The following is a 57,671-nucleotide window of genomic DNA, read 5'->3' on the forward strand; positions in this document are numbered from 1 at the left end:
TACGCCTTGCGCTTGGCCAGGTCCCACACCCGCAGCGTCTTGTCCTCGCTGGCCGAGACCACCACGGGGCGGTCGCCCACGCGGCCCACGCTCAGCCAGTTGACGTCCTTGCTGTGCGCCTTGACGGAGCCGATCTGCCGGCGCTTCTTCAGGTCCCAGAACCGCAGCATGCCGTCGCCGTCGCCGGTGACCGCGATGTAGCGGCCGTCCACCTTGCTCACGGCGGCCGCGAACACGGCGATCGGATGCCTGCCGAGGACCGTGCCCTTGCGGGTCTTCAGGTTCCACAGGCGGACGGTGTGGTCGTAGCCGCCCGTCACGGCCATCGGGGTGGAGCCGACGGTGACGCAGGCGACCGCGTAGATGTCGTTGTCGTGGCCGCGCAGCTTGGCGATGGTGGTGCGCTTGACCGGGTCCCAGACGCGCAGCACGCCGTCCTGCCCGCCTGACACGAACCGCTGGTCGTCCCCGACCATGATCGCGGACAGCGACTGGATCGGCTCGCTGTGTCCGGACAGCGACTTGCCGTCCTGTTTGCCGAGCGCGGGCAGGGCCTGCGGCGACTCGAGGGGCGGGACCGTCGGCGTGGGCGCCGGGGATCCGGAGACGGCCGGTGATCCGGAGACGGTCGGTGAGACCGGCACGGACGCCGAGGGGGAGACGGGAGGCGAGGGCTGGGCTGTGTTGGATCCCTGGGCCAGCGGGGTCGGCGCCGGGTTCTCCTGGCCCTCGAACGCCCGCGGCACGAACAGCAGCACGCCGGCGGCCAGCGCGAGCGCGAGGAGCAACGCGCCGCCGACCATGACCGCCCTGCGGCGGCGCGAGCTGTCCTCGCGCTGCTCCTCGGGCCTGGTCTCCCTGAAGAAGGCATCGTTGTCGTTGTCGCGCGGGGGTTGCGCGGGGGCGGAGGGAGACGACCCGGGATAGGCGGACGCCTGTCCGGGCACGCCAGGGTGAGCGGACCCCTGATGAGGCGACCCAGGGTGGGCGGGACCGTTTTCGGGCGCGTCAGGGCGACCAGGCGCCTGGTGATGCGGCCCGGGGTGAGTTCCGCCTTGTCCGGGCACACCGGGATGAGCAGGCGACCCAGGGTGGGCGGGGCCCTGGTGAGGCGGTCCAGGGTGAACGGGGCCCGGGTGAGGCGGCCCCGAGTGACCAGGACCGGAATGAGACGCCCCAGGATGAACAGGGCCCGAGTGACCAGGACCGGAATAAGGCGCCCCGGAATGAACAGGGCCCGAGTGACCAGGACCGGAGTGAGCAGGGCCCGAGTGAGCAGGGCCAGGGTGAGGCGGGCCGGGGTGAGGCGGGCCCGTGGGGGCCTGGTGGTAGGGGCCCGGCTGCGGGGGCACGAAGCCCTGCGGAGGGATGTAGGCGGCGCCCGAGGGGTTGGCCCAGCCGCCGGAGTCCGACGGGCTCGCCCAGCCGCCTGGGCTCGACGGCCCGGGCGGGCTCTGGCTCCCGTCCGGGTGACCCGCGGGAGGGGCGGGCGCGGGCCGGGCGGACGCGGAGGGGCCGTCAGGGTGGCCCTGTCCGGGGTCGGCCGGGGCGGCCCAGCGGTTGACGGACGGGTCCTGCGGCTTCGACCAGCCGTCCGGCAGGGACTCGTAGAGCGCGGGGTTGGCCACCTCCTCGGCCGCCATCTGTGACCCGGTGGTCATCGCCACCTCGGCGTCCCGTTCGGCGGCGGCGCCCTGGTTCTCCAGGAGGGAGAACAGCGCCTCCGCCGCCGTGGGCCGCTCGTCGGCCCGCTTGCTCAGGCACGCCTGCACCAGCGGCCGCAGGCTGTCGGGGAACGCCGACAGGTCCGGCTGGTCGTTCATCACCCGGTAGATGACGGCGGGCAGGCTGTCCTGGCCGAACGCGGGCGCGCCGGTCGCCGCGTACGTCATCGTCAGGGCCCAGCTGAACATGTCGCTGGCGGGCCCGACCCGCTCGCCGGAGATCTGCTCGGGCGACATGTACGCGGGCGTGCCGACCACCCCGCTGCTGAGCGTCATGGACGAGTCGAGCGCGCGGGCGATGCCGAAGTCGATCACTCGGGGGCCGTCGGGGCCCAGCAGCACGTTGCTCGGCTTGAAGTCGCGGTGCACGATGCCCGCGCGGTGGATGGCCGCGAGCGCGGTGACAGTGCCGACGGCGAGCCGGTAGAGGGCGCCGCCCGAGCGCGGGCCATCCATCTGCACCACACGCTGGAGCGAGACGCCTTCGACCAGTTCGCTGACGATGTACGGCTGCTCGCCGTCCATGTTGGCGCCGAGCACCTGCGCGGTGCAGAACTGCGCCACCCGCCGGGCGGCCGCGACCTCGCGCATGAAGCGTTCGGCGTCGATGCCGGGCGCGTCGAGCCTGGTGTTGAGCAGCTTGATCGCGACCAGCTCGCCGTCCGGGCCCTCGGCCTTGTAGACGATGCCCTGCGCGCCCTTGCCCAGCCGCCCGAGCAGCCGGTACGGACCCAGCTCAGCCGGGTCTCCTGGCTGTAACGGGTGCTTGTCAGGCACCTGAGCCCTCCCCCTCGTGCGTTCCCCCCAGTCGCAAGAGTGACGGGCTCGCTGCACGGTGTGCAAGCAACGTCATATCACGATAGATCATCACTCTTTGCGAAATCTTTGCCGTGGGCAATAATCCACTAGACAATGGGGGATTTCCAGTTCCGTTAGGGGGGAGCAACCCAATGCGCCGAGCAATCGGCATGTTCATAGGGCTCGGCCTGGTCGCGCCGCTGACTCCGCTGGCCGTGGCGGCGCCCGCGGCGGCGGCCGTCACGCCTCCGGCCGGCCTCGCGGCGGCCGCCACGACGGCGACGGCGGCGAAGGACCCGTTCTCCAAGTTCAGCGTGAAGGTCACGTACAACAAGGCCACCAAGCGCGGCGGCAAGATCACATACCTCATCAAGGCCAAGAACCTCGGCCCCTACGACGCCGACTACTTCGGCATCGGGGGCTTCGTGCCGAAGGGCGTCGTCCCGACCCTGAAGTGGGGCGGCCCGAAGGGCACCTCGTGCGTCTGGCAGGACCAGGTCTTCCTGTGCGTGCCGAAGTACCAGGTACCGGTGGGCGGCACGACGTGGCTCAACTTCCAGCTGACGCTGAAGAAGACCACCAAGGGCACGGCCGCCGCCAGGCTCGGCGTCGTCGCCTACGACCTGCCGACCGGCGCGGAGAACCTCGACGAGGAAGAGCTCGCCCGGATGGGCCTCAAGGGCCATCTGTTCATGAAGAGCACCACGACGAAGATCGTCTGGCCGCAGAAGAAGCGCCCCACGGGCACCGGCACCTACACGCCGCCCCCGCCGCCGCCCCCGCCGAAGTGGAACCCGCCGTCTCCCACGCGGGTGGAGCGGAACGAGAAGAAGGACACCTGACGCGTCCAGGGAACCGGTCGAGGTTCCCTGCGGCGCGGGGCCCCCGGACGAGCACGTCTGTCCGGGGGCTCAGGTCTTTCCGGGCCCAGAAACATGCCCGGGTCAACATGCCCGGGTCACAAGGTGCCCGGATCAGAAGGTGCCCGGGTCACAAGGTGCTCGGGTCAGACATGCCCTGGGCCGGAACGCGCCCGGGTCAGAACCTGCCGGGGTCGGAACGTGCCGGGGTCGGGGTCGGGAGGAGGCGTCGGACGGCGGGCGTCACGCCAGGCCGTGTCGTACGGCGTAGAGCGCCGCCTGGGTCCGGTCCTGGACGCCGAGCTTCATCAGCACGTTCGACACGTGCGTCTTGACGGTCTTCTCCGCGACGGCCAGGTCCCTGGCGATCTCCTTGTTCGACCGCCCGGCCGCGATCAGCTTGAGCACCTCGCGCTCCCGCTCCGTCAGCGGCACCGGTGTGGACTCGGCGGCCATCATGGCCGACGCCGCCTCGGGGGCCAGCAGCACCTGTCCCCCGTGAACCGCCCGCACCGCCTGGACGAGCGCGTTCGGGTCGACGTCCTTGTAGAGGAACCCGGACGCCCCCGCCCGCATCGCGGGGCCCACGTCGGACCGGTCGCTCACCGAGGTCAGCACCAGGATCTTGGTCGAGGAGCCGCCGAGCCGTTGGAGGGTGCCGAGGCCGTCGAGGACCGGCATCTTGAGATCCAGCAGCAGCACGTCCGGACGCAGCCGCTCGACCAGGGACACCGCCTCCTGCCCGTCTGCCGCCTCGCCGACGACCGTGATGTCGTCCTGCAGGTCGAGAAAGGTGCGCAGGCCCTGCCGTACGACTGGATGATCGTCGGCGATCAGCACCTGGATCACACGTCCACCTCCATGCGCACCGTCGTGCCCCGGCCGGGCTCCGACGTCACGGTCACCTTCCCGCCGACCGACTCGGCGCGGTCGCTCATCGAGGCCAGCCCGAGGCCCCGCTGTCGTGCGGAGTCGTCGAACCCTTCGCCCTGGTCGCGCACCTGGAGGACCAGCTTGCCCGAGGCGTGCGTGAGCCGCACCTCGACGCGGTCGGCGCCGGCGTGGCGCAGCGCGTTGTGGAGCGCCTCCTGGGCCACGCGCAGCACCGCCACTTCGATGTCGGCGGGCACCGGCGGCAGCTCGTCGCCCTCGAAGGTCACCCGGAACGGCTGGAGCCGGTCGAGCAGCCGTACGTGCTTGCGGAGCGTCTCGGCGAGCCCGTGCCGGTCTAGCTCGGCCGGACGCAGCTCGACGATGACGGCGCGCAGCTCGGCCAGCGCCTCCCCGGCCAGGCGCTGCACCCGGTCGAGCTCGATCGCGGCGCGGTCCTGGTCGACCGGCAGGAGGGCGTGGGCGGCCTGCGCGGTCAGGCGGAGCGAGAACAGCTTCTGGGTGACCGCGTCGTGCAGTTCGCGGGCCATCCGGTTGCGTTCCTCGAGCATGGCCAGCTCGCGCCCGCGCTCGTAGAGGCGGGCGTTGGTCAGCGCGAGGGCGGCGTGCGCCGCGAACATCGTCAGCAGCTTCTCGTCGTCCTCGGTGAACCCGCCCGGCACCTTCTTGTTGGCCAGGAAGATGATGCCCAGCACCTCGCCGCCGTCGAGGATCGGCACGCCGAGGAAGTCGCGCATCACCGGATGCGCCTTGGGCCAGTACTCGAACCTGGGGTCCTTCGGCAGGTCGGGGATCCGGACGGGGACCCCGTCGCGCAGCATCGCGCCGAGCATGCCATGCTGGCGAGGCAGCGGGCCGATGGCCTCCCACTGCTTGTCGGTGAGCCCCTCGGCGACGAACTCGGCGAAGGAGCCGTCCTCGTCGGGCACGCCGAGCGCCGCGTACCTGGCGTCGAGCAGCTGCTGCGCCGAGCGGACGATGACCTGCAGGACCTCCCGCACCGACAGGTGCCGGGTGACGGCCAGGACGGCTGAGCTCACCGCTCGCAGGATGTCGGATTCGGGGCTCACGATCCTCAGCCTACGGTCCTAGGTCGAAGTGCTCACCGCGACATCGGCCGCTCGCCCGATGCCGCGAACGGGCGCGCTTCCTACCGTCGTCCTCATGACGAACACCGCACTCATCACCGGCGCTTCCCGCGGGCTCGGACTCGAACTCGCCCGATCGCTGTCGGCCGCGGGCTGGCAGCTCGTCCTGACCGCCAGGAGTGCCGAGGAGCTGGAGAAGGCCGCCGCCGAGCTGGGCGCGACGGCCATCGCGGGCGACGTGGCCGATCCCGCGCACCGGGCCGCGCTGGCGGCGGCCGTGCCCGAGCTGGACCTCCTCGTCAACAACGCCGGCGGGCTCGGCGCCACCCCGTTGCCGCGCCTGGCCGACTACCCGCTCGACGTCTTCACGGCCCTGCTGGCGACCAACGTGGTCGCGCCGCTGGGGCTGCTGCAGGCCACGCTGCCGGCGCTGCGCCGCCGCCACGGGGCCGTGGTCAACGTCACCTCCGACGCCGCCACCGGCGCCTACGAGGGCTGGGGCGGGTACGGCGCGACGAAGGCGGCCCTCGACCAGCTGTCGAACGTGCTGGCCGCCGAGGAGCCCGACGTGGCGGTCTGGTGGGTGGACCCGGGCGAGATGAACACCAGGATGCTCGCCGACGCCGTGGGCGCCGAGGAGGCCGCGGGCGCGGCCGACCCCGCGACCGTCGCCGCCGCCCTGCGGGAGCTGGTCGAGCGCCGTCCCGCCAGCGGCAGGGTGGCCCTGTCATGAGTTCCGGAGCGCACCGTGACCACTGACTTCGCGCTTCCAGACGTGCCGGCCGCGCACGAGCCGCCCGAGGCACGGGGCGTGGCCCGCGACGCCGTGCGGCTGCTGGTGTCCGACGAGGCGGGCGACTCCCACCACACGTTCGCGGACCTGCCGGCCCTGCTGGCGCCCGGCGACCTGGTGGTGGTGAACAACTCGGCCACCCTGCCCGCGGCCGTCCGGCTCGACCGGCTGGCCGTGCACTTCTCCACCGCGCGTGAGGACGGCACGTGGCTGGTGGAGCTGCGCCGCCTGTCGTTCGAGCCCTACGGGGGCGGCGCGGCGGGCGAGTGGCTGCCGCTGCCCGGCGGCGCGACGCTGCGGCTCCTCGCCCGGGAGACGCCCCGCCTCTGGCGGGCCGCGCTCGACCGCGACGTGGAGGAGTACCTGATGTCGTACGGCGTGCCGATCCGCTACTCCTACGTCGACAGGGACTGGCCCCTCGCCGACTACCAGACCGTGTTCGCCACGGTGCCCGGCAGCGCCGAGATGCCGAGCGCGGGCCGGCCGTTCACGTCGCCGCTGGTGACCGAGCTGGTCGCCCGCGGCGTCCGGGTCGCGCCCGTCACCCTGCACACCGGCGTCGCCTCGGTGGAGAAGGACGAGCCGCCCTACGCCGAGCGCTTCGCCGTCCCGGCCTCGACGGCGCACCTGGTGAACCTGACCCGGTCGGAGGGCGGGAAGGTCGTCGCGGCCGGCACGACGGTCGTGCGGGCGCTGGAGACCGCGGTGGGCTCCGACGGGCTGGTCGGCGCGGCTTCCGGCTGGACCGACCACCTCGTGACGCCGGAGCGGGGCGTGAGGGCGGTCACCGGGCTCATCACCGGGCTGCACGAGCCGCGTTCGACGCATCTCATGATGCTCGCCGCGATCGCGGGCGAGGAGATGTTGGCACGTTCCTATGCGGTTGCCCTGCAAGAGGGCTATTTGTGGCATGAATTCGGCGACTCGCACCTCCTCCTCTCCCCCAAATAGGTAGATCTTTCCTGGCCAAACGTGATAAAAAGCTGCGGTCTTAACGGGGGCTCATATTTCTGGGCATCCTCGTCCTCTTCCTCATCGGAGACGTGAATGCGCCGCATCGCTTCTTTCCTGGTTGCCGCCCCGGTGGCGGGCGCCCTTGTCTTCAGCGCAGCACCGGTCTCGGCCGCCCCCACGGCGCCCGTCGCGGCCGCCGCGGTCGCCAAGTCGGCCGCCGACCCGTTCTCCACCTTCGACGTCAAGCTCACGGCGACCAAGAAGGCGAAGCGCGGCGGCAAGGTCCGTTACACGATCACGGCCGTCAACACCGGCCCGCACGAGGCGACCGCGGGCACCTGGTTCGTCGGCGGCCTCTTCCCCAAGGGCGTCGACCTGCGCAAGGTCACCTACCGGACCAGCGTCGACGACACGGCCTGCGAGCTGATCAAGCGTGACCTGTTCTGCGTCCTGCCGGCCACGGTGAAGAAGGGCGAGTCGGTCGCCATGGTCTTCGACGCCAGGCTGACGAAGACCGCGTCGGGCACGCAGAAGGCCGTCCTCGGGGTGGTCTCCTACAACGTCGAGACCGGCATGGAGAACCTCAGCAAGGAGGAGCTCGACCGGCTGGGCGTTCCCGGGTTCGGCTTCGTCAAGCAGGCCAAGACCACGGTCGTCCGCTGACGCCGTCCGGAGCAGACGCCCGCTTCCGCCTGGCCGGGAGCGGGCGTTCCCATGCCCGGCCCGTTCCCTGCCGGCCCCGCGCGCCGCGGCCGGTCACGCGAGGGCCGGGGTGGACGTGTGACGGGGCAGCGGGAGGCGTCCCGTCGCGGACGCCACTGCGGCCTCGGCCAGACCCGCGAGCTCCCTCCGGTCGGCCGCGCTCACCGGCGGCAGCACGGTGACCTCGACGACGAGCCGCCGCACCGCGAGCACCCTGAGCACGGATGCGGCCAGCGTGTCGTCCCCGACGTACGCGGGAGCGGTGGTCCTCGGCCCGTCCGCCTCCCGGTAGGCGATGGCCACCGGCGTGACGCTGGCGCCCGCGTCGACGGCGGCCTGGAAGACCGCGGGTTTGAAGGTGCCGCTCCCCCTGCCGCACCACGTCGTCCCCTCCGGGAAGGCCGCAACGGTCTCGCCGGACCGCAGCGTGTCGGCGATCCTGGCCACCGCGCCGGGCAGGTCGAGCAGCGAGTCGCGGGCGATGGGCAGCGCGCCCGACCCGGCGGCCAGACCGCCCACCACCGGCCACGCCGACACCTCGCTCTTGGCCACCAGCCTGCACGGCAGCGCGGCGGCGACCACCAGGGGGTCGAGCCAGGAGATGTGGTTGGCCACGACCAGCCGCGCCTCGGGGGCGTCACCCGTCTCCTGCGCCGGCCTCGTCCCAGGGCCGTCACCCGCCTGCCGTGCCGGCGCCGTCCCGGGGGCGCCACCCACCTGCCGTGCCGGCGTCGCCTCGGCGGACGGCACGGCGCCGGCGAAGAACGCGAACCCCTGGCGCACCTCCACCCTGACGCCCAGCGCCCTGAGCAGGGCGCGCGACCACGCCAGCGTCACGCGCCGCCGTGCCGTACCCCTGACCAGGCGGGCGAGCGGCACGCCCACCAGGACGACCGCGATGACCGCCAGCCCGCGCAGCACCTGGCGCAGCACGCCCGCGGCCCGCATGGGCACGTCCACGCACCTGGCGGTCGTGCACGGGGACGTGGGGAACCACGGGCTCATGACGGCTCCCCGAGGAAGTGCCGCAGGTAGCGCTGGTCCACCCGGGCCATCGACAGCAGCACCAGGAAGTCGGCGCAGCCGAACGCCGGATCGTAGGCGGGCTCGCCGCAGATCCACGCGCCGAGCCGGAGGTAGCCGCGCAGCAGCGGCGGCATCACGAACGCCGGCGACCCCTCGCCGAGATCCGTCCACGGCAGCAGCGGCTTGACCCGGTACTCCTCGGGAGCCAGCCGCGCCCGCTCCATGATGTTCGCGGCGTCCCGCAGCGGCACCGAGCAGCAGCCGACCAGCCAGCCGTAGCCGCCCTCGGCCATGTAGCGGGCGATGCCCGCCCACATCAGCCCGATGACCGCACCCGCGCGATGGTCGGGATGCACGCAGGAACGCCCGACCTCGACCAGGTCGTCCCGCAGGTGGGCCAGAGCCGCCAGGTCGAACTCGGTGTCCGAGTAGAGGCGGTCCTTGCGCTTCGGCGGCAGCAGCCGGTAGGTGCCGACCACGTCGTCGCCCGAGCGGACGAGCAGGTGGTCGCAGTAGGCGTCGAAGGGGTCGACGTCCAACCCCGTGACGGGCGAGTCGAGCCGCGCGCCGAGCTCCTCGGCGAACACGCGGTAACGCAGGCGCTGGGCGGCCTGGAGATCGGCGGGCGTGCGGGCCAGTCCCACGGTGTAGCGGTGCATGAACCTATGAAGGCAGCTCATGATGGCCACACGCCCAAGGTCAGCCGTCCGAATGGTGAACCTCGATGCGGAGCACGGTACGGGTGCCAGTAGCGTGGCCTGATGTGGACCAGCGCACGCTCCTGATCACGCTCACCGGCCCCGACCGGCCCGGCGTCACCTCACGACTGTTCTCGGTGCTCGCGGGCTTCCCCGTGACCGTGGCCGACATCGAGCAGGTCGTCATCCGCGGCCGCCTCACCCTCGGCGTCCTCGTCGCCTACGTGGGAGGCCCGTCGACCGGCACGGGCGGCACCATCGGCGCCCTGTGGACGGCTGTCGAGCGGGTGGCCGAGGACCTCGGCATGGAGGTCGACCTCGCCACCGGCTCCAGGACCAAGGAGAAGCGCCGCCGCGGCCGCCTGTCGGTGAGCGTGCTCGGCGCCGCCCTGCCGCCGGCCGCGATCGGCGGCATCGCCGGGCGCATCGCCGCCGCCGGGGCGAACATCGACCGCATCGAGCGGCTCGCCCAGTGGCCCGTGACGTGCATCGAACTGTCGGTGTCCGGCGCCGACCCCGACGCGCTGCGGGTGGAGCTGGCCGCGGAGGCCGCCGCCCAGAAGGTCGACGTGGCCGTCCAGCGCACGGGGCTGTCCCGCAGGGCCAAGCGGCTGATCGTCATGGACGTCGACTCCACCCTCATCCAGGGCGAGGTCATCGAGCTGCTCGCGGCGCACGCGGGTTGCCTCGACGAGGTCGCGAAGGTCACCGAGGAGGCGATGCGCGGCGAACTCGACTTCGCCGAGTCGCTGCGCCGCAGGGTCAAGCTGCTGGCCGGCCTGCCGGAGGAGACCTTCCGCAAGGTGCGCGAGGAGGTCGTGCTCACCCCCGGCGCCCGCACGCTGGTGCGGACCCTGAAGCGCCTCGACTACAGGTTCGCCATCGTCAGCGGTGGCTTCACGCAGATCACCGACGCCCTGGTGAGCGACCTCGGCATCGACTACTCCGCGGCCAACACGCTGGAGGTCGTCGACGGCAAGCTGACCGGCAGGGTGGTCGGCGAGATCGTCGACCGTCCCGGCAAGGCCCGCGCCCTGGAGCGGTTCGCCCGCGAGGCCGGGGTGCCGATCAGCCAGACCGTCGCCATCGGCGACGGCGCCAACGACCTCGACATGATGGGCGTCGCGGGCCTCGGCATCGCCTTCAACGCCAAGCCCGTCGTACGGCAGGCCGCCGACACCGCCGTCAACACGCCCTACCTCGACTCGATCCTCTACCTGCTGGGCATCTCCCGCGACGAGATCGAGGCCGCCGACGCCGAGGACCAGATCGCCCGCTGACGCTCTTCGACGGCCACGCCGCGGCTCCCGCTGACCTTCACCGGAGGTCAGCGGTCACCCGGTGACCGTCTCGCCGCCCGACGGATCGGCCACCCCGCGCCGTCCGGCGGGCAGGTCAACTGCAGCGCGTCCGCCGTCACCGGCAGGCGTCCGTGGCCAGGCGCAGCGCGTCCGCCGTGAGGGTCCGCAGCGCGGGATGCGCCGTGACCGCGTGGCGCAACTGCCGCTTCACCGCCGTGTCGTCCGTGACGGACGCCTCCTCGATGAGCGCGTCCATCCGGGTGGCCAGCTCGGCGAGATTGACGTCCAGTTCGTCCGTCTCCAGCGGCGCCGTGTCGTGCCGTACGGCGTGCGCGACCGCCTCCATCCTGTCGGCCACGGCGTCGAGCACGGCGACGGTCGCGTCCGTCCCGTCGGGCGCGCCCCTCATGACGGCCCCCAGCAGGATCACGTCGTCGCGCAGCCTGCGCGCGTCGGTCAAGGCCTGCCGCAGCCGTTCGGGCGCCTGACCGCCCGGCTCCTTGTCGACGGTGTCCAGGGACTCCTGCAGCCGGTCGGCCGCCTGACCGGCCGCTTCCGTGTGCTCGGACAGGTCCTCCAGGTCATGGCCGGCCAGCGCCCTGACCATGCGCGCGTGCTCCCGCAGCAGGTCGACCATCCGCTCCCTGAGCCTGCCCACCTCGCCCCTCGGCCACAGCAGCCTGGCCGCCAGCAGCGCGAGCACGCCCCCGCACACGGTGAGCAGCACCCTGATCCCGGCCGCGCCCCAGTCGAGCCGCGCCGAGAAGTCGGACAGCATGAGCGCCAGCGGCGTCGCGAAGACCGACCAGTAGGCGTAGCTGACCTCCCTCAGCGCGAACCCCACCGTCGCGAACGCCCACACGACCACCACCAGCGTCGCGTGCCCCGGCACGGCGGCCAGCAGCAGCGCGGCCATCGTGGAGCCGATCACCGTGCCGGCCACCCGCAACGTCACCCGGTCGATGGTGTCGCCGTAGGTGGGCCGCAGCGCCAGCAGCACCGTGAACACCAGCCACCTGCCGTAGGTCTCGTGCAGGCCCACCACGAGCGCCATCGAGACCGCCACCGCGATCCCCGACCTGGCCGCGTGCGCGGCGTCGTGGCCGGTCAGCGAGGGCGCCTGCCAGGTCAGGCGCGGCAGGGTCGCCGGCGCCCGCACCCCCTCACGCGCCTGCGCCGACAGCGACCGCACCGCCAGGCCGATACGGTCCATGCACCTGCGGACCTGACCCAGGATCGCCCGCTGGACGGGCGTCAACCTGTCGCGCACGGCCGTCACCCCTTCGGCGAAGCCGGCCACCGCCGCCAGCGCCTGCTTGCTGTCGAGCGTGACGTCATGCCCGCCGACCCCGCGCAGCGCCGTCGACAGCGCGACGACCGCCTCGTCCAGCTCCGGCGGCGTCGCCCCTGCCGCGACCGCCTGGGCGCGCAGCGAACGCAGGGCGACGCTCTCGTGGAAGATCCTGGTCAGCGACGAGACGAAGGCGTCAGGGGAGCGGTCGCTCTCCTCGGGGCTGTGGAAGGCGGCCGAGGCCGTCTCCGCCTCCTCCAGCGCGTCCGCCGCCCGCTGCCTGAGCCTCGCCCAGTCCTCCTCCGGCTCGTCGAACGCGTCCAGCAACCCGGCCATCGCCGTACACCCCGCGGCGAGCGCCTGCTTCAGCGGGTCGAGCCGGAGCAGCGGCCACGGCGCCAGCGTGATCGCGCAGTACAGGAGCCCGCCGAGCCCGGTCAGCAGCGCGGGGGCGAGACCCAGCGGCAGGCCGCTGTAGAAGCCGACCACCACGGCCAGCACCGGCGGCGTCCCGATCGCCTTCCATTGCGCGCCCGCCGCAGCGGCCAGCCCGACGCCGAACACCGCGGCCCACGGGTACCCGGCCAGGAAGATGCCGAACCAGAAGGCCACGACCAGCAGCGGCACCGTGCCGAACAGGCTCTTGGCGCGCTCGCCGTACGGCTTGCCGTACGAGTCGCCGAAGGCGGTCAGGTAGGCGCCGAGGGCGACGACCGCGCCCTCACGCGGCCGCCCGGCCAGCGCGCCGACCGCCAGCGGGAGCGCGACGGCCACGCCGCACAGCAGGCCGTACCGCCACGGGGGCTTGGCCGGCAGCGACAGGAACCCGTCGCGCAGCGCGGTGATCGCCCCCCGCATCCGCTCCCCCGGTTCAGTGCTCCTTGGGATCCCAGTGCGTGACCAGGCGTCCCTCCCCAGGCCAGAGGTCTACCCACGAGGACTCGACCTCGACCACGGCGAACGCGCCAGGCTTGAACGTGAAGTCGCCGCCGGTCAGCGTGAGCGCCATCTCGTGCACGGCGGGGTTGTGCCCGCACAGGACCAGCGTCTCGACGTCGGGGTCGAGGCGGCGGATCAGCTCGTAGAGGTCCTCGGAGTCGGCCTCGTAGATGTCACGCTCGAAGCTGATCTCCAGCGTGGGGAAGGCCAGCTCGGCGGTCCTGCTGGTGCGGAGGGCCGGAGAGCACAGGACCAGCTCGGGAGCCAGGCCGAGCGCCTTGATGGCCTCGCCCGCCTTGACGGAGTCACGCTCACCCCTGTCGGTGAGAGGACGCTCACGATCGGCCAGACCGGCGATGTGGGCGGCTTTGGCGTGCCGCAGCACGATCAGTGTGCGCACGTGCTCAGCCACCGTTCGACGCCCACACGGCCAGACCAGCGATGAGGGCGAGAATCGCCATCATGGCGAGCAAGATGATCACCAGCGTCTTCGCGCCGGAGTTGGCAGGCTCTCCCATGCCTCCAGTCTTCCACCTGCGGCGGCCGCCCCGGTAAGCGCACCGGGCCCCGAATCTGGCCCGACCTCGACCACTCTCCAGCGGCTTCGACCACCGACCGGCCGCTCCCGACGGCTTCCACCACGGCCGGTTCCACGGCTTCCGCCAAACCGACCACTGCCGCGACCTCTCCGACCCGCCACCACGGGCTGCTTCCACCACCCGGCCACCATCCGGGGCCGGCGCCACACGCCGCTCACGGCTTCGGCCGCGGTTTCACCCGGGCACGCGTACGGCCCGCGCCGAAGCCGGACGCGGGCCGTACGAGCGGAACGGGTCAGGAACTGACGGTCTGCGGCTTCTTCTCGCTGGTCTCCGCCGGCGCGATGCTCACCGAGCGGCGCTTGGAGACGACGATCGCCGACACCACGACCACCAGCGCGACCACGGTGACACCGACGCGGACGGCGACGTTGTCGGCGTAGACCACCACGGCGGGTGCGATCAGCAGCGCCACCAGGTTCATCACCTTGATCAGCGGGTTGATCGCGGGACCGGCCGTGTCCTTGAACGGGTCACCGACCGTGTCGCCGATGACGGTCGCGGCGTGGGCCTCGGAGCCCTTGCCGCCGTGGTGACCGTCCTCGACCAGCTTCTTGGCGTTGTCCCAGGCGCCACCCGAGTTGGCGAGGAAGACCGCCATCAGGGTGCCGCAGGCGATGGCGCCGGCCAGGTACGCGCCCAGCGGGGCGTACCCGAGCGCGAAGCCCACCGCGATCGGCGTCATGACGGCCAGCAGGCCGGGCGTGGCCAGCTCGCGCAGCGAGTCGCGGGTGCAGATGTCGACCACGCGGCCGTACTCGGGCTTGACGCTGCCGTCCATGATGCCCGGGTTGTTGCGGAACTGGTCGCGCACCTCGAACACCACGCGCATCGCCGCCCTGCCGACCGCCATGATCGCCAGGCCGGAGAACAGGAACACGACCGCGGCGCCGATCACCAGACCGACCAGGACGTTCGGCTGGTCGATGCCGAGGTTGAAGGTCTGGAACGCGCCGAGCGCGCTCTTCACCGAGTCGGTGGCGGCGGCCAGCTCCGCCTCCACCGAGGTGCGGAACGCGCCGAACAGCGCGGTCGCCGCCAGCACGGCCGTGGCGATCGCGATGCCCTTGGTGATGGCCTTGGTGGTGTTGCCGACCGCGTCGAGGCTGGTCAGGACGCGCGCGCCGTCGCCGTCGACGTCGCCGGACATCTCGGCGATGCCCTGCGCGTTGTCGGAGACGGGGCCGAAGGTGTCCATGGACACGATGACGCCGACCGTGGTCAGCAGGCCGGTGCCGGCCAGCGCGACCGCGAACAGCGCGATCGTCACGTTCCCGAAGCCCAGCAGGAACGCGCCGTAGACGGCACCGCCGATGATGAGCGCCGAGTAGACCGCCGACTCGAGGCCGACGCTGATGCCCGACAGGATGACGGTGGCGGGGCCGGTGAGCGAGCTTTCGCCGATCTCCTTCACCGGGCGCCGGTTGGTCTCGGTGAAGTAGCCGGTGAGGATCTGGATGGCGCTGGCCAGCACGAGACCGATCAGCACGGCGCCGATCGCGATGACGCGCGGGTCGGCGGTGGACTGCACCGTCGCGCCCGACAGCTCGCCGAAGCTGGCCGGCAGGTACCAGTACGCCGCGGCCGAGACCAGTACCGCCGAGATCGCGGCGGAGATGAAGAAGCTGCGGTTGATGGCCGCCATGCCGTTGCGGTCCTTGTCGCGCAGGCGGGTGACGAAGATGCCGATGATGGCGGTGACGACCCCGATCATCGGCACGATGAGCGGGAAGATCAGACCCTGCTCACCGAAGGCCACCTTGCCCAGGATGAGGCTGGCCACCAGCATGACCGCGTAGGACTCGAACAGGTCGGCCGCCATGCCCGCGCAGTCGCCGACGTTGTCGCCCACGTTGTCGGCGATCGTCGCCGCGTTGCGCGGGTCGTCCTCGGGGATGCCCTGCTCGACCTTGCCGACCAGGTCGGCGCCGACGTCGGCGGCCTTGGTGAAGATGCCGCCGCCGACACGCATGAACATCGCCAGCAGCGCCGCGCCGAAGCCGAAGCCCTCCAGCACGCCCGGCGCGTCGCCCTGGTAGATCAGCACGACGACCGCCGCGCCCAGCAGGCCGAGACCGACGGTGAACATGCCCGCCACACCGCCGGTGCGGAAGGCGATGCGCATCGCCTTCTTCTCGCCCGACGTCCGGGCCGCGGCCGCCACACGCACGTTTCCGCGTACGGCAAGCCACATGCCCATGAAACCGGTCAGCGCCGAGAACCCGGCGCCGACCACGAAGAAGATGGAACGCCCGACCTTCACGTCCGTCGTCCCTGGCAGGAACCACAACAGGATCGGGATCAGGACCACGAAGATCGCGAGCGTTCTGAACTGGCGGGTCAGATAAGCCGCCGCGCCCTCCTGCACGGCACGCGCGATGTTCTGCATGCGCTCGGTGCCCTGGTCGGCGGCCAGGACCTCGCGTACCAGGCCGCCGGCTACGGCGAGCGCGACCAGGGCCACGGCTGCGACCACGACGACGATGGTGAGATTGTTTCCGCTCAGGGACAGCGCTGAGGCTGGCTCGGCGGCCAGATAGAGCCTAGACATCCGTTCTCCTCGGCAAGACGGGTACGTCCTGCCCGGACGGCGCTGTGATATGCGGCGGGCCTGTCAGCGGCGTCCGGGTTATGGGCTGCCGCTTCCGGTTGAGTCCCGCTGATGCGCCGGATCACCTTGGCCGGTGCCGGGAGTCTACGCACGGGTTCCGCGGATATGAAGGCTCTCGGGGTCGTCAAATTTCGGTGCCTCCACTGAGTCCCTGACAGTGAGGCGGTTTGGTATTGACAGTGAAGATTTTCCGGTGGGTTACGGGCGTCACAGGAGCTATTTATGGCTGGACCGGAATAGGGGTTACCTGCTGTGGTAACTGGCCGTACCGGTGCGGGGCGGAAATCGGCGTGACCTGCCGGGCCTGACCGCGTCACGGCGCCCGGCCCCGCGCGCTGGAGCGGCGTCTCCCTGGAGGGACGCCCGCCCCGCGGCCCGGGTGGGGCTGGGGCGGCTTGCCGTACGGGAGGGTCGTCTGCGCCCGCCTGCCGTGCGCCCTGACCGCCGCCTGTGGGCGGCGCGTCCCACGCGCGCCCTGGCACCTATGGAAACGGCTCGCCGTCATCGGCACCTGGGGGCGTTCCTGCGGCCCCTGCCCGGCCATGGGGAGTCCTGGAGACGAGCCTCCGGGCACACGGGAGGAGAGACCCTTGACGCAGCCCCTCCGCCGCGCCTGGCGGCGTCCCGGCAGGCGCCTTCAACCACGGGAAGAAGGCGCCCGGCGGGGCGGGTCCTGACTCAGGGCGACGCCCCGGGGATCCCGCCCTCACGCGAGAGAGACGCGACGCTTCGAGGAACGCCTGCTGCCGTTCCGCTCTCCGGGGGCCGGCGCGGGGTCAGACCATGCGCGCGTTGGTGGGTGCGGGCCAGCTCATCCGGATGCGCATGCCCTTGGGGCTCGGGAACACCTCCACGTCGTCGGCCAGGCCCGCGATCACCGCGATGCCGAAGCCCGACATGAAGGAATCGGACAGCGACCCGAGATCGACAGGCTGCTCCTGCTTGATCTCGTCGCTCGGAGCCTGGTCGCTGACCGTGACCTCGAAGCGCCCGGAGTCGTCCTTGAGCTCGATGCGGATCGGCTCCCCCGGGCAGTGGGCGCGATGCGCCTCCACGGCCCGGGAACAAGCCTCACCGACGGCGAGCCTGACCTCGTCAAGGAGCGACTCCTCCACGCCGGTCCGACGCGCGATCGCCGTGGCGACCAGCCGCGCGGTCCGCACGTGCGCGGGAAGAGCGCTGAACGTCAGCTCGACGGTTGCCATGACTACTTGTCTCGGCCGTGAGCTTCCTTGGCCTCGTCGACCGAAGCGTAGATGCCGAAGACCTTCGTCAGGCCGGTGATCCTGAAGATCTTCAGGATGCGCTCCTGCGTGCACACCAGCTCGAGGGAGCCGTCGTGCGCCCGCACCCGCTTGAGCCCGCCGACCAGGACGCCCAGACCGGTCGAGTCGAGGAAGTCGACCTTCTCCATGTTCACGAGAAGGTGGTAGCTCCCCTTGTTCACCAGGTCGATCAGGAGCTCACGCAGCCTGGGCGCGGTGTAGACATCGATCTCACCCTCGACCTCAACGATGGTGAGTCGGTCGTCCTGGTGGTGATCCAACTTCAGATCCACAGATCCTCCAGCGCCTCGCCTGCGAAAGTACCCTTGCGGGCCTGGCAGTGTGGAACTGCCCGACCCCGACGCGCGGCATTCAACCACGGTCGCTGCTTGTGTCTATACGAAATCACGATTCCCGGCCACTTTGCCCATGGATGTCAGACTGGAAACCAGTGAGTTCCTCCGCTTCCTCCCCACACCGAGTCGGTCCACTCCTCCACCACCTGCTCGGCGTTCCCGCACGCCATGAGCGAGTCACCCATGTGGAGCACGTTCCCGCACGTCAAGCCGGTAATGTTCGCTGGCCGGAGTGGGTCCATGACCTTCTGATTACGCGCTTGGCGAACCAGGGGATCTCCGGGCTCTGGACGCACCAACACGAGGCGGCCGACCTGGCGAGGCGTGGCCGAAACGTGATCATCTCCACAGGCACGGCGTCGGGCAAGTCGCTCGCCTACCTCGCTCCGGCGGTCACGGCCGCCCTCGAAGGCGGCACGATCCTCTACCTCACCCCGACCAAGGCTCTCGCCGCCGACCAGCTGCGCAGCCTCAGGGAGCTGCGGATCGCCCAGCTGCGGGCGGCGACCTTCGACGGCGACACGCCGTTCGAGGAGCGCGCATGGGTGCGGCAATACGCCAACTATGTCCTGACTAATCCCGACATGCTGCACCGCGCCCTGCTCCCCCAGCACGCGCGCTGGTCATCGTTCTTCCGGCGGCTGCGGATGGTCGTGGTGGACGAATGCCACGGCTACCGCGGGGTCTTCGGCTCCCACGTGGCGCAGATCCTGCGCCGGCTGCGCAGGGTGTGTTCCAGGTACGGCGCGACGCCGGTCTTCATGCTGGCCTCCGCGACGGCCAGCGAGCCCGCGGCGTTCGGGACGCGGCTGACGGGGCTTGAGATGGACGAGGTGACCTCCGACGCCTCGCCCAAGGGTGCGACCACCTTCGCGCTGTGGGAGCCGCCCCTGACCGAACTGCGGGGCGAGGGAGGCGCGCCGGTACGGCGTACGGCCGGCGCCGAGACGGCCGACCTGCTCGCCGACCTGGTACTGGCCGAGGTACGCACGCTCGCCTTCGTCAGGTCACGGCGCGGCGCGGAGACGGTGGCGTTGACGGCTCGGGCCCGCCTGTCCGACGTCGCCTTCAGCACCCCCCGCCACTTCCCGCACACCTTCCCCACCTCCGCCTCGCCGATCGACTCCCCCTCCCTGATCGACCCCACCTCTCCGATCAGCCCCGCCGCACCGACCGACCTCACCTTTCCGATCGGCCCCGCCCCTTCGACCAGCCCCATCCCTCCGATCGACCCCACCTCTCCGATCGACCCCACCTCTCTGACCGGCCCCGCCTCCCCGACCGACCCCACCCCTTTGACCGGCCCCACGCCGTCCGCCGCCGCGACCGGCGCCGATCCCGCCGGCGCCCCACCCCGCGCCGCCGGCCCGCGCTCGACGACGCATGCCGTCCCCCAACCGACGCCCGCAGGCGACCTCCGCCCGCAGCACCCGGCGCCCTCAGGCGACCTCCACCCGCAACACCCGGCACCCTCAGGCGACCTCCACCCGCGGCACCCAACGCCCTCAGGCGACTCCCACCCGCAGCACCTGACGCCCGAGCCCGCACACGCCCCCAGCCGCCGGCACCCCGCACCCCCGCGTCCGGAAGACCTCGACCCCCAGCCCCCCACAGCCCCGCATCCGGATGACGGCGGCCTTCGAGACCCCGCAGCCCCGGATGAAGCGGATCCGGCGGCCCCGCAGCGGGCGCTCGCCGACCTCCCTGACCGGGTCGCCGCCTACCGGGCCGGCTACCTGTCCGAGGACCGCAGGATCATCGAGAAGGCCCTGCGCAGCGGCGAACTCCTCGGCCTGGCCACCACCAACGCCCTCGAGCTCGGCGTCGACGTCTCCGGCCTCGACGCCGTCCTCATCGCGGGCTGGCCGGGCACCAGGGCCTCCCTCTGGCAGCAGGCGGGCCGGGCAGGACGCGCCGGCCAGGACGCGCTCGCCGTCCTCATCGCCCGCGACGACCCGCTCGACACCTACCTCGTCCACCACCCCGAGGCGCTGTTCGGCCGCCCGGTGGAGGCGATCGTGCTCGACCCCGACAACCCCTACGTGCTCGGCCCGCACCTGTGCGCCGCCGCCGCCGAGATCCCGCTCACCGACGAGGACCTGCCGCTCTTCGGCCCGACCGCCGAACGGCTGGCGGCGGACCTCGTCGAGCAGGGCCTGCTCCGCCGGCGCCCCGCCGGATATTTCTGGACCCGCCGCGAACGCGCCACCGACCTGGCCGACATCCGCGGCTCGGGCGGCGCGCCCGTCCAGGTCGTCGAGTCGTCCACGGGTCGCCTGCTCGGCACCGTCGACGAGCCCTCCGCGCACACCACCGTCCACACCGGCGCCGTCTACCTGCACCAGGGCGAAACCTTCCTCGTCGAACAACTCGACCTGGAGGCGGGCGTCGCCCTGGTGTCGTCCGCCGAGCCCGAGTACAGCACGTTCGCCCGCGACGTCACGGACATCTCCGTCCTGTCCACCCTCCGCTCCCATGACCTCGGTACGGCATGCCTGAACTTCGGCGAGGTCGAGGTCACCCGGCAGGTCGTCTCCTACCTCAAACGGCGGCTCCAGACCGGCGAGATGCTCGGCGACGAACCGCTCGACCTGCCGCCGCGCACGCTGCGCACCCGCGCCGTCTGGTGGACGCTTCCCGCCTCCCAGGTCGCCCCACTGGCCGAGGCGGGCATCGACCTCGGCGGCGCGGCCCACGCGGCCGAACACGCCTCGATCGGACTGCTCCCCCTCTTCGCCACCTGCGACCGCTGGGACATCGGCGGCGTCTCCACCGAGCTCCACGCCGACACGGGCATGCTGACGGTGTTCGTGTACGACGGGCACGAGGGCGGCGCCGGGTTCGCCGAACGCGGCTACTCCCGCGCCGTCGACTGGCTCACCGCGACGCGCGAGGCGATCGCGTCGTGTGAGTGCGAGCGGGGGTGCCCGTCGTGCATCCAGTCACCCAAGTGCGGCAACGGCAACGAGCCTCTCGACAAGGCCGGCGCCATCCGCCTCCTCGACACCCTCCTCACCACCGACACCCACGCCTGACCGGATACTTCTGACGGGCCCGCTCGCCAAGAGAACGCTCCCTTGACAGGCCCGTTCGCCACGGGAGACGCCAGGAACCGCTCGACACCGCCCGCTCACCTCGGGGACCGGCGCGCTGGTCACCGCAGAACGCAAGAAGGGCAGCGCAGACGTCAGGGCTCGGCTCGTGGCCGGCCCCTCCCTGGGCGGCTCCTCTCCCTCTCGAAGGAGGAGCGGCCCCTCGTCTCCGACCGCCGCGCGACCGCTCCGCCGTGCCGGCGGCGTCGATCCCGTCCGGCGCGACACAGACCTGCCCGGCGCGACGTTGGCACAGACCCGCCGGCGCGACACAGACCCGCCCGACGCGACGCAAATCCGTCCGGCGCGACGCTGACCTGCTCGGCGCGACGCTGACCCGCCCGGCGCGACACGGCTTGCGCCGCAACCCGAGACGCGGGCCGTACCCCGGTGGATCAGCTGTCGCCGCCCAGGTGGCGGCGTCCGATGTAGGCGGCCTCGTCGTCGTCCGCCGCCCAGAAGTCGCCCGCGCCCGGCTGCGGACGCTCCCAGAACCCGCTGTCCTCCATGGAACGCGGCGCCGGGGGCAGGTAGTCGTCCCAGCGGTCCTCGATCCGGGCCGCGGCGGGCCGTACCGGGGGGATGTCGGATCCGGGCGTCACCGTCGTCACCGCCGAGCTGGGCAGGGCGAGCCGGATCGGCTCCGGCCGTACCGGAGGATCGGCGGCCGTGGCCTCCTCCGCGCTCATGTACATCGGCAGCCGCGGCCCCGCGCTGTCCGGCCCCGGCTGCTCGGGGACGTGCGGCTGCGGCTTGCGGGTCTTGGCCACCGCGAGCACGACGGCGGGACGGCGCGGCGCGGCGGCGGTCGGCGGGATGCTGTCGCCGGGCTGGGGGCCGTCGGCCGGTGCGGGGGCCGGCGCCGCGACGGGCCCGCCGCCCGCGGAAGCGAGCGCCCGCCTGCGCGCCCACGCGCCGCCGTGTGCCGCGAGCAGCAGGAGGAGCAGCCCACCGGCCACATAGATGCCGTACTGTCCGATGTTGCCGATCGGCGACTCCGACGACTGCGCCTTGACGGTGGTGTCGACGGCCTGCGCCGCGGTGTCCTTCGCGGTCGCGGCCTCGTCGTCGGCCGGCACCAGCGGCTCGTCGTCGGACTTCTTCTTGGTCTCGGGCTTGGCGGCGGGCAGCTTGTACTCGCCCTTGGTGTCGGTCTCGGTGGCGGGCAGTGCGGGCATCCTGCTCACCGTCTTCGGCACGTTCTGCCGCGGTTTGGCCGTCGGCGTCACGCGCTTCTTCGACGGGATGGACGGGAGCGACTGTTCGGTCTTGCGCGTGTTCTTGGCCTGCTGGTTGCCGCTGGTCTGCGGCTGGGCCTGCTTGGTCTGCGCCGCCTTCGGCTGGGCCGGCGGCGGGGGCGCGGGAACCGTGACGTAGGCCGTGTTCGAGTTGCCCGAGCCGAGCATCCCGCCCTCGCCGTCGCTCCTGTAGGCCTTGACCATGAAGCCGACCTGCTGCCCGGCCGCCTTGCCCGGTACGGCCAGCGTCGCCTTGCACGCGCCGCCCGAGCACGCACTGTCGGCCGACACCTTGCCCACCGAACCCGACTGGCTGGTGAAGATCTCGTAGGACTGGAGGTCAGCCTCGGATCCCTTGCTCCACGTCACCACGATCTTGTCGTCACCCGACATCGTGGCGGCCACCCCCGACGGAGGATCGGCGGGGATCGCCTGCCGCAGCGTGGCGGTGTTCTCGTCCCACTTGGAGCCGAGCAGCTTACCCTTCTGGACCAGCCTGATCTGGTAGCTCCCGTTGGCGTGCTCGGCGGGGTTCCAGGTGTAGGTCACCCGCTGGTTGCCCTTGGCGACCTCGGTGCCGTCGACGTAGAGGACGGCGTCGAAGGCCAGGTCGACGGTGCCCTGGATGGTGACCGGCGCGCTGGTCGTCACCCGCGACGGCATGTCGATATCCGCACGGGCCTGCGCCGGCGTCGCCACGCCGAACACCGCGGCACCGATCACGACCGGCATCACCACGCCTGCGGCCATCAGCCTGCGAACTGCCGTCACGACGCTTCCCCTTCATCGAGAGCCTCGCACCGCCCGACCCCTCGCCCCCGACGAGCGACCAAACGGCGACCGGAAGTGCCAGTTCCTCGAATCCGCACCCGTCAGCCTCGACGGTGTCGTGCAGCCTAGCGACAAAGGTCCGGAGGATTACAGACCTCAACACCAGACGGCATGGACCGAAGTAAGCGCGACCTTATGTGAGAATTCGCTCTCTTGGACACGCAGTCCAAGAAGTCGTGATTCGATTGCGACATTGCCTCTCTGGCCCCTTCCGCCCCTTCGCTTCACCCGAGCCGGCCTTAACCTCCACATCCCCTGCTCGGGCACCTCTCGCGCCGATTTCCGGCACAACCCGCCCGACGTCGCCTTGCCGGCATATCGATCTTCGCGGTCGCGCCACGACTACCCGCCGGCCGCCGCCGATCGCCTCGCCGTACGCGGTCGGCCGCCCATACGGAGAAAAGTCGATGACGGCAGGATCGGCCTCATCGGCGAAAAGCACATTGCCCCGACAAGTCCCCATTAATGATCTGTTTTGGCGCGTCCACTGACCGCCTCATCGCCGCCAACCACGCCGTACGGCAAGCGGCTCACCCGCCGCTTCCCCCTCTCACGGCACCCGGTCGGCCACCGCCCACGGATGCGCGCCGTCCCAGAGACAACGGCTTGAGCATGCCGCGCGACGCCTCGTGGCGCCTCGTGGCGACGGTTCCTGGCGGCGCGGCGACCGGAGCGGCGGCCACGCGAGCCCATTGAGGTGGGATGCGATTGTCAGGCCGGGATCAGGCAGGCCCCGGATCAGGCAGGCCCGGGGTCAGACAGGCCCGGGGTCAGACAGACCCGGGGTCAGACAGACCCGGGGTCAGACAGACCCTGGGTGGGGCCGTCAGGCTCTGAGGTAGGCGAGGACGGCGAGCACCCGACGGTGCTGGGCGTCGTCAGGCGGCAGGCCGAGCTTGGTGAAGACATTGCCGATGTGCTTCTCCACCGTGCTGGCGGAGACCACCAGCCGCTCGGCGATGGCCGTGTTGGAATGCCCCTCAGCCATCAGCGCCAGGAGCTGCCGTTCACGTGCGGTCAGCGTCCCCAGGGCGTTGTCCCGGCGCTGCCCGGCCAGCAACTGCGCGACGACCTGCGGGTCGAGCACCGTCGCACCCCCGGCGACCCGATCCAGCGCATCCAGGAACTCCCCGACCCTGGCGACCCGGTTCTTCAGCAGGTACCCGACCGCACCGGAACCGTCCGCGAGCAGTTCGCCGGCGTAGGACGCCTCCACATACTGGCTGAGCACCAGCATGGGCGCACCGGGCACCTGCGAGCGGGCCGTGATCGCCGCCCGCAAGCCCTCGTCCGTGTAGGTCGGCGGCATCCGCACATCGACGATCGACACGTCCGGGCGGTGTCTGAGCACCGCCTCGACCATGGCCGGGCCGTCACCGACCGCGGCCACCACCTGGTGACCGTCCTCGGCGAGCAACCGGACCAGGCCCTCGCGCAGCAGTACCGCGTCGTCGGCCAGGACGATCCGCAGCGGACGGCGGGCCGGGCGGTCCGATGATGGTTCGGGCGCCGCTTCGTGCGGGTTCAGCAGCACGGCAGCTCCCCGGTGATCGTCGTCGGCCCGCCGTAGGGACTGGTGACCCGCAGCCGGCCGCCGACCGCGTGCAGCCGGTCCTCCAGCCCGCGCAGCCCGTGTCCCTTGGCCAGCGCGGCGCCGCCCACGCCGTTGTCCGTCACCCAGACCCGCAAGGTTCCCTCACTATGGCGCAACCCGATCGCACCCCGGTCGGCGTGGCTGTGCTTGGCCACGTTGGTCAGGGCCTCGGCGATCACGAAGTACGCGGCCGTCTCGACGGCGGCCTCCAGTCGGCGGTTCAGGGGATCGGCATCGAGCTCGACGGGGACGGTCGAACGCGCGGCCAGGGCGGTGAGCGCCGCGTGCAGGCCGCGATCGGCGAGGATCGGCGGGGCGATGCCACGTGACAGGGCCCGTAGCTCGTCCAGCGCCTCCTCGGTCTGGACGATCGCGTCGGCGAGCGCCGCGCGGACGGCCTCCGGCCTGCTGTCGAAGTGGTGCTGAGCGCGGCCCAGTTCCATCGCCAGGCGGACCAGCCGCTGCTGGGGACCGTCGTGGATGTCGCGTTCGAGCCGGCGCAGCGCGTTCGCCTCGGCCGTCACCGCGGCGACGGTCTGCGCGCGGGCGGTGTCCCGCTCCTGCTCCAGTCCGCTGATCCTGCGGTGCAACGCGGACGCGTCAGTCAGCAGCGTCTGCCCCAGTCCGGCGTGGGCGGCGACGCACGCCCGGGTGACCAGCGGCAAGGTGAACAGCAGCAGCAGGCCGACCGCGGTCCCGAAGGCGAGCCGCTCGGTCGGCGACGTCAGCCCCAGGCTCAAGGCGATGTGGGACTGGGCGCTGCCCACGGTCAGGGTCATGGGCCGCATCAGCTCAACGGAGGAATAGGGACTGCGCAGGGCGGACGTGCCGGCACCGAGGCCGACGAACCACCACAGCACGGTCACCACCGAGGTGACCAGGGCGACAGGGAGCACCACCACCGCGTGCGCCACGCCCAGCCACAGCCCCGCCGCGTCCGGACGCCGCCCACGGCCCGCACCCCCCACTTTCCCGGACCACAGCCCCGCCGCGTCCGGACCCGGCCCACGGCCCGCACCCTCCACCTTCCCGGACCACAACCCCGCCGCATCCGGACCCCGCCCACGGCCCGCACCCTCCACGCCCAGCCACAGCCCGGCCGGCGCGCCGGGTCGCGGCCGGCGCGCACCCTCCACCCCGGCGGCCAGGGAACGCACCTTGGCGATCCGCCACCGTTCCACGTCGGCGAACCACCGCACCGGCGCCAGCCCGCCGGCCACGACCGGCGACCCGCCCGGCAACAGCGAACCGACCGCGCCGACACACAGACCGGCGAGCACCAGCAGCAGGCCGGTCACGGCGGTCACCGGCGCGGTGAGCAGGTACAGCGACTCCACGATCGTGCGACGCACCACACGGAAGACCAACCTGACGCCCGACCGCCACCGACGCCAGATCGCGGAGGGGAACGACCCGGTCATGGGCCAAGCCTAATCCGGAGCCTCTCTGATCATTTCGGAGGAGAGCTCGGCCCTGATCGCGAGCGCACCGAGGAGGCCTGTTCCCGCACCGCCGCGGCCAGGCGGTGTGGAGCGCTCTGGGGTCGCCGGAACTCAGCGCACGGTCGCCGGTGGCGACAACCCTCCGCTCCCGCCCTGTTCGAGAGATGGGGGCAGGCCACACCTTCAAGTGTCCGGCGAACCCCCATGACCAGGCGACCGCCGGTGCGGAATGGTGATCGGAGTGACAACAGCAACCCATCAGCGCGCACGAACGACCTCGAACACGACCTGCTCACCGCCGACGCCGTAACCGCCTCATGGCGTCGGCCCTCCTGGTACGGCCGGACCACCGCGCCCTCGCCGCCGACCCCCTCGCCCTTCTGGCGATCAGGTCCTCGAGCCCGGAGCGGGTCACGTGACTGAGCCGGTCCAGCGGCGCTGCGGCAGCACCGCGCTTCGAACATCCCGGCCACGGCACCCTGCCGCACCACCCCCCTCAACCGGCGATCCTCCAGGTCGGCGCGCCGTCCACACACTCGATCGAACCGAAGGAATCCCCTTGCGCAGTCCCACAGCCCCGTCGCGATCCACAGGTCTCTCCGGTCGCGCACTCGCCACGCTCGTCGCCCTCGCCATGGCCCTCGCCGCCGCCTTCGTCATCGCCCCGCGCACGCTGGCGGCGAGCGGCTCAAGCGGCGGCTTCGCCGATCAGCGCAGCCTCATCGAAGCCCTCCGTGAGGCGTTCGTCGACTATTGGGGTTCCGGCGACCGGGGTTTCTCCCCGGGCCTGCAGAGCGTTGTCGATTACTGGTTCCGTTACCACGTGGCCAAGGCCGCGATCGCTGCGATCTTGCTGATCGTGCTGGTCGCACTGGGTGTTCGTCTCTGGAAGGCGTTCCTGAGGGCCGGCGGTCTCGGGGCGGGCGGGAGGGCCGCCCTCGCGTCGGCCGGCTCTGTCGTCGCGATGCTGGCGCTGTTCTCGCTGGTGATGGTCATGGCCAACGTCCAGGGTGCAGTAGCGCCCTTCGCCTCGCTGTTGCCGATGCTGCTGGTCGGCAAAGCCGACGGAGAGCTCGCCGACACGCTCGACCAGGTCAAGCAGCGACTGGCCGACTCCTTGAGCGCGGGTGGCCAAACCCCGCCCGCCCTCGAGGTGATGATCAGCGACTTCGGTCTGTATCACGTGGCGATGGTCGTGATTGCTGCGATCGTGGCGATCGTCCTCATCGGCATGAGCGTGGTGTCGTGGATTACGAGAACAGGGTCGTCCGACAGGCGAACGAGGCGCGTGTTGGGGTCGTTCGGTGTTCTCTCGGCGTTGCTGTCGCTGCCCATGATCGTCGTTGCTGTGGCGAACACGACCACCTCAGCGGATCCGGCTCCGGCACTCCTGGACTTCTTCAAGGGTGGCTGGTGAGGCACCTCATGGGAGACCGGCTTCACGCACTCCAGCGAGAACACCTCTGAATACCAGTGAGCGCCAGGGGACCAGCCGGCCTCGGGGAGGAGTCGAGGTGTGGAGGCTTGCTGGTCGTCCGGGGGCGCATTCATGTCGCCCCTCCACAGGACACGAGCACCCCTCCACAGCATGCTGAGCAACCCTCCTCACCCTCCAGCGGACGTCTCCTGGCCCTCCCGTTGACCCCTCCCGGCGCCTCGCGGTTCGCCCCCTTACGCCTCCAATGCAGCCCTCCTCGCGGACGTCTCCCAGTGCTCCCGCTCGCCCGCCACTCCCGGCGCCTCGCGGTTCACCCCTTACGCTTCGGCGCAACCCTCCTCGCGGACGTCTCCCAGTGCTCCCGTTGGCCCCTCTCTTCGCTCCGGTCCACCCCTCCCGTCGTCCTGTGCACCCCTCCCGTCGTCCTGTGCACCCCTTCAGGCGACTAGCGTTCGCCACCTTGCACTCGGACACGGCCCTCCTCGCCCCTCCAGCGCACGTCTCCCGGCGCTCCCGTTGCACCCCCTTCCGGCGACTCGCGTTCGGCCCCTTGCATTTCGGTGCAGCCCTCCTTGCCCGAGCGCACGTCTTGCGGCGCTCGCGTCCACTTCTCGTGGCGTTCCCGTGCCTTTCGGGCCGCCACCACGGGACTACGCGACGACCCGAACGTGGCGGGGAGGGACTGCACTGACGTGACGCGAAACCCCCGGCCTACCCGACCTCGTGTCTTGCGACGCGGACCCACCGGCCCACCCCGCCTTGCGCCCGGCGCGTACGTGGATCTGCCGGCCCACCCCGCCATGCGCCCGGCGCGTACGTGGACCCGCCGGCCCACCCGGCTTCGAACCGCTTCTCTTGTGCTGCCTTGGATGGGCACAAAGTTGTACGCCGCGTTGGGCCCGCGGAAGGAGGCAGTCCCACGTCCAAGCCGAAATGATCGAGCCATGACAGTCGCCCTCTTGCTGACCCTCGCCGCCCTGGCGATCGTCGACAGCACGAGCTTCGGCACCCTCGGCATCCCCGTGTTTCTGCTGCTGTCCTCGCAGCGGTCGCAGGTTTCCCGGCTGATGATCTATCTCGCCACTGTGGCGATCTTCTACTTCCTCGTTGGCGTCGGCCTCATGTTGGGCCTGTCGACGCTGCTGGAGTCCTTCGGGGATGTGCTGCGCAGCCGTACCGCCTACATGATCCAGCTCGCCCTCGGAGTGGGACTGTTCGCGCTGAGCTACCGGTTCGACCCCAAGCGGCGGCGGAAGCTCGGCAAGCCAGAGCACCGCTTCGAGCCGCGCATCGGCGGGCCGCGCGTGATGGTGATGCTCGGGCTGACCGCAGGGCTGCTCGAGGTGGCGACCATGGTGCCGTATCTCGCGGCCATCGGGATCATGACGACGTCGAAGCTGCCGGTGGCGCAGTGGGTGCCGCTGCTCGCGGTGTACGTCCTCATCATGATCATGCCGCCGCTGGTGCTCATCGCGGTCCGCAGCGTCGCGAAGGGATGGCTGGAGCCCAAGCTGGAACGGCTGCGCGCCTGGATGGCCAAGCACGCGGCCTCGGCGGTCAGCTGGAGCCTCGCCATCGTCGGTTTCCTCCTGGCTCGTGATGCGGCGGTGTTCTTGTTCTTCCGCTGATCTCCGGACACGCCTCGTGGCCGGATGGAGGGCGTGCTCCCCACGTATCCGCAGCACTGTCCGGCCGCAATCCCCCGGCGACACGCGCAGGCGATTGCCCCCGTGTCCGGGAGCGCCCGATGGCGTATCCAGAAAGGCGCTGTGGCGCTGTGCCCGCATGTCCCGAGGCCGTGCGGGCGGACAGGCCGGGCCTCTCGGCAGCCAGCCCGGTTCTGGAGCCACTGGGCGAGTGCGAGCCTGCTTCACGGACCGTGGAGGGTCAGGATCCTGGCGCTACGGCGGCCGGCATGGTGGCCATGGGCAGGCGATTACGGGATCGAGCCTGGCTTTGGCTGAGGAACTTACGAGATCGAGCGTCGCTGTGGCTGAAGGCTTACGGGATCGAGCCTGGCTGCAGCTGAAGGCTTACGGGTTGGAGCGTGGGGGCTACCGGGGATGTGCAAGGTCGAGTGTGGTGGATGCCGGGCCGGCGCGGGCACGAGCGTGAACGGTGCGTTCGCCGACTCCCGGGAGGGAGAGTTCGACCGAGACCGTCACATCGGCCGTGGTCTCGGTGAGCGCGCAGCGGACGAGCCCGGCGCCGTTCTGCGCCGCCAGCCGGGACGCGCGTTCACAAGCCTTCTCGGGTGAGGCGAACGCCCATCTGGCGGCCGCGAGAGCGCTCAGGTCCGCGGCGCTCTGGGCGCGGTGATGGGCGACTCGCACCGTCCCCACCAGGACAAAGGTCATCGCGACCGTGAACAGCAGAGCCGACAGGGCCACACACCACAGCGTGGCTGATCCTCTCTCTCGTGAGGCGCTGGATCGCCGTGTGCGGCTGAGTGTCGGCTGTTCGAGAGCAGGAGGCGACGCCGCGCGTCGTGGTCCAGTCATGGTGGCTCCTGAAGTGGTGGGGGTGCGGTGTGGCTCGCGGCTGGAGGCAGCCGTGGCGCGTCGTCGAGGCCGAGTGCCGCCTTTGTTCCGTCATGGGGCGTCGTCAGAACTGGGTGGGAGCTGGTTCTCGTCTTGAGGGGTGGCCAGGGGCGCGTGGCGCCGCCTTCTGTCACGGGGCACCGTCATGGCCAGGTGATGCCCGGGGTTCGGTCATCGGGCATGGTCGGTCAAGGTCGGCGCCGACAGGGCTGGGTGCGCCGGAGTTCCGCCATGAGACGTGTGCAGGGTCGCGTCGCGCGGAGTCCGCCATGAGACGTGATCAGGGTCGCATCGCGCGGAGTCCGCCATGAGACGTGATCAGGGTCGCATCGCGCGGAGTCCGCTATGAGACGTGATCAGGGGTGCGTAGCGCCGGATTCCGCAGGCGTGGTCAGGACTGCATGGGTGAAGGTTCGTCGCGAGGGGCATCCAGGCTGCGTGGCGCCGGAGTCGGTCATGAGGGGTGGTCAGGGCTGGGCGGCGCCGGGCTCCATGTCTGAGATGGCTGAGGCCGTTACCTCTACGGCCGGCAGAGCCGAGGCCCATGGAGGGTGGGCGCGGGCGGTGATGTCGACGCGGGTGGTCTCGGGTCCTCTGGCGATGTCGACCTGGGCGCCCCGGGGAGCGAGGGCCTTGGTTCGTTCGCGCACCTGGGCGAGGGGTTCGCCGCGGGCGGCGGCTCGGGCGCCTGCGCGCGCGGCGTCGACGCAGCGCAGGTGGGTGTTCACCACGGTGATGGCCCATAGAGCCGCGGCCAGGACGACCATGAGGGCAGGCAGTACGGCGGCGGTCTCCGCCGTCACGGAGCCTCGGGAACGCTCCGTTGGTCGGTTGCGCCTGGTGCGCTGGTGGGCGGTCGGCAACGAGTGCATAGGCGGGCTCCACTCGTGGTGTGTGCGGGCTCGGGGCGGGGATGGAACCGTGGCCCAAGGCGGACGGGGCTGGTTGATGTGTCAGGCAGAGGTGGCCGCGGTGGAGCCGCGCCCATGCAGGAGCTGGCGTCTCAGTGGAGGTGCTGGAAGCTGAAACCCCGGGGGCGACATCGCAGTCGTTCGCCCCCGAAGCTGGTCTGTCAGATGGCCGAGATGGCTGGTGTGTCAGATGCCTGAGATTCCTGGTGTGTCAGACGCTCGAGTTGGCGGTTGTGTCAGGTATCTGAGATGGCTGGTGTGTCAGACCTCGAGATCGCTGGTGTGTCAGATGCTCGAGATGGCCGGTCTGTCAGACGGAGCTGTCTGCAGGACGGGGCCAGGGGGCCGAGGCAGTCGTTCTGTCCGAGGTGGTTCACGCTGGTCTGATGTGTCAGACAGAGGTGGCGTCGGTTGGAGCAGCGGACCGGGGTGGGCGGTGTGAGCTAGCCGGCGGTGTTGAGTGCGCGGTTGACCAGGGCGCTGAGCATCTCCTGGACTTCGGTGCTGGTGACGACCTTGAAGAGCAGGGCGGCGAAGCCGCATGCGGCGATGGTGCCGACGGCGTACTCGGCGGTCGACATGCCGCGGTCGCGGCCGAGACGGCTGGCCTGGGCGAGACGGGTGGTCCACAGCCTGTGGACGGCGGCGCGCAGGCGCTGGCTGATCGGGTCGATGGAGAAGGAGAAGGGGTGTCGCATCGTTGCCTCCCAGGGGTCGGGCCGGGCGGTGTCCGGCGCTCGGGGTCAAGGTTCGCTGGGTGGAGGAGGGTCGGGAGGGGCCGAGCGCGGTTCTGTGGATGAAGGGGGACCGCGCGCGGGGGGTTGTGGATGACGGATCCTCAGGGGAGGAGCACGCCGCTGGCGAGCCCCGCGACGACGGGGATGATGCCGAGGAGGACGAAGGCGGGCAGGAAGCACAGCCCCAGAGGGGCGACGGCCTGGACGCCGACCTTCCGCGCGGCGGCCAGTGAAGCGGTGCGGGAGGCTTGACGGGCGTCGTCGGCCAGGCGGGTGAGTACGTCGGCGACGGGCGCGCCGCTCTGTGCCGCGCGGGACATGGTGCGGGCGAGCGGCCCCATGGAGGGCTCGCGGGCCAGTGCCATCCAGGCGGGTTCGGGGTCGGCGCCGAGGCGGAGCTGACCGCTCACCCAGGAGAGGCGCTGTCCGAGCGGCCCGCCGACGGCCGTGGCGGCGGTCTCGGTCGCGGCGCTGACGGGCTGCCCCGCCTGGAGGCAGGCGACCATCAGGTCCGTCGCGAACGGCAGGTCGGCCGTGATCCGCTCCCGGTCTTCGTGGGATCCGCGGGCGGCTTTCCTGTGGATGAGTACGGTGGCCGCCGGGCCGGCCACCAGGCCGGTGATGACTCCTGGGATGCCTCCGACCAGGAGCGCCATGATGACGGCGACGCCGCAGCCGGACAGGACGGCACGACGGTCGGGCCCGCGTCCCGGGGTGGTGGCACGCCCGAACAACCAGTCGGCTGGTGAAGACCTTCCCTCGCCGTCGAGCGAACCGCCGCGGCGAGCAGATCGCTCGACCGGCGACCGCCCCTCAAGCGAACCGCCAGGCCGACGGAACCAGCCGACCGGCTCCCCACCGTCGAACGAGTCGCCGGGCCGAAGAGACCGCTCGGCCTGCGAGCGCCGCTCCGCGCTCTCGATCGAACCGCCGAGGCGGGGAGTCCGACCGCCCGTTGAACCCCCGTTCCCACCGTCGAGCGAACCGCCAGGGTGGAGAGGGGGCCGGCCGGTCGGCGCATGCCGTTCCCTGAGATCGAGCGGGCCGCCGGGGCGGGCGGACCGTCCGGCCGGCGAGTGCTGCTTCCCGGTGTCGAGGGAAACGCCGGCGTGGGGAGACCAGGCGCCCGGCGAGTGCGGCTTCCCGATACCGAGGGAAACGCCGGCGTGGGGAGACCAGACGGCCGGCGAGTGCTGCTTCCCGGTGTCGAGGGAAACGCCGGTGTGGGGGGACCAGGCGGCCGGCTGGTGCCCGCCGTCGAGCGACGCGGCATGGCGGGGGGACCAGCCGGCCGGTGAGGGCTGCTGGTCGCCGCCGTGAAGCGAGGCGGTGGATCGGAGGGCGTGGAGGCGGTCGGCGGGCGTGCGGGAGGGGAACCACAGCCAGGCCGCCAGGAACGCGCAGACCGTCGCGACGATCACGCGGACTCCGCTCGTGACGCCATCCGCTGCGTCCACCACAGCCCGCAGGCGTCAAGGGCCACCCCGACGGTCAGGCAACCGAGGCCGGGGACGCTGCCGAGCAGGAAGCCCAGCGGGTTCATGCCGAGCGCGGCGCCCATGAGCAGCCCGAGGACCGGGAGGGCGGCGAGCATCCTGGCGGTGGCTCTGGGGCCGGCGAGCTGGGCGGACACCTCACCGCGGTGCGCCTGGGCGGCGCGCAAGGAGGTGCCGACCCTGTCGACCAGTCCGGACAGGCCCGCCCCCACGGACACGCTGACCTCCCAGCAGGCCGCCAACCGCCGCAGCCCCTCGCCGCCCTGCGTGGGGGCGACCTCGCGGAAGGCCGCCGCCACGTCCCCTCCGTCTCTGGCGGCCGCGGCGAGCGGGTTCAGCGGGTCGGGAAAGTCGACCGCGGCCAGGGCGCGGGTGAGGGCCTCTCCCGCGGTACGGCCCGCGGCCAGCTCGGCGGAGAGGGCCTGGCAGAGCTCGATGGAGGCGACGTGCCACGCCTCGGCGCGGCGGGCGGCGGACGGGCGGTGGACCCTGGCCCAGAGGGACGACGGCCACGGGCTCGGCGGCCGGACGCCGAGGAGGCGGCTGAGGCGGCGATGGGCCCGGGTGGGGCCGGTCCACAGCCAGAGGGCGAGCGCTCCGCAGAGCGCGGCGGTGAGTGTCATGGGGTGCTTCCGGGGGTGGGGGTTGTGGCTGGTTCAGGGCTTGCGCGGGCTGTGCCCAGGCGGTCGGCGGGCAAGTCGGGGACAGCGTTGCCTCGCTCCGGCAGGCAACAGGTGCTTCCGGAGCGTGAGATGGCAGGCGGGCAGGGCGTGAGGGGCTGATAGATCCCGGATGGTCCCGGGCACTCCGCGCCACGGCTGCGAGATGGCGGGTGGTCAGGTGGGGGCTCGGGTGGTGAGGGCCGGGTAGGCGGGTCCGACGTGCGCGCGTCCGTCCTCGTCGAACGTCAGCGCCGGCTCCGCCTCCACGAACCCCGACGCCCGGCGCGACATCAGGCAGATCTGCGACACCCGGCGCCTCCCGTCGGACCGCCGCCGGGACAGGTGGATCACCACGTCGAGCGCGGCGGCCAGCTGGCTGTGCACCGCCTCGCGGCTGAGCCCCGCCGCGCAGGCCAGCGCCTCGAGCCGGGGCGGTACGTCGGCCGCGGTGTTGGCGTGGAGGGTGCCGCAGCCGCCCTCGTGACCGGTGTTGAGGGCGGCCAGCAGGTCCACCACCTCCGAGCCGCGCACCTCACCGACGACGAGCCGGTCGGGCCGCATGCGCAGCGCCTGCCGTACGAGGTCGCGCAGGCCGACGCCGCCGGCTCCCTCCAGGTTGGCGGGGCGGGTCTCGAGGCGGACCACGTGGGGGTGGAGGGGGCGCAGTTCGGCGGAGTCCTCCACGAGCAGGAGGCGCTCGCCGTGGTCGGCGAGGGAGAGCAGGGCGCTGAGGAGCGTGGTCTTGCCGGTGCCCGTGCCTCCGGTGACCAGGAACGCCAGCCTGGCCTCAACCACGGCCGACAGGACGGGGACCGCCTCGGGCGCGACGGTGCCCGCGGCGACCAGGTCGGTGAGCGTGAAGGTACGGCGGGGCGGCAGGCGCAGCGACACGCACGTGCCTTCGGCGGCGATCGGCGGCAGGATCGCGTGGAGGCGGACGCCACCGGCCAGGCGGGCGTCGACGTGCGGGGACGCGTCGTCGAGCCGGCGGCCCGCGGCGGCGGCCAGGCGCTGGGCGAGGCGGCGGACCGCGCCGTCGTCGGGGAAGGTGACGCTGGTGCGGCGCAGCCCGCGGCCGTCGTCGACCCAGACCTCGCGCGGCCCGTTGACCAGGACGTCGGTGACGTCGGGCGCGGCCAGCAGCGGTTCGAGCGGCCCGGCCCCGATGAGGTCGGCGCACAGGGCGCGGGCCACGGCCAGGATCTCGGCGTCGCCGTACACGGATTTCTCCGCGCGCAGGGCGACGGCCACCTGGGCGGCGCTCGGCTCGACGCCGGCGCGGGCGAGGCGGACCCTGACCGCCTCGACCAGTTCGCGGGAGACCTCGCCCACGGGCTGCTGACGCGTGGAAGAGCCGGGCGGCCGACGCATGGGAGAGACCGCGAGCGGCTGACGCGTGGACGAGCCCACAGGCGGCTGACGCGTGGACGAGCCCACAGGCGGCTGACGCGTGGACGAGCCCACGAGCGGCTGACGCATCGGAGAGGCCGCGGGATGGCCGCTCATGCGGCCATGAGGCCGGTGAGGAGCGTGGCGCAGAAGTGTCCGAGCACTGAGCGGCCGTCGAGGAGGCTCAGGTCGCCCTTGTTGAGCGCGGTCGCGAGGCGGGGCTGGTCGGCGAGGTGGCCCGCGCACGGCAGGTCGAGGGAGGTGGCCACGACCGCCTCCTCCAGGACCCCGGGCCGCAGCACCATGCCGATCTCGCGGGTGTGTCGCCTGACCTCGCCGAGGACCTGGGCGGCCGCCAGCACGCCGCGCACGTCGGCCGTGACCAGCAGGAAGGTGGCCGTGGCCCGGCTCAGCGCCTCGGCGGCGGCCGGGTCGAGGTGGCGGGGCAGGTCGACGACCACGAGGTCGAAGCCGCGCCCGCCCGCCTCCAGCACCGACCGCATCGCCTCGGCGGGGATGGCGGCGACCTCGCCCCGGTGGAAGGCGAGCACGGTGAGATCGCCGAAGGCGGGCAGCGCGGCCCGCAGCGCCGTGGAGCTCACGCGGCCCTCGCGGGAGACGAAGTCGGCCCAGCGCGCGCCCTGCGCCTCCTCCTGGCCGAGCAGGACGTCGATGCCGCCGCCGAGCGGGTCGGCGTCGACCAGCAGCGTGCGGAGCCTGCGCCGGGCGGCGGTCAGCGCGAGGGAGGCGGCCAGCAGGCTGGCGCCCGAGCCGCCGGTGCCGCCGACGACGCACGCGACGACGCCGGCCCTGGGCGCGGGTTCGAGGGCGTCGGCGAACTCCTCGACCAGCCGCAGCTCGCCTTCGGGCAGCTCGACCACCGCCTGGGCGCCGACGGCGACGCAGCGCCGCCAGCTGTCGGGCTCGCCGGGCTGCCGCGTGGCCAGGAAGACCCTGGGCCTGCGGGGTGGGCCGGTCGTGGCCACGGCGTCGGCGAGGTCGTCGCCGACCACCACGATCGGCGCGTGCGCCCAGAACGGCCGGGCGAGCGCCGGGGCGTGGGCGACGTCGAGCTGGGCGCCCGCCGCGGCGGCGACGCGCACCAGGTCGTCGAGCAGCTCGCGGTCCTCGGTCACGACGAGGGGTCGGGTCATGGCGGCCTCCAGGGCTCCGGAACGGGTGGAGGCACAGCATGGGCGAGGCGGCGGAGGGCGCGCGGAACCGAATGAGATTCTGTGGATAAAAGCGGCGACCCCCGCCGGGGGGGAGAGCGGGGGTCGCCTGACCGGTCCGGCTCCGGGGGGGTAGAGCCGGTCCCGTTTCAGAAGAAAGCTTTCAACACTTAACCAGAGCATGGCAAGAGACTTGCAAAGCAATCCCGTGCACAGTCGCTCCAGTTTCGGGAGATACCCCCGTATGCTGCCCGATCGATGTGAGTTTCGTCGAGGAGCAATCTCCAATTTCCGCTAGTTTTTTTGGGCCGTAGTTGAACGACTACAGACCGCGAGATCACTCTGCGTGATCAAGGGACCGGGGTAAAGGTCTTGGCGGAAGGGGTTCACATCGGCCCCGATTCGACGTAGAAAGGTGACACGGACGACATGTCCGGGTGCGTCAGCCGGGCACCCACGCGCGACCAGCCGCGGGAGGCGCGTCGAGACGGGCTTGACCCGCTCCGACGAATTCAGGTGCACGCTTGGTAACCCGGTGTGACGCGCCGGCAGACGGCGTCTCAGATGTTGGGACGCCGTCAGCTATGCCCGCTGCATGGCCTCACAGACGGCCGTGGTTTCCCTGACTCCCAATGTCACCGCTGCGGCACATTGCCGTACCCATACCGAGACCCCCTCGGCCGTGCCCGACAGGTAGGACCTGAGCCCTTCGGCGTAGGGCAGCTCCAGGTGGCCCACCTCGGCGGGCACCAGCGACTTGGGGTCGAGGCCGTACTCCACGAGCGTGAGCCGCTCCGCGGCGCGGGCGACGACCCCGTCGGCCACCCCGAAGGGGCGCAGGACGGCCAGCTCCGCGTGCACGATCGCGGCCAGGACCAGCGCGGGCGCCTTCGACGGGCCGCCGACGAGCGCGGCGAGGGCGGCCATCCTGGTGGCGGTCTCCTCGACGCCCGGCACGGGGCCGAGGCCGAGCGGATCGGGCGCGAAGTCGCCGGAGTCGTGGCGCGGGCGGCCCAGGTCCTCCTGCGCCGCCAGGCCCACGGCGGCGAGCGTGTGCAGCCTCGCCAGCACCTGCCTGGGGGCGCTCCGCCAGGTCGAGCCCAGCCTGCCCAGCTCGGCGGACGCCCTCAGCGCTCCCTGCACGACCGGCGAGGACACCTCTCCCCTGCGCAGCACGTCGAGGGGGACGTCGTCCCCCGACAGCGCCGCCGAGGCCCGCGCGCCGCGCAGAGCCGCCTCGGCCGACACCTCGGGGCTGCGGCGGCGCAGCACGCGGTGCCGGTACAACCGGTCGACGGCCTCGCGCGCCTCTTCGACCGCTTCGGGAACTCCAGGAAGGCCGGCAATGACTGCCAATGGGTCACTCACAGGACCCGACCTTACCGGCGAGTAGTGAGCAATTCGCACGCCCCATTCCATAATTCTGAGATTTCAGGATGACAACGGTTTAATAGCAGTTGTCAGCGGTCCAGGTCAGCGCGAGGCTCTTGGTACAGACCTGTCTAGACCTCTTGTGGTGGCCCTGGGTCGCCTGGTGAAGTGGGACAGCAACACTCAATCTGGCCATATGAAGGAGCATGCAGTGGCCCCGGAGACCCCTGGCACCGAGCCGCAGGCGCTGTCCAACCTGCTACAGGAGAACCGCCGGTTCGCACCACCAGCGGACCTGGCCGCGGCCGCGAACGTGACCGCCGCCGCCTACACAGAGGCGGAGGCCGACCGGCTGGCGTTCTGGGAGAAGGCCGCCGACCGGTTGACCTGGGCCAAGCGCTGGGACACCACGCTGGAGTGGAACGCACCGTTCGCCAAGTGGTTCGTCGGCGGTGAGCTCAACGTCGCCCACAACTGCGTCGACCGGCACGTCGAGGCCGGCAACGGCGACAAGGTCGCCTACTTCTGGGAGGGTGAGCCGGAGGGCGACAGCCGTACCATCACTTATGCCGACCTCCAGCGGGAGGTCAACAAGGCCGCCAACGCCCTCATCGAGCTCGGCGTGACCAAGGGCGACCGGGTGGCCATCTACATGCCCATGATCCCCGAGTTGCCGATCGCGATGCTGGCCTGCGCCCGCCTCGGGGCCGTCCACTCGGTGGTGTTCGGCGGCTTCTCCGCCACCGCGTTGCAGAGCCGGATCGAGGACGCCGACGCCAAGCTGGTCATCACCGCCGACGGCGGCTACCGCCGCGGCGCGCCGTCCGCCCTGAAGCCCACCGTGGACGAGGCCGTCGCCAACACCCCCGGCGTGGAGCACGTGCTGGTGGTCCGCCGCACCGGGCAGGAGGTCGCGACGCAGGAGCGCGACGTGTGGTGGCACGACCTGGTCGAACGGCAGAGCGACCAGCACCAGGCGGAGCCGCACGACGCCGAGGACCCGCTGTACATCCTCTACACCAGCGGCACCACCGGGAAGCCGAAGGGCATCCTGCACACCACCGGCGGCTACCTCACGCAGACCGCCTGGACCCACCACGCCGTCTTCGACCTCAAGCCGGAGACCGACATCTACTGGTGCACCGCCGACATCGGCTGGGTGACCGGACACTCCTACATCGTGTACGGCCCGCTCGCCAACGGCGCGACCAGCGTCATCTACGAGGGCACGCCGGACACCCCGCACCGGGGCCGGTTCTGGGAGATCGTCCAGAAGTACAAGGTGACGATCCTCTACACCGCGCCCACGGCCATCCGCACGTTCATGAAGTGGGGTGACGACATCCCGGCCAAGTTCGACATGTCGTCCCTGCGCGTCCTGGGTTCGGTGGGCGAGCCGATCAACCCCGAGGCCTACGTCTGGTACCGCGAGCACATCGGCGGCGAGCGCTGCCCGGTCGTCGACACCTGGTGGCAGACCGAGACGGGCGCCATCATGATCAGCCCGCTGCCCGGCGTGACCTCCGCCAAGCCGGGTGCCGCGATGCGCCCGCTGCCGGGCGTCACCGCGGACGTCGTCGACGACCAGGGCAACAGCGTCCCGAACGGCGGCGGTGGCTTCCTCGTCGTGCGCGACCCGTGGCCGTCGATGCTCCGCACGATCTGGGGCGACGACCAGCGCTACATCGACACCTACTGGTCGCGGTTCGAGGGCATGTACTTCCCCGGCGACGGCGCGAAGAAGGACGACGACGGCGACCTGTGGCTGCTCGGCCGCGTCGACGACGTCATGCTCGTGTCGGGCCACAACATCTCGACGACCGAGGTGGAGTCGGCGCTGGTGTCGCACCCGAAGGTCGCCGAGGCGGCGGTCGTGGGCGCGACCGACCCGGTGACGGGGCAGGCCATCGTGTCGTTCGTCATCCTGCGCGGGAGCGCGGAGGAGAGCGAGGACATCGCGGCCGACCTGCGCAACCACGTGGCCAAGACGCTCGGCCCCATCGCCAAGCCGCGGCAGATCCTGGTGGTCCCCGAGCTGCCGAAGACGCGGTCCGGCAAGATCATGCGACGGTTGCTGCGTGACGTCGCGGAGAACCGGAGCATCGGGGACGTCACGACGCTGGCCGACAGCACGGTGATGAACCTGATCTCGGAGAAGCTGCCCAGCGCGAAGTCGGAGGACTGACGCGCGACCCGGGACCCCGGACACCGTCCCGCAAGGGGCGGGGCCGGGGTCTTCCGGTTCCGTGGGCGCTCGCCTCCGCCCATGGCGTGCGATATGGGTAAAATAGTGCCTTGGTGTGCCGGGAAGTCTGGTCGGCGAATACGACCGATCACACCCGTACGCCAAGGGGGAAGACTGTGCGCCGAGCCGCCGACGTGTGGCCGCTCCGACCGACCGTCCGCTACGCCCGCACCCTCGCCGAGGCGCTGCGCACGGAGACCCTCGGCGGCATCATCATGCTGCTGGCCACCCTCGCCGCCCTGGTATGGGCGAACGTCGCCTACGACTCCTACGAGGCCCTGCGCACGGCCACCTTCGGCCCCGCCGCGCTCCACCTCGACATGGAGCTCTACAGGTGGGCCCAGAACGGCCTGCTGACGATCTTCTTCTTCGTCGCGGGCCTGGAGGTGAAGGAGGAGTTCGTCCACGGCGAGCTCAGCCACCTGCGCAAGGCCGCGCTGCCCATCATCGCCGCGGTGTCGGGCATGATCGTCCCCGCGCTCGTCTACCTGGCGGTGAGCTGGGGCGTGGAGGACGCCGCCCGGGGCTGGGCGATCCCCACCGCCACCGACATCGCCTTCGCCCTCGCGGTGCTCGCCGTGACGGCCAGCGCGATGCCCGCCTCGCTGCGCGCGTTCCTGCTGACCTGCGCGGTCGTCGACGACCTCGGCGCCATCGCGATCATCGCGGTCTTCTACACCGACCACCTCGACGCCGTCATGCTGCTCGCCGGCGTGGCCGCGCTCGCGGTCTACGGCGTCCTGCAGCGCAGGCACGTCAGAAGCATCTGGGTCTACCTGCCGCTCGCCGTACTGGCCTGGTACTTCATCGAGTCCAGCGGCGTGCACGCGACGGTCGCCGGCGTCGCGCTCGGCCTGCTGACCAGGGTCACGACCGTCGGCGCCGAGGACAGCTCGCCCGCCGAGCGGGCCGACCACTACGTGCGGCCGATCTCGGCGGGTGTCGCGGTGCCGGTCTTCGCGTTCCTGTCGGCCGGTGTACGGCTGGACGCGGACACCGTGAGCATGATCTTCACTGATCGGGTAGTCCTGGGGGTGATGGCGGGACTGGTCATCGGTAAGTTCCTTGGCGTGTTCGGCGGTTCGTGGCTGTCGGTACGGCTGGGCATGGCGAGGCTGTCGGAGGAGCTGCGATGGCGGGACATGGCGGCGGTCTCGTTGCTGGGCGGCATCGGCTTCACGGTGTCGCTGCTGATCGGCGACCTCGCGTTCGGCGCGGACGAGTCACGGGCGGCGGCCGTGACGACGGGGATCCTCGCCGCCAGCCTGGTGGCCTCGGTGCTGGCGGCGACGCTTCTCCACGTCCGGGTGCGCAAGCGTCGCATTGGACTGGATGATGATTGACACGGGCACCTGGCCCCGATAGGAGACGTTCATGCCGCAGACTTCCGACGAAGAATCCCTGGGCGCGCTGGTCGCTCAGGCGACCGACCACATCTCGACGCTGGTCCGCTCGGAGATCGAGCTGGCCAAGGCCGAGCTCAGGTTCGACGCCAAGCGGGTCGGCACGGCCGCCGGTCTGTTCGCCGCTGCGGCCTTCATGGCGCACCTGTGCCTGATCCTGGCCTCGTTCGCGATCGCCTACCTGCTCGTGGAGATCGGCCTGGCGACGTGGCTGGCCTTCGCCATCGTCACGGTGTTCTACCTGCTGGTGGCGGCGCTGCTGGTGTTCATCGGCACCCGCAGGCTGAAGGGCCTGGCCGGGATGCAGCGCACCACCAGGTCGCTGAGGGAGCTGAAGGAGATCGCCACACCAGAGGGCGAGCTGGTGAAACCGGATGCCTGACGAGAGCTTCGTCCAGCTGGACGGGCCGTGGACGCACCGGGCGGTGCACGCGGGCGGCACCCGCTTCCACATCGTGGAGGCGGGCGAGGGCCCGCTCGTGCTGCTGCTGCACGGCTTCCCGCAGTTCTGGTGGACGTGGCGGCACCAGCTGCGGAGCCTGGCGGCGGCGGGCTACCGCGCCGTCGCCGTCGACCTGCGGGGCTACGGCGGCAGCGACAAGCCGCCCCGCGGCTACGACCTGCCCACGCTGGCCGGTGACGCCACCGGCCTGATCCGCGCTCTCGGCGAGACCGGCGCGATCGTGGTCGGCCACGACTGGGGCGGCCTGCTGGCGTGGACGATGGCGGTGACCGACCCCAAGTCCGTGCACCGCCTGGTCGTCGTGGGCGCCCCGCATCCCGTACGGCTGCGCGGCGCGCTGCGCACCGATCCGTTCGGCCAGCTCAAGGCCAGCGGCTACACCCTCGGCTTCCAGCTGCCCTTCCTGCCCGAGCACCGGCTGACCCGTCGTGGGGGCGAGCTCGTGGGCCGGCTGCTCGACGAGTGGTCACGGCCCGGCTGGCCGGAGCCCGAGACCGCCCGCGTCTACCGCGAGGCCTTCGGCATCCCGGCCGTCGCCCACTGCGCGCTGGAGTACCACCGCTGGTTCGGCCGCTCCCAGCTGCGCCCCGACGGCTACCGCTACGCCCGCGCCATGCGCGCCGAGATCGAGGCGCCGACGCTGCAACTGCACGGCGCGCTCGACACCTGCATCCTGCCGCGCACCGCGCATGGCTCCGGCCGTTTCGTCGCCGCGCCCTACCGCTGGCGCCTGGTCGAGGGGGCGGGGCACTTCCCGCACGAGGAAGTGCCCGAGACGTTCGACACCGAGCTGCTGGCCTGGCTGAGCGACGGCGAGCCGGGTCGATGAACGCCGGGCCGGCGCGGGACCGGGATCCGCAGGGCCGTCCGCGCAACGCGCGACCCCGCGACGAGTACGGCAGGCCGCTGCCGCACGGCGCCCAGGGCGTCGCCCGGGTGCCCGACGACTACGCGCCCACCACCGGCCAGGCGCTCGCCGACGCCCGCGCCTACCTGACGGACGGCCGGCCGTTCCACGCCCACGAGGTCTTCGAGGGCCGCTGGAAGTGCGCTCCCGACCACGAACGCGACCTCTGGCAGGGGCTCGCCCAGATCTGCGTCGGCCTCACCCACCTGCAGCGCGGCAACGGGCGCGGCGCCGTCACCCTGCTGTCCAGGGGCGCGGCCCGCGTCCAGCGGTACGGCGAGCCGTACGACGAGGTGGCCAGGGTCGCGCTGACCCTGGAGGAGGGCAGCGACCCGGCGGCCGCGATCGGCGCCGTGCTGTCCGCGCTCTGATGTCGCGCGCCTGATCGCTAGGCGGGCATGACGCCGAGAATGCGGGAGAGGGTGAAGACGCGCTCGTCGTTCCGCAGGTGACACCAGGCGTGCAGGTAGGGCGGATCGAGATCGAGCCGGCTGAGCGTGCGCACCGTGCGGCTGCCCGAGGTGGCGACGTACTCGACGGTGATCGCCTGGCCGCCGTCCACCGCGTGGGCGAGCTGCCGCACGTCCGCGTGGGACAGCCGCCGCGCGTACCCGGCGATGATCTCCTCGGTGTCGCTGCCGGAAGCCCCTCCGGGCTCGCCGGCCTCCGGGGCGGCAGGCCGTACGGTGAGCAGCCGGGCGGCCAGCGTCGCGAGGTCGACGGTCTCCTCCTTCCGCGCCGTGCGTGCCCCGGCCTTCCGGGGACGGGCCCGGCCGCCGCTGCCCGGACGCGCCGCGGCCGGGGCGGCGGCGCGGTGGCGCGGGCCCTGTTCGACGCGTACGGTGCCGTCGGCGGTCTCGGCGACGGGGGCGTAACCCTCGGCCCTGAGCGCGGCGAGGGTCGTGTCGAGCGGAGCCCGGCCGACCAGCACCGTCGGCGCCAGCCGCCGCAGGCCGAGCTCGGCGAGCTTGCGGTGGGCGGCGAGCTCGGCCAGGAGGGCGGGATCCTCGCCGTGGATCACGCAGGCGGCGGGGGCGACGCGCATCCGGCCGTGGCGGCGGGCGGTGTCGGCGATCAGGAACGACAGCGGTTGCGGCAGCGGCCCGACCGCTATGGCGGCCAGGTCGGCGGTGATGCCGTCAGGTGTCCGGCCGGCGTCGAGAGCCCGGCGGACGGTGGCCGCGCTGAACCGCCATATCGACGCCGTGCCGCCGGCCTCCCTGTCGGCGACGGAGTCCAGCAGCGCGGTGAGCCGCGCGGAGGCTGTGCCGGCGGCGACGGCGGTGAGGTCGGCACCGATCCGTGCCGTCCCCGTGGCCTCGGGCAGCAGCTCGCGGCAGGCGGCGGTCACCCCTTCGGCGTCGTCGGCCAGCAGGGCGGCGCCGATGGGCGACAGGGCGCCGCGGGCGAGCACGCCGAGCAGCTCCGCCTCGCGGATCACGGTGGCGAACGCCGTCCGGTCCTGCGGCAGCTGGTCGGCGAGCGGGCGGTACCAGGCGATCAACGGCCCCAGGTCCTCGGCGCTCTTCACCGCCGTGCCCGCCTGGAGCTGGGCCGCGGCGGTCAACAGCCCGTGCCGGGCCTGCACGCAGCCGTCGCAGCGAGGCGAGCCGGCCAGCGCGGGCAGCGCCTTGCCGTCCGCGTCGCGGGTCTGGGAGGGGGTGAGCGGCAGCGCGCGCCACGCTCGGAGAAGATCCGCGAGCCGGTCCGCGGGCTCCTGCTCCGCCCAGGCGTCGTAGGTGCCGGTCGCCGCGACGTGCTCGCCGTCCCAGACCAGCAGCCCGGCCGCGTGCGCCGTCTCCAGGACGACGCGCACCACGACCTCGTCGCACCGCGCCGCCTTGCCGAGGCGGACCAGCTCACGCGCGCCGACCCCGCCGGACTTCAACCTGGCCGCGGGCGAGGCCGCGCACGCCGACAGGACGGAGGCGGCATGGGCGGTGAACGCCGTGGCCGCGGCCGTAGCCTCCCGATCCACCTCCTGCGAGGTGACGGACACCAGCGCGACGGCGGGCGGCGCGGGCACGAACGGAGCGTGCCAGCCGGGACCGCGCACGGCCAGCGCCACCTCGGCCGGCATGCGGACGGGGCCGTACCGGTGGCGGTCCTGGACCAGCAGTCCCCGCTCCAGCGCCCATCGCGCGCCCGGCTCCGGGTCGGCCTCAACGGCACCGAACACGATGAACCCGGGCTGTCGCGCCGCGGCGCTCGCCCGGCGCTCGAGCAGTGTCCTGGTCGCCGCCGGTGCCCGCGCGAGTACCGCCGCGATCCGTCCGGGGTCGCTGTGGTGCTCCACCAGGGCGGCCAGCCGCTGCGGTTTGGTGCCCGGAGGTGTGACGCCCAGCGCCACCAGGATGCCGCGCAACGCTTCCGAGGTCGCTCCGGCCAGCAGGTCCGCCACCGGCGCGTCCAGCCCCAACGGGGCGTCCCACGCCTGCCGCAGCGGAACCGCGATACGCAGCAGCCCGTCGGCGTCCGGCCAGACCATCGCGTGATCGGCCAGCGTCTCCAGCGCCGCGTCCAGCCCCTGCGCGGCCGGTCCGCCCGTCGCGTCCAGCAGGTCCGCCAGGGCCTCGCGCGGGACGGGCCCCAGCGCCGCCAGCGCCTCGGCCACCTGCAGATGCGGCAGCGCGAGCCGCGGCAGCGCCAACGCCACCGACCCGGGACGCTGCAGGCGGTCCGCCAGTTCGCTCAGCGACCGTGGCTCGGGAGGGGAGGCGGCGTCCGTCCGAGCCGCGAGCACCCGCTCCAGACGCGGGCCGTCGAGACGGTGCAGCCATGCGGTCAGTGTCCTGGGCACTAGTCGCAGTCCATCGTGTCGGCGGGCGTCGTGTCGTGCTCGCCCCTGACGGCGTCGGGCCTGACCTCGCCCGCGGTCAGCACGTAACCGGTCTCGGCCTGGTTGGTCGCGGCCGCGAAGATGACCCCGAACACCTTGCCGTCGACGGTCAGCAGCGGGCCGCCCGAGTTGCCCGGCAGGACCTTGCCGCGGATCGCGTAGACCTCGCGCTCGACCTCGTTGGCGCGGTAGATGTCCGGCCCCTTGGCCAGCTGCTTGATCCTGATGCGGGCCGACTCGGCGGTGAACCCCTGCCCCTTCGGGAAGCCCGCGATGATCGCGTTGTCGCCCTTCTCCGCGGTGCCCTCGAAGGCGAGCGGCTGGATGCCCAGGTTCGGGACGTGGAGGATGGCGATGTCACGCTTGGGGTTGTAGACGACGACCTCGGCGTCGCGCGACCGTCCGGCCTGGTCGGTGATCCTGAGGTCGCGGGTGACTCCGGCGACCACGTGAGCGTTGGTCATGATGCGGTCGGGGGCGTAGACGAACCCGGTGCCCTCGATGCGCTTGCTGCAGCTCGGCGCGGTGCCCTGCACCTTGACGATCGCCTTCTGCGCCTTCTGCAGCCGGGGCCCCTGCAGCTGGCTGCGCGGCGCGGGCGGCGGCACCTCGACGAGCGGCCCGTTGGCGATGGCGTCGAAGACGGGCGGGAACTCCGACCTGTCGATGAAGTCCTTGAACGGCTGCTGCCAGTTGCGCGCGGCGTCGGGCACGGCCTCGTCGACCGTGCTGAGCAGCAGGGAGTCCTTCACCTGGGTGCTGAGCACGGTGAAGGAGGTGGAGACGACGAGCGAGCCGATGAGCCAGGCGATGACCAGCACCGACAGCGCGCTGGCGAACGTGCCGCCGACCGCGTCGGCCACCCGCGCCGGCTCCCACGTCACGTGGCTGCGCACCACCGCCCCGACGGTCGAGGAGGCGAACTGGCCGATCGTCGCGGCCAGGAAGACGATCACGATCGCGAGCAGCGCCTGCTCGGTCTCGCCGTCGACCACCGCCCTGGCGATGGGCGGCGCGATGTACACGCCGAGCACGGCCCCGCCGACGAACCCCACGAAGCTCATCGCGCCGATGATGAAGCCCTGACGGTAACCCGAGATGCCGAAGGCGATCACGAGGCCGATCAGGATGAGGTCGAGCAGATCACCGCGCACGCTTCAAAGGTATCCAGCGATACGGTCAAGCGTGAACGTCTTCCGCTAGGACCCGCCGTACGGGGGCAATAGCCTGCCCATGATGCGCGATCTCATCGAGGCGGCTCTCGACGACACCGATCCCGGCGGACCGGTGCGCTGGCACGTGATCTCCACGCTGCAGGAGCGCGGGGATCTGGAGACCTTCACCGAGGCACGCCGGCTGTGCGCGGGCGAGGACGTCGCCGAACGCCTGCTGGGCATCGACATCATGGGCCAGCTGGCCGCCTTCAAGGACCGGGCGCTGCCCGTGCTGCGCTTCCTGGCCGCCAGCGAGGACGACCCCATGGTGCTCTTCTCCGTGCTGATCGCCTTCGGGCACCTGGGCGACCCGCGCTCGCTCCCTTCGGTGATCGAGCTGGCCGCCCACGCCGACGCCAGGGTCAGGTACGGCGCGGCCTACGCCCTGCCGAACGTCCTCGGCCGGCCGCCCGATCCCGGAGGGCTGGCGGCGCTGCGCCGGCTCACCCGCGACGGCGACGACGACGTGGCCGACTGGGCGACGCTCGGGATCGCGCTAGCCACGGGCGGCCAGATCGAGGACATCGGGCGGTAGGTCCTCCACCCGGCCCGTGTCCCACGGCCGTTCCAGGCCGCCCTCGCGCAGCACCGCGTCGAGGACCATCGCGGTGAACCCCCACACCAGCATCCCCCGCACCCTGAAGGCCGGGCCTGAGTGGCCGCTCGGCGTGCGCAGCGTGATCCTGTTGGCCGGGTCGACCAGCTCGGCGAGCGGCACCCGCTCCACGGACTCCACCTCGTCGGGAGCCGCGGCGTAGACCGCGCACGGGGTGTGCCACCAGCCGAGCACCGGCGTGACCCGGTTGTCGCTGTGCCAGACGAACAGCTCGGGCAGCGTGCACAGCACCTTCACCCCCTCGGGATCGATGCCGGTCTCCTCCGCCGCCTCCCGCAGCGCGGCGCCCACGGGCCCGTCGTCCTCGGGGTCGACGCCGCCACCGGGGAAGGCCGGCTGGCCCGCGTGCCTGCGGCCATGGGAGCTGCGCTGGATGAGGAGCAGGTCGGGGCCGTTGGGGCCCTCACCGAACAGCAGCAGCACGGCGGCGGGCCGGCCGCCTTGCGCGGGCGGGTGCAGGCCGTTCGGTACGGGGGTGTGGACGGCTCGGGCGGTCAGCCTGTCCAGCCAGTCGGGGACGTCGGTCACGCATACCTCCAACGCATCACGCCGTCGCGGGCTTCCCTGTGTGTGGGGCCACCTTGGCAGGAGTCGGCGCACTCCTCCGGCGGAATCGCGCAACGGCACCACGCCGGGGCCGCGGGTGACCGGCCGGGGACCGGCCGAGGACCGGGCGGGGGTTACGAGAACGGGCCCGGCCGGACGAGCTTGGCGGCCTCGACGGCGTCCGTGGGGCCGGTACCGAACGACGGGCACAGCGCCGCCAGCGGGCACACGCCGCACGCCGGCCTGCGCGCATGGCAGATCCGCCGCCCGTGCCAGATCACCCGGTGGGAGAAGACCGTCCACTCCCGCCTGGGGATCAGCTCTCCCACGATGTGCTCGATCTTCACCGGGTCGGTCTCCTCGGTCCAGCCGAAGCGCCGCACCAGCCGCTGGAAGTGCGTGTCGACGGTCAGCCCCGGCACCCCGAAGGCGTTGCCGAGCACCACGTTCGCCGTCTTGCGGCCCACTCCGGGCAGCTTGACCAGGTCGGCGAGCCGGTTGGGCACCACGCCGCCGTGGTCGGCGCACACCGCCTGGGCCATCCCGATGATGCTGTTGGTCTTCGCCCTGAAGAACCCGGTGGACTTGATGATCTCTTCCATCTCGGCCCGGTCCGCCGCGGCGTAGTCCTCGACGGTGGGATATTTCGCGAACAGGGTGGGGGTGACCATGTTGACGCGCTTGTCGGTGCACTGGGCCGACAGGATCGTGGCCACGAGCAGCTCGAGCGGGTTGGTGAAGTCGAGCTCGCAGTGAGCGTCAGGGTAGGTCTCGGCCAGGATCCTGTTCATCTTCCGAGCCCGCCGTACGAGACCCAGCCGGGTCTCCGACCCCCGCTTACGGTTCGTCGCCATTCCGCAAGGGTATGGCCAGCGCGTTCGTCCCGGGAAACAATCCGTTGAGTAACGCTTTGGGGGGATCAGTCCGTAAACTCCGTGGTGGGAACGTCGTGGCGACCAGCAGGTGGCATCCCCTCAAGCCATTACCCATGGGTCACCTCTGACCTCTGCAGTGGGGTACGTCACAATGACTGCTGAGGAGGCAGAGTGAACACCGAAGACGTGCTGGGCAAGGCCCCCCTGTTCGCCGCGCTCGACCGTGAGAGCGCCGCGGCGCTGCGCACGAGCATCACCGAGGTTCAGCTGTCCAAGGGGCAGACCCTGTTCAGCGAGAACGAGACGGGTGACCGGCTCTACGTCGTTCTCGAGGGCAAGATCAAGCTGTCGCGCACCGCCCCCGACGGCCGCGAGAACCTGCTGAGCGTGCTCGGGCCGAGCGAGATGTTCGGCGAGCTGTCCCTGTTCGACCCCCGGCCGCGTACGGCCACCGCCTCCGCGCTGACCGACGTACGGCTGGCCGGTCTCGGCCACGACGACCTGCGGCCCTGGCTCACCGGCCGGCCCGAGGTCGCCCTCCACCTGCTGCGCGCGCTGGCCCAGCGGCTGCGCCGCACCAACGACGTGCTGGCCGACCTGGTCTTCACCGACGTGCCTGGCCGGGTCGCCAAGGCGCTGCTCGACCTGGCCGAACGGTTCGGCACCAAGACCGACGACGGCCTGCGCGTCCACCACGACCTCACCCAGGAGGAGCTGGCCCAGCTGGTCGGCGCCTCGCGCGAGACGGTCAACAAGGCGCTGGCCGACTTCGCCCAGCGCGGCTGGCTGCGCATCGAGGCCAAGGCCGTGGTGATCCTCGACATGGAGCGGCTGCACAACCGTTCCCGGTAGTCCCGGAATTCCGAGGGTTACGACCGGTCCAGGTAGTCGAGCTGGGCGCGCACCGACTGCTCCGCCGCCTGCCACAGCGACCGGTCGACGTCGGTGTAGACCGCCTCCACGATCTCGCGCGGCGTGGTGGCGCCCGCGGCGCGCGCCGCCCTGATCTGGTCGAGGCGCTGCCGCCGGTGGGCGATGTAGGCGTCGAGCGCGAAGACGGGATCGCCCAGCGCGGGCCCGTGGCCCGGCAGCAGCGTCTCCGCCTCCAGCTCCTCGGCCGTGGCGCGCAGCAGGTCGAGCGAGCGCAGGTAGTCGGCCAGGTTCCCGTCGTGCGCGATGATCGTGGTGCCCCTGCCCAGGACGGTGTCGCCGGTCAGCATGGCCCGGTCGGCGGGCAGCCAGAAGCACAGGGAGTCGAAGGAGTGGCCGGGCGTGCCGTACACCCTCAGCTCCAGGCCGCCGGCCTCGACCACGTCGCCGTCGGACAGCCCCTCGTCGCCCAGGGTGTGCCGCGGGTCGAGCGCCCGCACGGGCGCGCCGACCAGCTCGGCGAAGCGCCTGGCCCCGCCGCTGTGGTCGTGGTGGCCGTGGGTGAGCAGGATCGCGGCGACCCTGCGGTCGCCCACGTGCTCGGCCACCCTGCGCAGGTGCGGCTCGTCCTCCGGGCCCGGGTCGACGACGACCACCTCGGTCGTGCCGATCACCCAGGTGTTGGTCCCCTCGAGCGTCATCTCGGAAGGGTTGGGGGCCAGGATGTTCTCGGCGTGGTCGGTGCGCGTGCCGTCCGGGCCCGCCAGCGGGACGTGGAGGCCGCTCATGTCATCAGCCATATCCGGCCGTCGCGCTCGACGGCTCTCGGCATGATGGTGACGATCTTCCGCTCGGCGGCAAGGATCGCGTCGAGGTCCGGATGGCCCGCCAGCTCGGCGAGCGTCCGGTAGGTGGGCGGCATGAGAAAGATCTCCCCCTTGTGCGCCAGCTCGATCGCCTCGGCGGGCGGCTGCCAGACGACCTTGTCCGCCTCCCCGCCCACGTCGCGCGTGCGCTGCCCCTCGGGCAGCACGGCGACGAAGAAGCGGGTGTCGAACCTCTTGTGCTCCACCTCGGGCGTGATCCAGTGCGCCCACGGCTTGAGCAGGTCGGAGCGGAGCACCAGGCCCCGCCGGTCGAGGAAGTCGGCGAAGGCCAGGCTCCTGTCGATCAGCGCGAGCCGGTCGGCCTCCCAGTCGTCACCGGTGGTGTCGGCCACGACGGTGTCGGGGCCGGGCCCCGCCAGCAGCACGCCCGACTCCTCGAACGTCTCCCGTACGGCGGCGCACACCAGGCCCCTGGCGGTCTTCTCCTCGGCGTCGAACACCTCGCCCCACTCCGCGGGCGACGGCCCCGCCCACGCGACGGAGTGGTCGGTGTCGCGCGGATCGACCGAGCCGCCGGGGAAGACGTAGGCACCCGCGGCGAAGGCCATCGTCGCCTTGCGCCTGAGGAGGTAGACCTGCGGCCCCTCGCGCAGGAGCACCACCGTGGCGGCGTCCCGCGCGGGGACCGGCTGGACACGTCCTGCCAGGATGTCTCGTGCGCGCCCCCCGAACTCGCCGGGGAGCGGGATCCCGTTGTCCACATGACCTCCTCTAGAACATCACTCGGTCATGATGGACCTTCTTCTACACTTCCGCTATCAGCTCGACCTCGACCGGGGCGTCCAGCGGCAGGACCGCGACGCCGACCGCGCTGCGGGCGTGCACGCCCGCGTCACCGAGGACGTCCCTGAGCAGCTCGCTGGCACCGTTGCCGACCTGCGGCTGAGCGGTGAAGTCCGGCGCGCTGGCGACGAACACGACCACCTTGACGATCCGCTTGATCGCGGACAGGTCGCCGACCTGCGACTTGAGGGCCGCCAGGGCGTTGAGCGCGCAGATCCTCGCCAGGTCCCGCCCCTCGTCGACGGTCACCTCGGCGCCGACCTTGCCGGTCGTCACCAGCTTGCCGTCGACGATCGGGAGCTGACCCGAGGTGTAGACGTGGTCACCCGAGCGCACGGCCGGCACGTACGCCGCCAGCGGGGCGACGACCTCGGGCAGGGTCAGGCCGAGCTCGGCCAACTTCTCCTCGGGGTTCATGCCTTCTCCCTCTTGAAGTAGGCCACCAGGCCCTGACCGTCGGGACCCGGCACGATCTGGACGAGCTCCCAGCCGTCCGCGCCGAAGTTGTCGAGGATCATCTTGGTGTTGTGGATCAGCACCGGAGCGGTGAGATACTCCCATTTCTTCATGAGGGCCAGCGTAGTGAACAGCCCCCCTCCGGACCGCCGCGCGGTGGCCCGCGAGGGCGGCCCAGTGTGAGAAATCTCAAAGGCGGACGGCAAGTAACCGTTCGGTAGCCTGACAAGTGTGACTGCTACCGCTAGGGACACCGATTGGGACGGCGTGCGACTCCACGTCGTGACCGGTAAGGGCGGCACCGGCAAGACGACTGTGGCCGCCTCGCTCGCTCTGGCCCTCGCCTCAGGCGGTCGCAAGGTCCTCCTCGTCGAGGTCGAGGGCAGGCAGGGCATCGCGCAGATCTTCGACCTGCCGCCGCTGCCGTACGAGGAGCGCAGGATCGCCGTCGCCCCCGGCGGCGGCGACGTCCACGCGCTGGCCATCGACCCCGAAGAGGCCATGCTCGACTACCTCGAGATGTTCTACGGCATGCGCCGCGCCGGCCGCGCGCTGACCAAGATGGGCATCGTCGACTTCGCCACCACCGTGGCTCCCGGCTTCCGCGACGTGCTGGTGACCGGCAAGACCACCGAGGCCGTACGGCGGCGCGGCAAGAACGGCAGGCGCGTCTACGACGCCGTGGTGCTCGACGCGCCGCCCACGGGCCGCATCGGCCGCTTCCTCAACGTGACCGAGGAGGTGGCGGATCTGGCCAGGGTCGGTCCGATCAAGAACCATTCGGAGCTCGTGAGCGGTGTGGTGAAATCCGCCGAGACGGCCGTCCACTTCGTGACGCTCCTGGAGGAGATGCCGGTCCAGGAAACGCTCGACGGCATTGCCGAATTGCGTTCGGCCGGTCTTCCCGTGGGTGGAATCTTCATCAACATGGTGCGTGAATCACAGCTTCCCGAGGCCGTTCTTGACTCGGCTGTCAAGGGACGATTCGACGCGGCGGAGATCGCTCTGGGGCTCAAGGCGGCCGGTCTGGCCGACGGGGCGAGCGACGCGACGGCGGTGGCCGAGGCGCTGGCCGCGGAGGTCGTCGAGCACGCCCGCCGTACCGAACTGGAGAAGACCGAGCGCGCCACGCTCCGGAAGGCCACCGTGCCGTGCTACGAGCTGCCGCTGCTGGCGGACGGCGTCGACCTGGCGGGGCTGTACGAGCTGGCCGAGACCATCTGCGCCGAGGGCGCCGCGTGACCGAGCGGCGCGACACGGTCGTGACGCCGGCGAAGGAGGCACCGTGACCCGTACTCCCCCCGTTCTCGACGTCGACGCGATCCTCGACGATCGCGGCACCCGCATCGTCGTCTGCTGCGGCTCCGGCGGCGTGGGCAAGACCACGACCGCCGCGGCGCTGGGGCTGCGGGCCGCCGAGCGCGGGCGCAGGTCGGTCGTGCTGACCGTCGACCCGGCCCGCAGGCTGGCGCAGTCGATGGGCCTGACCGAGCTGGACAACACCCCGCGCCTGGTCCACACGGCGGGCGAGGGACAGCTGTTCGCCATGATGCTCGACATGAAGCGGACCTTCGACGAGATCATCGAGGCACACGCCGACCCCGAGCGTGCCCGCCAGATCCTGACGAACCCCTTCTACCAGTCGCTCAGCTCCAGCTTCGCCGGCACCCAGGAGTACATGGCGATGGAGAAGCTGGGCCAGCTGCGCCGCTCCGACGAGTGGGACCTGATCATCGTCGACACCCCGCCCTCGCGCTCCGCGCTCGACTTCCTCGACGCGCCCGAACGGCTCGGCCGCTTCCTCGACGGCCGGTTCATCAGGCTGCTGATGGCACCGGCCAAGGCCGGGGGGCGCAGCGCGTTCAAGCTGTTCAACGCCGGGTTCGGGCTGGTCGCCGGAGCGATGACCAAGCTCCTCGGCGCGCAGGTGATCAAGGATCTGCAGACCTTCGTGTCGGCGCTCGACGCGGTCTTCGGCGGGTTCAGGCAGCGCGCCGAGATGACCTACAAGCTGCTGCAGGCGCCGGGCACCGCGTTCGTGGTCGTCGCCTCCCCCGAGCGCGACGCGATGCGCGAAGCCTCCTACTTCGTCGAACGGCTCGCCGAGGAGCGCATGCCGCTGGCCGGCCTGGTGATCAATCGGGTGCACGAGTCGCCCGCGGTGGCGCTGTCGGCCACCCGCAGCGCGGCCGCCGCAGAGGAACTGGAGTCGAGGGGCGAGCACGAGCTGACCGCCGCCGTGCTCCGCCTGCACGCCGGGCGGATGCAGCTCGCCGCCCGCGAGCACCGCGAGCGCGAGCACTTCCTGTCGGCCCACCCCACCGTGCCGGTCGTCCAGGTCGCGGCCATGTCGGAGGACGTCCACGACCTGACCGGACTGCACGAGATCGGGCGGCTGCTGGCCACCGGAACGGAAGCGACCGTCCGGCACAGCGCCTGAACCGGCCCCGAGCATGACAGTACGGCCGGCGGGAATCCCGCCGGCCGTACTGTCATGACGTCAGCCGGCGATCAGCTCGTTCGTCCGCTCGTACTCCTCCTTCGCGGACTCCAGCAGCTCGCGCCAGGAGTCCACGTCAGGCCGCCGCCGGAGCAGCGCTCGCCGTTCCCGTTCCGTCATACCGCCCCACACCCCGAACTCGATGCGGTTGTCGAGCGCATCGGCGAGGCACTCGGTACGGACCGGGCATCCTCGGCAGATCAGCTTCGCCCTGTTCTGAGCGGCACCCTGGACGAACAGCGCGTCCGGGTCCGCACCCCGACAGGCGGCACGGGAGGTCCAATCCGTGATCCACATGTTTCGACCCCACTCCCCTTCGGTGGTTGAGTCGTCGTTTGGGGCCGACGGGCGCGGGCGCCGAGCCTCCGTATTCAGTTGCCGCAGAGGAGAACGTACGCAACCATGCCTTCGGGCCGACAGACCCCGGCAGGACCAATTTCTCGCCAGTACCTTGACCGGGAATGACTAGTCACCTCGCTCAGTCAAGGCGAAATGGCCTCCGGTTACCGATTAGGCAGCGCTTTCGACGTAGTCTTGGGTCTGTGCAAGCTCAGGGCAAAGACCAGTCGAACCCCATCGTGAACGTCGTGCGGCTGCTGGCCGCCGGCACGGCCGCGGGGGTGCTGACCGCCGCCATAGCCCTGCCCGCGGTGGGCGGGGTCGGCCTGACCGCCAAGTCGACCACCGAGACGCTGGCGCTGCGGCCGGAGAACCTGGACGAGCCGCCGCTCCCTGAGCGCACCGAGATCTACGACTCCACCGGCAAGCAGATCGCGCAGTTCTACTACCAGAACCGCGAATCGGTGAAGATCAACCAGATCGCGCCCGTCATGCTGGACGCGATCATCTCGATCGAGGACGTCCGCTTCCGCGAGCACGGCGCCATCGACCTGGAGGGCACCGCCCGCGCCCTGGCCAAGAACGTCACGGGCGGCGGCGTGGTCCAGGGTGGCTCCTCGATCACCCAGCAGTACGTCAAGCTGGTGCAGTTCAACAAGGCCAAGACGAAGAAAGAAGCCATGGCGGCCATCGCGCCGACCCTGAACCGCAAGCTCAACGAGCTGCGCTACGCCATGGCCATCGAGGAGAAGTACACCAAGGACCAGATCCTCGAGAAGTACCTCAACATCTCCTACTTCGGCGCCAGCGCCTACGGCATCCAGGCCGCGGCCAAGCGCTTCTTCGGCAAGCCGGCCTCCGAGCTCGACCTGTCGGAGGCGGCGACGCTGGCCGGAGCCGTCCAGAACCCGGTCCGCACCGACCCGACGCTCGGCAAGACCGCCAGGGACAACCTGTTCAAGCGCCGCAACCTCGTCCTCGACACGATGGCCAAGTACGGCAAGATCACCCCCGCCGAGGCCGAGGCGGCCAAGAAGGAGAAGCTGGGCTTCAAGGGCACGAAGATCCCGGGCGGCTGCGAGGAGAGCAAGTACCCGTACTTCTGCCTCTACGTCAAGAACGAGATCCTCACCAACCCCGACTTCGGCGCCACCCCCGAGGAGCGCGAGAAGCGGCTCCAGCAGGGCGGCCTGCGCATCAAGACCACGCTCGACCCGAAGATGCAGCAGGCCTCGGAAACCGCGATCAAGAAGTACGTCTTCGCCAAGGACAAGCCCGCCGCCGCGCAGGCCATGGTCGTCCCCGGCACCGGCGAGATCCGGGCCATGGCCGCCAGCCGCAAGTTCGGCGACAACAGGAAGAAGAACGAGACCCTGATCAACCTGGCCGCCGACAGCAAGCACGGCGGCGGCGTCGGGTTCCAGCAGGGCTCGACCGCGAAGGCCTTCACGCTGGCGGCCGCCATCGAGAACGGCTGGAAGCTCGACGACGGCAACTCCACCGGCAAGACCTACGACGTCCCCGCCGTCGACAACACCCCGTTCCGCGACTGCAAGGGCCTCAGGGTCGGCTCGACGCACCAGGTCTTCAACTCCAGCGAGGGCGGCGGCGGCTTCAAGACCCTCAGGACCGGCACGCTCGGCTCGGTCAACACCTTCTTCATGAAGCTCGAGGAGCAGGTCGGCCTCTGCAAGGTCGTCAAGATGGCCGAGAAGCTCGGCATCAAGCGCTCCGACGGCGGCAAGCTCCAGCAGGTCCCCACCTTCACGCTCGGCGTCAACGAGATGGACCCGGTGACCGTCGCCAACGCCTTCGCCGTCTTCGCGGGCCGCGGCCAGTACTGCAGCCCGATGGCCATCACCGAGATCCGCGACCGCAACGGCAAGATCACCACGGCCAAGCCCAAGTGCAAGCAGGTCATGGACGAGGACGTCGCCGACGCGGTCAACGAGGTCATGTCCGACGTCTTCACCCGGGGCACCATGACCGAGGTCGGCGGCATCGGCAGGGACGCGGCCGGCAAGACCGGCACCACCGACGGCTACACCGCCGCCTGGTTCGCCGGCTACACCCCGAACCTGGCCTCCGCCGTCAGCCTCGGCGACCCGCGCGGCGCCTTCGACCACGACCTGACCAACGTCACCATCGGCGGACGCTTCTACAGCTACGTCTACGGCGCCACCATCTCCGGGCGGATCTGGAAGGACTCCATGCTCAAGTCGCTCCGCGGCGTCGAGCCCGTCTCCTTCACGCGCTACGACGCCGACAAGTTCGGCGGATGCACCAAGAGCTGCGCGCCCAAGCCGCCGAAGAAGGACAAGGACCGCGACAGGGACCGCGGCAACCCGTTCGGTCCGCCCGACGACGAGAACCCGCTGGACATCTGGGACAACGACGACAACGGCGGAACGATCACGCCCGAAGACTGACCCACCCCGACGCCGGAGGCCAGACCGCCTCCGGCGTCACCCGTTCCCGGGGGCGCTATCTACGCGTTCCCGGGGGCGCCGTCTGGCTGCTTTCCAGGGTCGCCCTGTTCCTGGGGCTCCGTCTGCTTGTCCTGGGGCTCCGGCTGCTTGTCCTGGAGGCGCCGGCTTCTGTACGGCAAGCCGTCCCACGGCCACCGTGGTCACCGCTGACCGCCCGTCCATCACGCCACTCCAGCGACGCCGACGACCCGCCGTGACGTGGCCGCCGACCCGCGCCCGCCCGACCAGGACCCCGCCGGCCGAACGGCCCGCCCACCGCACATGGACCGCTCGCCACACACCCACCCGCCAGCTGCATGTTCCGCGTGGCGCACACCCCCCGACAGCTGCACGTGCCGCTAACCACACCCGCCGCCGAGTGCACGCGCCGCTCGCCACACCCACCCGCCAGTTACATGTTCCGCGTGGCGCACACCCGCCCGCCAACTGC

At 71.6% G+C, this 57,671-nt stretch carries 48 protein-coding genes (1 of these 48 cut by a window edge); 18 read left to right on the forward strand and 30 right to left on the reverse strand.

What is annotated here, in order from left to right; all coding sequences use genetic code 11:
- On the reverse strand, positions 1-2,501 hold the 5' portion of the coding sequence (locus ACWDLG_RS02955; protein WP_449915347.1) for a protein kinase domain-containing protein. It extends 403 nt beyond the left edge of the window; 2,501 of the gene's 2,904 nt are visible here — the first part of the coding sequence; it begins with the start codon at positions 2,499-2,501; its stop codon lies off the left edge, out of view.
- A gap of 173 nt (positions 2,502-2,674) precedes the next feature.
- Between ACWDLG_RS02955 and ACWDLG_RS02960 the strand changes: the two genes are divergently transcribed.
- Positions 2,675-3,364 carry a hypothetical protein gene (locus tag ACWDLG_RS02960; protein ID WP_449915348.1) on the forward strand — a complete coding sequence of 230 codons (690 nt, stop codon included), beginning with the start codon at positions 2,675-2,677 and terminating at the stop codon, positions 3,362-3,364.
- 261 nt (positions 3,365-3,625) lie between these two features.
- On the opposite strand, the gene ACWDLG_RS02965 is transcribed toward ACWDLG_RS02960, so the two are convergent.
- Together ACWDLG_RS02965 and ACWDLG_RS02970 are read right to left on the reverse strand one after the other, a co-directional pair.
- Positions 3,626-4,231: a response regulator gene (locus ACWDLG_RS02965; protein ID WP_449915351.1), complete on the reverse strand. Its 606-nt coding sequence runs from the start codon at positions 4,229-4,231 to the stop codon at positions 3,626-3,628.
- Positions 4,228-5,343 (reverse strand): GAF domain-containing sensor histidine kinase, encoded by a 1,116-nt coding sequence (locus ACWDLG_RS02970; protein ID WP_449915353.1) that lies wholly within the window; start codon positions 5,341-5,343, stop codon positions 4,228-4,230. The genes ACWDLG_RS02965 and ACWDLG_RS02970 overlap by 4 nt, the downstream gene beginning before the upstream one ends.
- A gap of 94 nt (positions 5,344-5,437) precedes the next feature.
- On the opposite strand from ACWDLG_RS02970, the gene ACWDLG_RS02975 reads away from it, so the two are divergent.
- The 3 genes from ACWDLG_RS02975 to ACWDLG_RS02985 all read left to right on the forward strand — a co-directional run bounded on the left by ACWDLG_RS02975 (position 5,438) and on the right by ACWDLG_RS02985 (position 7,771).
- The gene (locus tag ACWDLG_RS02975) at positions 5,438-6,094 is read left to right on the forward strand and encodes an SDR family NAD(P)-dependent oxidoreductase (protein WP_449915356.1); all 657 of its coding nucleotides are present in this window, start codon (positions 5,438-5,440) and stop codon (positions 6,092-6,094) included.
- Positions 6,095-6,109: 15 nt separating this feature from the next.
- Positions 6,110-7,105: an S-adenosylmethionine:tRNA ribosyltransferase-isomerase gene (locus tag ACWDLG_RS02980; RefSeq protein ID WP_354907874.1), complete on the forward strand. Its 996-nt coding sequence runs from the start codon at positions 6,110-6,112 to the stop codon at positions 7,103-7,105.
- Positions 7,106-7,201: 96 nt separating this feature from the next.
- Entirely contained in the window at positions 7,202-7,771 is a 570-nt protein-coding gene (locus ACWDLG_RS02985) for a hypothetical protein (protein WP_449915358.1), read from the forward strand.
- 93 nt (positions 7,772-7,864) lie between these two features.
- Here the strand turns inward: ACWDLG_RS02985 and ACWDLG_RS02990 are convergent, their stop codons facing one another.
- Positions 7,865-8,815, reverse strand: coding sequence for a lysophospholipid acyltransferase family protein (locus tag ACWDLG_RS02990; protein ID WP_449915361.1), 951 nt, complete (start codon positions 8,813-8,815; stop codon positions 7,865-7,867).
- Positions 8,812-9,495 carry a GNAT family N-acetyltransferase gene (locus ACWDLG_RS02995; RefSeq protein ID WP_449915364.1) on the reverse strand — a complete coding sequence of 228 codons (684 nt, stop codon included), beginning with the start codon at positions 9,493-9,495 and terminating at the stop codon, positions 8,812-8,814. Before ACWDLG_RS02995 ends, ACWDLG_RS02990 begins: the two co-directional genes overlap by 4 nt.
- Positions 9,496-9,599: 104 nt before the next feature.
- Between ACWDLG_RS02995 and serB the strand changes: the two genes are divergently transcribed.
- On the forward strand, positions 9,600-10,814 hold the full coding sequence (gene serB, locus ACWDLG_RS03000; RefSeq protein ID WP_449915367.1) for a phosphoserine phosphatase SerB: 1,215 nt from the start codon (positions 9,600-9,602) through the stop codon (positions 10,812-10,814).
- A 136-nt stretch (positions 10,815-10,950) separates the two neighbouring features.
- On the opposite strand, the gene ACWDLG_RS03005 is transcribed toward serB, so the two are convergent.
- From ACWDLG_RS03005 to ACWDLG_RS03025, 5 genes are all read right to left on the reverse strand, one after another.
- Positions 10,951-12,984 (reverse strand): FUSC family protein, encoded by a 2,034-nt coding sequence (locus tag ACWDLG_RS03005; protein ID WP_449915369.1) that lies wholly within the window; start codon positions 12,982-12,984, stop codon positions 10,951-10,953.
- 13 nt (positions 12,985-12,997) lie between these two features.
- Positions 12,998-13,465, reverse strand: coding sequence for a SixA phosphatase family protein (locus ACWDLG_RS03010; RefSeq protein ID WP_449915370.1), 468 nt, complete (start codon positions 13,463-13,465; stop codon positions 12,998-13,000).
- Positions 13,466-13,899: 434 nt separating this feature from the next.
- The gene (locus tag ACWDLG_RS03015) at positions 13,900-16,215 is read right to left on the reverse strand and encodes a sodium-translocating pyrophosphatase (protein WP_449915372.1); all 2,316 of its coding nucleotides are present in this window, start codon (positions 16,213-16,215) and stop codon (positions 13,900-13,902) included.
- A gap of 836 nt (positions 16,216-17,051) precedes the next feature.
- A complete protein-coding gene (locus ACWDLG_RS03020) occupies positions 17,052-17,480 on the reverse strand; it encodes an ATP-binding protein (RefSeq protein WP_449915373.1) in 429 nt (142 codons plus the stop codon).
- Positions 17,481-17,482: 2 nt separating this feature from the next.
- Complete coding sequence (locus tag ACWDLG_RS03025) at positions 17,483-17,833, reverse strand: STAS domain-containing protein (protein WP_183652283.1); 351 nt, start codon at positions 17,831-17,833, stop codon at positions 17,483-17,485.
- Between the two features lie 398 nt (positions 17,834-18,231).
- Between ACWDLG_RS03025 and ACWDLG_RS03030 the strand changes: the two genes are divergently transcribed.
- On the forward strand, positions 18,232-20,931 hold the full coding sequence (locus ACWDLG_RS03030; protein ID WP_449915375.1) for a DEAD/DEAH box helicase: 2,700 nt from the start codon (positions 18,232-18,234) through the stop codon (positions 20,929-20,931).
- 452 nt (positions 20,932-21,383) lie between these two features.
- Here ACWDLG_RS03030 and ACWDLG_RS03035 read toward each other — a convergent pair whose 3' ends face one another.
- From ACWDLG_RS03035 to ACWDLG_RS03045, 3 genes are all read right to left on the reverse strand, one after another.
- Positions 21,384-22,997 carry a hypothetical protein gene (locus tag ACWDLG_RS03035; protein ID WP_449915378.1) on the reverse strand — a complete coding sequence of 538 codons (1,614 nt, stop codon included), beginning with the start codon at positions 22,995-22,997 and terminating at the stop codon, positions 21,384-21,386.
- 886 nt (positions 22,998-23,883) lie between these two features.
- A complete protein-coding gene (locus ACWDLG_RS03040) occupies positions 23,884-24,528 on the reverse strand; it encodes a LuxR C-terminal-related transcriptional regulator (RefSeq protein WP_449916177.1) in 645 nt (214 codons plus the stop codon).
- Positions 24,529-24,581: 53 nt separating this feature from the next.
- Entirely contained in the window at positions 24,582-26,072 is a 1,491-nt protein-coding gene (locus tag ACWDLG_RS03045; protein WP_449915380.1) for a sensor domain-containing protein, read from the reverse strand.
- 580 nt (positions 26,073-26,652) lie between these two features.
- Here ACWDLG_RS03045 and ACWDLG_RS03050 point away from each other — a divergent pair.
- Positions 26,653-27,510 (forward strand): hypothetical protein, encoded by an 858-nt coding sequence (locus ACWDLG_RS03050; protein ID WP_449915382.1) that lies wholly within the window; start codon positions 26,653-26,655, stop codon positions 27,508-27,510.
- A 965-nt stretch (positions 27,511-28,475) separates the two neighbouring features.
- Entirely contained in the window at positions 28,476-29,159 is a 684-nt protein-coding gene (locus ACWDLG_RS03055; protein WP_449915384.1) for a GAP family protein, read from the forward strand.
- 426 nt (positions 29,160-29,585) lie between these two features.
- On the opposite strand, the gene ACWDLG_RS03060 is transcribed toward ACWDLG_RS03055, so the two are convergent.
- From ACWDLG_RS03060 to ACWDLG_RS03095, 8 genes are all read right to left on the reverse strand, one after another.
- Positions 29,586-30,032, reverse strand: coding sequence for an Rv3654c family TadE-like protein (locus tag ACWDLG_RS03060; RefSeq protein WP_449915387.1), 447 nt, complete (start codon positions 30,030-30,032; stop codon positions 29,586-29,588).
- A gap of 506 nt (positions 30,033-30,538) precedes the next feature.
- Positions 30,539-30,943, reverse strand: coding sequence for a TadE family type IV pilus minor pilin (locus tag ACWDLG_RS03065; RefSeq protein ID WP_449915389.1), 405 nt, complete (start codon positions 30,941-30,943; stop codon positions 30,539-30,541).
- A gap of 482 nt (positions 30,944-31,425) precedes the next feature.
- A complete protein-coding gene (locus ACWDLG_RS03070) occupies positions 31,426-31,680 on the reverse strand; it encodes a DUF4244 domain-containing protein (RefSeq protein WP_449915390.1) in 255 nt (84 codons plus the stop codon).
- 140 nt (positions 31,681-31,820) lie between these two features.
- Entirely contained in the window at positions 31,821-32,453 is a 633-nt protein-coding gene (locus ACWDLG_RS03075; protein ID WP_449915393.1) for a type II secretion system F family protein, read from the reverse strand.
- A gap of 683 nt (positions 32,454-33,136) precedes the next feature.
- Positions 33,137-33,838 (reverse strand): type II secretion system F family protein, encoded by a 702-nt coding sequence (locus ACWDLG_RS03080; RefSeq protein ID WP_449915395.1) that lies wholly within the window; start codon positions 33,836-33,838, stop codon positions 33,137-33,139.
- A 213-nt stretch (positions 33,839-34,051) separates the two neighbouring features.
- Positions 34,052-35,248 (reverse strand): TadA family conjugal transfer-associated ATPase, encoded by a 1,197-nt coding sequence (locus ACWDLG_RS03085; protein WP_449915397.1) that lies wholly within the window; start codon positions 35,246-35,248, stop codon positions 34,052-34,054.
- A gap of 131 nt (positions 35,249-35,379) precedes the next feature.
- Positions 35,380-36,420, reverse strand: a complete 1,041-nt coding sequence (gene ssd / locus ACWDLG_RS03090; RefSeq protein WP_354907903.1) for a septum site-determining protein Ssd — start codon at positions 36,418-36,420, stop codon at positions 35,380-35,382.
- 600 nt (positions 36,421-37,020) lie between these two features.
- Positions 37,021-37,857 (reverse strand): oxidoreductase, encoded by an 837-nt coding sequence (locus ACWDLG_RS03095; protein WP_449915399.1) that lies wholly within the window; start codon positions 37,855-37,857, stop codon positions 37,021-37,023.
- 148 nt (positions 37,858-38,005) lie between these two features.
- On the opposite strand from ACWDLG_RS03095, the gene acs reads away from it, so the two are divergent.
- The 5 genes from acs (at position 38,006) to ACWDLG_RS03120 (ending at position 43,198) form a co-directional block, all read left to right on the forward strand.
- A complete protein-coding gene (gene acs / locus ACWDLG_RS03100) occupies positions 38,006-39,994 on the forward strand; it encodes an acetate--CoA ligase (RefSeq protein WP_449915402.1) in 1,989 nt (662 codons plus the stop codon).
- 176 nt (positions 39,995-40,170) lie between these two features.
- A complete protein-coding gene (gene nhaA, locus ACWDLG_RS03105; protein WP_449915405.1) occupies positions 40,171-41,397 on the forward strand; it encodes a Na+/H+ antiporter NhaA in 1,227 nt (408 codons plus the stop codon).
- Between the two features lie 31 nt (positions 41,398-41,428).
- Positions 41,429-41,839, forward strand: coding sequence for a phage holin family protein (locus tag ACWDLG_RS03110; RefSeq protein ID WP_449915406.1), 411 nt, complete (start codon positions 41,429-41,431; stop codon positions 41,837-41,839).
- Positions 41,832-42,749, forward strand: a complete 918-nt coding sequence (locus ACWDLG_RS03115) for an alpha/beta fold hydrolase (protein ID WP_449915410.1) — start codon at positions 41,832-41,834, stop codon at positions 42,747-42,749. The genes ACWDLG_RS03110 and ACWDLG_RS03115 overlap by 8 nt, the downstream gene beginning before the upstream one ends.
- Entirely contained in the window at positions 42,746-43,198 is a 453-nt protein-coding gene (locus ACWDLG_RS03120) for a DUF309 domain-containing protein (RefSeq protein WP_449915412.1), read from the forward strand. The genes ACWDLG_RS03115 and ACWDLG_RS03120 overlap by 4 nt, the downstream gene beginning before the upstream one ends.
- A 17-nt stretch (positions 43,199-43,215) precedes the next feature.
- Here the strand turns inward: ACWDLG_RS03120 and ACWDLG_RS03125 are convergent, their stop codons facing one another.
- Both ACWDLG_RS03125 and ACWDLG_RS03130 read right to left on the reverse strand, forming a co-directional pair.
- Positions 43,216-45,627, reverse strand: coding sequence for a helicase-associated domain-containing protein (locus tag ACWDLG_RS03125; RefSeq protein WP_449915415.1), 2,412 nt, complete (start codon positions 45,625-45,627; stop codon positions 43,216-43,218).
- Positions 45,627-46,820: a MarP family serine protease gene (locus ACWDLG_RS03130; RefSeq protein WP_354907915.1), complete on the reverse strand. Its 1,194-nt coding sequence runs from the start codon at positions 46,818-46,820 to the stop codon at positions 45,627-45,629. The genes ACWDLG_RS03125 and ACWDLG_RS03130 overlap by 1 nt, the downstream gene beginning before the upstream one ends.
- 79 nt (positions 46,821-46,899) lie before the next feature.
- On the opposite strand from ACWDLG_RS03130, the gene ACWDLG_RS03135 reads away from it, so the two are divergent.
- Complete coding sequence (locus tag ACWDLG_RS03135) at positions 46,900-47,415, forward strand: HEAT repeat domain-containing protein (RefSeq protein ID WP_354907916.1); 516 nt, start codon at positions 46,900-46,902, stop codon at positions 47,413-47,415.
- Here ACWDLG_RS03135 and ACWDLG_RS03140 read toward each other — a convergent pair.
- Positions 47,377-48,024, reverse strand: coding sequence for an NUDIX hydrolase (locus ACWDLG_RS03140; RefSeq protein WP_449915420.1), 648 nt, complete (start codon positions 48,022-48,024; stop codon positions 47,377-47,379). The two genes, ACWDLG_RS03135 and ACWDLG_RS03140, sit on opposite strands and share 39 nt — an antisense overlap.
- Before the next feature lie 152 nt (positions 48,025-48,176).
- The gene (gene nth / locus ACWDLG_RS03145; protein WP_449915422.1) at positions 48,177-48,896 is read right to left on the reverse strand and encodes an endonuclease III; all 720 of its coding nucleotides are present in this window, start codon (positions 48,894-48,896) and stop codon (positions 48,177-48,179) included.
- Positions 48,897-49,088: 192 nt separating this feature from the next.
- On the opposite strand from nth, the gene ACWDLG_RS03150 reads away from it, so the two are divergent.
- Complete coding sequence (locus ACWDLG_RS03150; protein ID WP_354907920.1) at positions 49,089-49,769, forward strand: Crp/Fnr family transcriptional regulator; 681 nt, start codon at positions 49,089-49,091, stop codon at positions 49,767-49,769.
- Between the two features lie 17 nt (positions 49,770-49,786).
- Here ACWDLG_RS03150 and ACWDLG_RS03155 read toward each other — a convergent pair whose 3' ends face one another.
- From ACWDLG_RS03155 to ACWDLG_RS03170, 4 genes are read right to left on the reverse strand one after another with little or no spacing between them, the layout of a single operon-like run.
- On the reverse strand, positions 49,787-50,575 hold the full coding sequence (locus ACWDLG_RS03155; RefSeq protein ID WP_449915425.1) for an MBL fold metallo-hydrolase: 789 nt from the start codon (positions 50,573-50,575) through the stop codon (positions 49,787-49,789).
- Positions 50,572-51,375 carry an NUDIX hydrolase gene (locus tag ACWDLG_RS03160; protein ID WP_449915428.1) on the reverse strand — a complete coding sequence of 268 codons (804 nt, stop codon included), beginning with the start codon at positions 51,373-51,375 and terminating at the stop codon, positions 50,572-50,574. The genes ACWDLG_RS03155 and ACWDLG_RS03160 overlap by 4 nt, the downstream gene beginning before the upstream one ends.
- Before the next feature lie 43 nt (positions 51,376-51,418).
- On the reverse strand, positions 51,419-51,874 hold the full coding sequence (locus tag ACWDLG_RS03165) for a RidA family protein (RefSeq protein WP_449915431.1): 456 nt from the start codon (positions 51,872-51,874) through the stop codon (positions 51,419-51,421).
- Complete coding sequence (locus ACWDLG_RS03170) at positions 51,871-52,026, reverse strand: hypothetical protein (RefSeq protein WP_354907925.1); 156 nt, start codon at positions 52,024-52,026, stop codon at positions 51,871-51,873. Before ACWDLG_RS03170 ends, ACWDLG_RS03165 begins: the two co-directional genes overlap by 4 nt.
- A gap of 118 nt (positions 52,027-52,144) precedes the next feature.
- Here ACWDLG_RS03170 and ACWDLG_RS03175 point away from each other — a divergent pair, with 118 nt between their 5' ends.
- The gene (locus ACWDLG_RS03175; RefSeq protein ID WP_449915434.1) at positions 52,145-53,155 is read left to right on the forward strand and encodes an ArsA-related P-loop ATPase; all 1,011 of its coding nucleotides are present in this window, start codon (positions 52,145-52,147) and stop codon (positions 53,153-53,155) included.
- A 43-nt stretch (positions 53,156-53,198) separates the two neighbouring features.
- Entirely contained in the window at positions 53,199-54,353 is a 1,155-nt protein-coding gene (locus ACWDLG_RS03180) for an ArsA family ATPase (RefSeq protein ID WP_449915437.1), read from the forward strand.
- A gap of 60 nt (positions 54,354-54,413) precedes the next feature.
- Here ACWDLG_RS03180 and ACWDLG_RS03185 read toward each other — a convergent pair whose 3' ends face one another.
- On the reverse strand, positions 54,414-54,710 hold the full coding sequence (locus ACWDLG_RS03185) for a WhiB family transcriptional regulator (protein ID WP_148036282.1): 297 nt from the start codon (positions 54,708-54,710) through the stop codon (positions 54,414-54,416).
- Between the two features lie 281 nt (positions 54,711-54,991).
- On the opposite strand from ACWDLG_RS03185, the gene ACWDLG_RS03190 reads away from it, so the two are divergent.
- A complete protein-coding gene (locus ACWDLG_RS03190; RefSeq protein WP_449915439.1) occupies positions 54,992-57,181 on the forward strand; it encodes a transglycosylase domain-containing protein in 2,190 nt (729 codons plus the stop codon).
- Positions 57,182-57,671 lie beyond the last annotated feature (490 nt).

It is taken from the genome of Nonomuraea sp. NPDC003727 (assembly GCF_053586935.1).

Coding starts and splice junctions, on each gene's coding strand:
- ACWDLG_RS02990 (WP_449915361.1), bottom strand. CDS start 8,815: ATGAGCCCGTGGTTCCCCACGTCCCCGTGCACGACCGCCAGGTGCGTG.
- ACWDLG_RS03165 (WP_449915431.1), bottom strand. CDS start 51,874: ATGAACCCCGAGGAGAAGTTGGCCGAGCTCGGCCTGACCCTGCCCGAG.
- ACWDLG_RS03045 (WP_449915380.1), bottom strand. CDS start 26,072: ATGACCGGGTCGTTCCCCTCCGCGATCTGGCGTCGGTGGCGGTCGGGC.
- ACWDLG_RS03170 (WP_354907925.1), bottom strand. CDS start 52,026: ATGAAGAAATGGGAGTATCTCACCGCTCCGGTGCTGATCCACAACACC.
- ACWDLG_RS03110 (WP_449915406.1), top strand. CDS start 41,429: ATGCCGCAGACTTCCGACGAAGAATCCCTGGGCGCGCTGGTCGCTCAG.
- ACWDLG_RS02960 (WP_449915348.1), top strand. CDS start 2,675: ATGCGCCGAGCAATCGGCATGTTCATAGGGCTCGGCCTGGTCGCGCCG.
- nth (WP_449915422.1), bottom strand. CDS start 48,896: ATGGCGACGAACCGTAAGCGGGGGTCGGAGACCCGGCTGGGTCTCGTA.
- acs (WP_449915402.1), top strand. CDS start 38,006: ATGAAGGAGCATGCAGTGGCCCCGGAGACCCCTGGCACCGAGCCGCAG.
- ACWDLG_RS03060 (WP_449915387.1), bottom strand. CDS start 30,032: ATGACTGGACCACGACGCGCGGCGTCGCCTCCTGCTCTCGAACAGCCG.
- ACWDLG_RS03065 (WP_449915389.1), bottom strand. CDS start 30,943: ATGCACTCGTTGCCGACCGCCCACCAGCGCACCAGGCGCAACCGACCA.
- ACWDLG_RS02975 (WP_449915356.1), top strand. CDS start 5,438: ATGACGAACACCGCACTCATCACCGGCGCTTCCCGCGGGCTCGGACTC.
- ACWDLG_RS03005 (WP_449915369.1), bottom strand. CDS start 12,984: ATGCGGGGGGCGATCACCGCGCTGCGCGACGGGTTCCTGTCGCTGCCG.
- ACWDLG_RS02985 (WP_449915358.1), top strand. CDS start 7,202: ATGCGCCGCATCGCTTCTTTCCTGGTTGCCGCCCCGGTGGCGGGCGCC.
- ACWDLG_RS03020 (WP_449915373.1), bottom strand. CDS start 17,480: ATGGCAACCGTCGAGCTGACGTTCAGCGCTCTTCCCGCGCACGTGCGG.
- ssd (WP_354907903.1), bottom strand. CDS start 36,420: ATGACCCGACCCCTCGTCGTGACCGAGGACCGCGAGCTGCTCGACGAC.
- ACWDLG_RS03015 (WP_449915372.1), bottom strand. CDS start 16,215: ATGTCTAGGCTCTATCTGGCCGCCGAGCCAGCCTCAGCGCTGTCCCTG.
- ACWDLG_RS02995 (WP_449915364.1), bottom strand. CDS start 9,495: ATGCACCGCTACACCGTGGGACTGGCCCGCACGCCCGCCGATCTCCAG.
- ACWDLG_RS03080 (WP_449915395.1), bottom strand. CDS start 33,838: ATGACACTCACCGCCGCGCTCTGCGGAGCGCTCGCCCTCTGGCTGTGG.
- ACWDLG_RS03185 (WP_148036282.1), bottom strand. CDS start 54,710: ATGTGGATCACGGATTGGACCTCCCGTGCCGCCTGTCGGGGTGCGGAC.
- ACWDLG_RS03070 (WP_449915390.1), bottom strand. CDS start 31,680: ATGCGACACCCCTTCTCCTTCTCCATCGACCCGATCAGCCAGCGCCTG.
- ACWDLG_RS03135 (WP_354907916.1), top strand. CDS start 46,900: ATGATGCGCGATCTCATCGAGGCGGCTCTCGACGACACCGATCCCGGC.
- ACWDLG_RS03095 (WP_449915399.1), bottom strand. CDS start 37,857: ATGGAATGGGGCGTGCGAATTGCTCACTACTCGCCGGTAAGGTCGGGT.
- ACWDLG_RS03115 (WP_449915410.1), top strand. CDS start 41,832: ATGCCTGACGAGAGCTTCGTCCAGCTGGACGGGCCGTGGACGCACCGG.
- ACWDLG_RS03055 (WP_449915384.1), top strand. CDS start 28,476: ATGACAGTCGCCCTCTTGCTGACCCTCGCCGCCCTGGCGATCGTCGAC.
- ACWDLG_RS03155 (WP_449915425.1), bottom strand. CDS start 50,575: ATGAGCGGCCTCCACGTCCCGCTGGCGGGCCCGGACGGCACGCGCACC.
- ACWDLG_RS03120 (WP_449915412.1), top strand. CDS start 42,746: ATGAACGCCGGGCCGGCGCGGGACCGGGATCCGCAGGGCCGTCCGCGC.
- ACWDLG_RS03085 (WP_449915397.1), bottom strand. CDS start 35,248: ATGCGTCGGCCGCCCGGCTCTTCCACGCGTCAGCAGCCCGTGGGCGAG.